Genomic DNA, 57,069 nt, shown 5'->3' on the forward strand with positions numbered 1-57,069 from the left:
TTGCAGCGCGGTGAACGAAATCGGACAGGGCAGAGTGCATGATCGTGCTCCTTCGATGGTTGGACGGGACAGCTCAACTGCCTGAGCTGGCGTTCTCCAATCTATGCGGCAGGGGTGGGGCGGACAAGGTGGTTACGGACGAGTTCGTTGTGTTAGCTCTACAGTTCCGCATAAAGTTGATGCATTCGAGAATTTGTTTGCGTTTGAGCACAACAATAGGAAATTCATTCGCCGGCCAACAACAAACGGCACCGCTGCCGCTGACGTACAATTGTTGTTTTCTTAAGGGGGACTCAAGCATGCGCGCGATCGAAATCACCCAGCCGGGCAAACCCGAGGTCTTGCAGATGTGCGAGCGGCCCATGCCCGAACTGAAAGCGGGCGAAGTACTGATCAAGGTGCACGCGGCCGGCATCAACCGGCCCGACGTGTTTCAGCGCCAGGGAAATTATCCGGTGCCGCCGGGCGCGTCCGACTTGCCGGGGCTGGAAGTGGCGGGCGAGATCGTCGATGGCGATCTGGAAGGCAGCGGGTTCGTGAAAGGCGACATGGTCTGCGCTCTGGTGCAGGGCGGCGGCTATGCCGAGTACTGCGCGGCGCCCGTGGCGCAATGCCTGCCGGTGCCGAAGGGCTTCTCCATGGTGGAAGCCGCCTCGCTGCCGGAAACCTTTTATACGGTTTGGACCAATGTGTTCGACCGCGCGCGACTCTCCGAAGGCGAGACGCTGCTGGTGCAGGGCGGCACGTCCGGCATCGGCGTAACCGCGATCCAGCTGGCCACGGCCTTGGGGCACCGCGTGTTCGCCACCGCCGGCAGCGACGACAAATGCCGCGCCTGCGAGGAGCTCGGCGCCGAGCGGGGGATCAATTATCGGGACGAGGATTTTGTCGCGGTGGTGAAGGAGTTGACGAGCGGCCGTGGCGTCGATGTGGTCCTCGACATGGTGGCCGGCGATTATGTGGCGCGCGAGATCGATTGCCTGGCCGACGATGGGCGGATTGCCCTGATTGCATTGCTGGGTGGGGCAAAAGCGAACGTGGACCTGGGGCAGGTGCTGCGCAGGCGCTTGAGCATCAGCGGCTCGACCTTGCGGCCACGGCCGGTGGCGTTCAAGGGGGCGATTGCGCGCAACTTGCGCGAGCGCGTGTGGCCCTTGCTGGAGGCGGGGAAGGTCAAGCCTGTGATTTACAAGGTGTTTCCGCTGGAAGAAGCGGCTGCGGCGCATACGCTCATGGAGAGTAGTACGCATGTGGGGAAGATTGTGTTGCAGGTGGTTTGAGCGGATCCGCCACCAACGATCCTGTGCAATTCCATTGACGTCTTTCTAACACGCCCGCTCAGCCATTGTTTGACCGTCCCCTGAACGGCAGCTAGAATAGCGGGTTATTTGACTGTGGGGTAATATGCGTCCCAAACTCGTTGTAGGTAACTGGAAGATGAATGGCAGCCGCGCGAATAACGCGACGCTGCTCGCCGGCATTGTCGAAGGTCTCGGCAATGGCAAGGCGAACGCCGCCGTTTGCGTGCCGGCGCCCTACCTGCAGCAATGCGCCGATGTGCTGGCTGGCACGACGCTGGCCTGGGGCGCGCAGGATGTCTCACTCCACGCGAGCGGTGCCTACACCGGGGACGTCGCAGCCTCGATGCTGGTCGATTTTGCTTGCCGTTATGTGATCGTCGGCCACTCGGAACGTCGCGCCTACCACGGCGAGACGGATCACATGGTGGCGCAGAAGGCGCTGGCGGCACTCGATGCCGGCCTGACCCCGATCGTCTGCGTGGGCGAAACGCTGGCGGAGCGCGAAGCGGAACAAACAAATGTTGTGGTCGGCAAACAATTGTCTGCCGTGCTGGAACTGCTTGACGGCGATGCGGTGGAGCGTATCGTAGTCGCCTACGAACCAGTCTGGGCGATCGGTACCGGCAAGACGGCAACGCCGGCGATGGCGCAGGAAGTGCATGCGCAATTGCGCAGCCGGCTGCGCGAGCGCAGTGGGCTTGCTGCCGAGAAGGTCGCGATCCTGTACGGCGGCAGCATGAAGCCGGACAATGCGGTCGAGCTGATGCAGCAGGCCGACATCGACGGTGGCCTGATCGGCGGCGCGGCGCTCAAGGCGGCGGACTTCCTGGCGATCATCAACGCCGCGTAATCCACGCCAGGCTTCAGAATTCAGAATTTGCAACGTAGTTAAACTTGGAATGGAATTGGTATGAGCATGATGTTCAATCTGGTCGTTGTCGTGCAGGTCATCTCTGCACTGGCAATCATTGCCCTGGTGCTGCTGCAGCACGGTAAGGGTGCCGACATGGGCGCCGCCTTCGGCTCCGGCGCCTCGGGCAGCCTGTTCGGCGCCAGCGGTTCGTCGAACTTCCTGTCGAAGTCGACCGCGGTGGCCGCCGCCATCTTTTTCGCTTCGACCCTGTCGCTGGCGTACATGAGCAGCAACCGTACGCCTGGCACCGCGCCGAGCGGCGGTGTGATGGAGCGCATGGCGGCTCCGGCAAATGGCGTGCCGGCGAATGCCGGTACGAACGTTCCGGCAACCACCACCCCGGCTGACGCAGTTGCGCCGACCGCGGGCGTGCCAACCGCGCCAGGCACCGATGTGCCGGCCGGTCCTGCGGAAACCGTCCCTGCGACGGTCTCGCCGGCGCCGCCGGCATTGCCGGCTCAGGGCCCGGCGAAGTAATTGTCGTAGCGATTCGACGTGCTAGCGGGCGTTGAAGGCCTGGGCCTGGGCGGCCCCGCGGTTGGCCGCCCACCCTACGGTCCAGCAGTAAGCGCTCGCAAGAGCGCAGCAAGAACCTTGTAGTACCCCGGCAGTGCTCCATCAGAGCGCGTGTCCGGGTCTCAGGCCTCTTTCGCCATGTTTTCACAGGCGCAACGAAGGAAAGTTTGAGAAAAACCCTGTTTTTTCTTGCGATGCATCAATTTGAGCATTGAAAAAAGGTGCTAAAGCAGGGTAGAATACTGGTCTCCAGCCGACGTGGTGAAATTGGTAGACACGCTATCTTGAGGGGGTAGTGGCGCAAGCTGTGCGAGTTCGAGTCTCGCCGTCGGCACCAAGATATAGAAAAAGCCAGCAAGGGCAAACGAGCGATTGCTCTCATGCCCGAGCTGGCTTTTTTACGAGGATCATTCGTACGGTCCTGGTGGCAGGCACGAGGCCAGGATTGCGCGATGCGGCGCTGCAGGCATGCAGTGGATTCATTAACCGATCGTTCAAATAGGCTCCATCGTGAACCTCGAAAATTATTTCCCCGTTCTTCTCTTCATCCTGATTGGCGTCGGTGTCGGCGTCGCACCCCAGGTGCTCGGGTATCTGCTCGGACCGCAACGTCCTGATGCAGCAAAACTCTCCCCTTACGAGTGCGGCTTCGAAGCCTTCGAAGACGCGCGCATGAAATTCGACGTCCGGTACTATCTGGTCGCGATTCTGTTTATTTTGTTTGATCTGGAAACGGCATTCTTCTTCCCATGGGGCGTCTCCATGCGCGAGCTGGGCTGGACCGGCTTCGTTACGATGATGGTGTTTATCGCCGAGTTCGTCGTTGGGTTCTGGTACATCTGGAAGAAGGGTGCCCTTGATTGGGAATGAGCCATGGCTATTCATGAAGGCGTCTTAAACGAAGGTTTCATTACCACCACTGCCGATAAGCTGATCAACTGGGCACGCACCGGGTCGATGTTCCCGATGACGTTCGGCCTGGCCTGTTGCGCGGTCGAGATGATGCATGTGGGCGCAGCCCGCTATGACCTCGACCGCTTCGGCATTGTGTTCCGTCCATCGCCGCGCCAGTCCGACGTGATGATCGTCGCCGGCACGCTGTGCAACAAGATGGCGCCGGCGCTGCGCAAGGTCTACGACCAGATGGCAGAGCCGCGCTGGGTCATCTCGATGGGCTCCTGCGCCAACGGCGGCGGCTATTACCACTATTCGTACTCGGTGGTGCGTGGCTGCGACCGTATCGTTCCGGTAGACGTGTATGTCCCGGGCTGCCCGCCGACGGCGGAAGCTCTGCTGTACGGCATCATGCAGCTGCAGAACAAGATCAAGCGCACCAACACCATCGCGCGTTAACACTGCCGGATTCACCCCATGACGACAAAACTCGAAGTCCTCCAACTCGCCCTGGAAAAAGCCCTGGGCGAGGGCGCCGCCATGACGGCCGCGCTCGGCGAAGTCACCGTGGTGGTCAAGGCCGCCGACTACCTGGCCGCGATGCAGACCCTGCGCGACGATCCGACGCTTCGCTTCGAAGAAATGATCGACCTGTGCGGCGTCGATTACTCGCAGTATGGCGAAGGCACCTGGGACGGCGCGCGCTACGCGGTGGTCGTGCACCTGCTGTCGCTCGAACATAACTGGCGCGTCCGTGTGCGCACCTTCGCCACTGACGACGAGATGCCGATCGTGCAGTCGATCACGCCGATCTGGCGCGCCGCCAACTGGTACGAGCGCGAAGCCTTCGACCTGTACGGCATCCTGTTCGACGGTCACGGCGACCTGCGCCGCATCCTGACCGACTACGGCTTCATCGGCCATCCGTTCCGCAAGGACTTCCCGATTTCGGGCTATGTCGAAATGCGCTACGACCCCGAGCAGAAGCGCGTGATCTACCAACCCGTGACGATCGAGCCGCGTGAAAACATTCCGCGCGTGATCCGCGAAGAAACCTACGGGATGAAATAATGGCTGAGCTTAAGAATTACACCCTGAACTTTGGTCCGCAGCACCCGGCAGCGCACGGCGTGCTGCGTCTCGTGCTCGAACTCGACGGCGAAGTGATCCAGCGCGCCGACCCGCACATTGGCCTCTTGCACCGTGGCACAGAGAAGCTGTGCGAAACGCGCACCTATCTGCAGTCGGTGCCGTACATGGACCGCCTCGACTACGTGTCGATGATGTGCAACGAGCACGGTTACGTGCTGGCCGTGGAAAAGCTGCTAGGGGTCGAAGCGCCGATTCGCGCCCAGTACATCCGCGTCATGTTCGACGAGATCACGCGCCTGCTGAACCACCTGATGTGGCTGGGCGCGCACGCGCTCGACATCGGTGCGATGGGCCCCTTCCTGTACGCCTTCCGCGACCGCGAAGACCTGTTCGACGTGTACGAAGCCGTATCCGGCGCGCGCATGCACGCGGCCTACTACCGCCCGGGCGGCGTGTACCGCGACCTGCCGGACTTTATGCCGCGTCATAAAGAGTCGATCATCCGCAGCAAGAAGGCGATCGATAAACTGAACGAAGACCGCCAGGGTTCGGTGCTCGATTTTATCGAAGCATTCACCAAGCGCTTCGACGGCTATGTCGACGAATACGAAACGCTGCTGACCGATAACCGTATCTGGAAGCAGCGTACGGTCGGCATCGGCGTGGTCTCGCCGGAAGACGCGAAGGCGATGGGCTTTACCGGCGCCATGCTGCGCGGTTCGGGCGTGGCCTGGGACCTGCGCAAGACGCAGCCCTACGCCGTGTACGACCAGCTCGACTTCGATATTCCAGTCGGCACCAACGGCGACTCCTACGACCGCTACCTGGTGCGCATGGAAGAGATGCGCCAGTCGAACCGGATCATCAAGCAGTGCATTCCCTGGCTGCGCGCGAACCAGGGTCCGGTGATGATCGACAACCACAAGATCGTCCCGCCTGCGCGCGAAGAGATGAAGTCGAACATGGAGTCCTTGATTCACCACTTCAAGCTGTTCACCGAAGGCTTCCACGTCCCACCGGGCGAGGCGTATGCCGCGGTCGAGCACCCAAAGGGCGAGTTCGGCATCTATATCGTCTCCGACGGTGCCAACAAGCCATACCGCCTGAAAATCCGCACGCCCGACTATGCACACCTGCAGAGCCTGGACGAGATGTCACGCGGACACATGATCGCCGACGCCGTCACGATCATCGGTACCCAGGACATCGTTTTCGGCAGTATTGACAGGTGACGCTCACGTCCGATAAGTTCAAAGGCAGAAAGATTATGTTGTTATCCGAGCAGTGCTATAAAAAAATCGATCGCGAGTTGGCCAAGTACCCGGCCGACCAGCGCCAGAGCGCCGTCATGGCCGCGCTGGCCCACGCCCAGGTCGAACTGGGTTGGCTGTCGCCCGACACCATGCAGGAAGTCGCCGACTACATCGGCATGCCGGCCATCGCCGTGCAGGAAGTGGCGACCTTCTACAACATGTACAACATCCGCCCGGTCGGCAAGCACAAGATCACCGTGTGCACCAACCTGCCGTGCGCGCTGTCGGGTGGCGAACGCGCCGCCCAACACTTGAAGCAAAAACTCGGCGTCGAGTTCCGCGGCACCACCGAAGACGGCCAGTTCACCGTGCTCGAGGGCGAGTGCATGGGCGCCTGCGGCGACGCGCCGGTCATGCTGGTGAATAACCACCGCATGTGCTCGTTCATGAGCAACGAGAAAATCGACGCCCTGGTAGAGGAACTGAAATGACCAGCCTGCACGACCGTCACATCAATCCGCTGATCCTGAAGGATCTGAACGGCGAAAACTGGCACCTCGACGACTACGTCAAGCGCGGCGGCTATGCGGCCCTGCGGCGTATCCTCGAAGGCGGCATTACCCAGGAACAGGTCATTGCCGACCTGAAGGCCTCGGGCCTGCGCGGCCGCGGCGGCGCCGGTTTCCCGACCGGCCTGAAGTGGAGCTTCATGCCGCGCCAGTTCCCGGGCCAGAAATACCTCGTCTGCAATACAGACGAAGGCGAGCCGGGTACCTTCAAGGACCGCGACATCATTCGTTACAACCCGCATGCGCTGATCGAAGGCATGGCCATCGGTGCTTTCGCGATGGGCATCACCGTGGGCTACAACTACATCCACGGCGAGATCTTCCAGGAATACCTGCGTTTCGAAGAAGCGCTGGAAGAGGCGCGTGCTGCCGGTTTCCTCGGGGACAACATCATGGGCTCGACGTTCAGCTTCCAGCTGCACGCCGCCCACGGTTACGGCGCCTATATCTGCGGCGAAGAAACCGCATTGCTCGAGTCGCTCGAAGGTAAAAAGGGACAGCCGCGCTTCAAGCCGCCGTTCCCGGCCTCGTTCGGCCTGTACGGCAAGCCGACCACGATCAACAACACCGAGACCTTCGCTGCTGTCCCGTTCCTGCTGAACATCGGCCCTGAGAATTACATGGCGCTGGGCAAGCCGAACAACGGCGGCACCAAGATCTTCTCGATCTCGGGCGACGTCGAACGTCCGGGCAACTACGAGATTCCGCTGGGCACGCCATTCGCCAAGCTCCTCGAGCTGGCTGGCGGCATGCGCGGCGGCAAGAAGATCAAGGCCGTGATTCCTGGCGGCTCCTCCGCACCGGTGATCCGCGGTGAAGTCATGATGGAAACCGACATGGACTACGACTCGATCGCGAAAGCCGGTTCGATGTTGGGTTCGGGCGCGGTGATCGTCATGGACGAAACGCGCTGCATGGTCAAGTCGCTGCTGCGCCTGTCGTACTTCTATTACGAAGAATCCTGCGGCCAGTGCACGCCATGCCGTGAAGGCACCGGCTGGCTGTACCGCATGGTGCACCGCATCGAAAACGGCCAGGGCCGTCCGGAAGACATCGAGCTGCTGAACAACGTTGCGTTCAACATCAAGGGCCGTACCATCTGTGCGCTCGGCGAAGCTGCCGCGATGCCGGTGGAAGCCATGATCAAGCACTTCCGCGATGAATTCATTCATCACATCGAGCACAAGCAATGCCTTGTGCCCGCATACCTTTAAGCCAGGTCAGGTAACGATCAAATGGTTGAAATTGAATTAGACGGCAAAAAAGTCGAAGTCGCACCAGGTTCCATGGTGATGGACGCCGCAAACAAACTCGGGACCTATATCCCGCACTTCTGCTATCACAAGAAATTGTCGATCGCCGCGAACTGCCGCATGTGCCTGGTCGAAGTGGAGAAGGCGCCGAAGCCGATGCCTGCCTGCGCCACGCCAGTGTCGCCGGGCATGATCGTGCGCACCCACAGCGACAAGGCTGTGCAGGCGCAGAAGTCGGTGATGGAATTCCTCTTGATTAACCACCCGCTGGATTGCCCGATCTGCGACCAGGGCGGCGAATGCCAGTTGCAGGATCTGGCCGTCGGCTACGGTAAGAGCAATTCGCGCTACAACGAAGAAAAGCGCGTGGTCGCGCCGAAAGAAGCCGGCCCGCTGATCTCGATGGAAGAGATGGCGCGCTGCATCCAGTGCACCCGTTGCGTGCGTTTCGGCCAGGAAGTGGCCGGCGTCATGGAATTCGGCATGCTGGGCCGCGGCGAGCACTCGGAAATCACGACCTTCGTCGGCAAGACCGTCGACTCTGAAGTGTCGGGCAACATGATCGACCTGTGCCCGGTGGGCGCGTTGACCAGTAAGCCTTTCCGCTACACGGCGCGTCCGTGGGAACTGTCGCGCCGCAAATCGATCTCGCCGCACGATTCGCTCGGCACCAACCTGATCGTCCAGGTCAAGGGCGGCAAAGTGATGCGCGTGCTGCCGCTGGAAAACGAGAACATCAACGAATGCTGGCTCTCGGACAAGGACCGCTTCTCGTACGAAGCGCTGGACAATGCCGATCGCCTGATCAACCCGATGATCAAGCAGGGCGGACAGTGGCAGGAAACCGATTGGCAGACGGCGCTGGAATACGTCGCCCACGGCCTGCGCAACATCCGTCACGAGCACGGCGCCGACAGCATTGCTGCGGTGGCGACTGCCCACTCGACGGTGGAAGAGCTGCACCTGCTGAACAAGGCGATGCGTGGTTTTGGCGTGAACAACGTCGACTTCCGCCTGCGCCAGAGCGATTTCGCGCTCGATGGCAGTGTCACGCCATGGCTGGGAATGCCGATTGCCGAACTGTCGAACCTGAAGCGCGCGTTTGTCATCGGCTCCTTCCTGCGCAAGGATCACCCGCTGGTCGCGACCCGTCTTCGCACTGCTGTGAAGGGCGGCGCCAAGCTGTCGATCCTGCACGGTTCGGACGACGAGAACCTGATTCCCACAAGCAATAAAATGATCGCCGCGCCGACCGACTGGCTCGCCGCCTTGTCGGAAATCGTGTCGGCCGTTGCCGGCGCCAAGAACGTGGCTGCGCCAGGCGGTTTCGAGAACGTGCAGGCCGGCGACGTCGCCAAGGGCATCGCTGCTTCGCTGATCGCCATCGACGCCGACCTGCCGGGCGCTGTGCTGCTGGGTAACTCGGTTGCCCACCATCCTCAAGCCTCGCAGATTCACGCGGCCGCGCAGTGGATTGCGGACGCAACCGGCGCCAAATTCGGTTACTTCGTCGAAGCGGCGAATAGCGTCGGCGGCCACATTGTCGGCGCGACCACGAACACTGATTTGTTCAGCGTACCGAAGAAAGCTTATGTATTGCTTAACGCGGAACCGGAACTCGATGCCGCCAACCCGCAGCAGGCCATGGCCGCGCTGCAGGGCGCGGAAATGGTCGTCGCCATGTCGCCGTTCAAGCATGGCTTCGAGTATGCCGACGTGCTGCTGCCGATCGCGCCGTTCACCGAGACCGCCGGTACCTTCGTGAACTGCGAAGGCCGTGCACAGAGTTTCAATGGCACCGTCAAACCGCTGGGCGAGACCCGTCCGGCCTGGAAAGTGCTGCGCGTGCTGGGCAACCTGCTCGGCTTGACCGGGTTCGACTTCGACACCGCCGAATCGATCCGCGACGAAGCGCTGGGCAAGGGCGTGACCGATCTGTCGGACAAGCTGAACAACGTGGCGAAAATCGCCCCGTCGGCAGCCAACCGTTCGGAAGAGTCGGGTTCCTTGCAGCGTATCGCCGACGTGCCGATCTATTTCGCCGACGCGATTGCGCGCCGTTCGGAACCACTGCTGCGTACGGCCGACGGCCAGCAGCCGCTGGCACGCTTGCCGAAGGCGCTGGCTGACAAGCTGGGCATCAAGGCAGGCGACGTGGTGAAAGTCACGCAAGGCACCGGCAGCGCGCTGCTGGTCGCCGACATCGACGCCCGCCTGCCGGCGAACGTCGTGCGTGTGGCATGCGCCCATCCGGCAACCGCAACCTTGGGCGCCATGTTCGGCACCATCACCGTAGAACGAGCAGGGGAGGGCAAGTAATGGCAACGCCCGGTTATATCGATAGTTTTTACGAGTTCGGCGCTGCCAGCCCGATCGCTCCGGTCTGGCCCCTGGTCTGGACCGTGATCAAGATCCTGTGCGTGCTGCTGCCGCTGATGGGCCTGGTCGCCTACGCCACCCTGTGGGAACGCAAACTGATCGGCTGGATCCAGATCCGCGTCGGTCCGAACCGTGTCGGTCCGATGGGCCTGCTGCAGCCGATCGCCGATGCCTTGAAGCTGCTGCTCAAGGAAATCGTGATCCCGGCGAAAGCCACCACCAAGCTCTTCGTGCTGGGCCCGATCATGACGATCATGCCGGCACTGGCTGCCTGGTCGGTCGTGCCTTTCGGTCCCGGCGCCGCATTGGCCAACGTGAACGCCGGTTTGCTGCTGCTGCTGGCGATCACCTCGATCGAAGTCTACGGCATCATCATCGCCGGCTGGTCCTCGAACTCGAAGTACTCGTTCATGGGCGCGATGCGCGCGTCGGCCCAGATGATTTCCTACGAAATCCCGATGGGCTTCGTGATGGTCGTGGTGCTGATGGTCTCGGGCAGCCTGAACTTCTCGGACATTGTCGCCGGCCAGAACATCGGCATGGCAGCCTCGAATGGCCTGAACTTCCTGTCGTGGAACTGGCTGCCGCTGCTGCCGCTGTTCGTCATCTACTTCGTGTCGGGCCTGGCCGAATGTAACCGCCACCCGTTCGACGTGGTGGAAGGCGAGTCGGAGATCGTCGCCGGCCACATGGTCGAGTACTCGGGCATGTCGTACGCGATGTTCATGCTGGCCGAGTACGCCAACATGATCCTGATCGCCACGCTGGCCGCGATCATGTTCCTCGGTGGCTGGCACGCACCATTCTCGTTCCTCGAATTCGGCGGCGCATTCGGCGGCTTCTTCTGGCTGTTCGCGAAGATGTTCCTGCTGGTCTCGCTGATGATCTGGGTCCGCGGCACCTTCCCGCGTTACCGCTATGACCAGATCATGCGTCTGGGCTGGAAAGTGTTCATTCCGATCACGCTGGTGTGGCTGGTGCTGGTCGCCGCCGTCATGCAGACGTCCTGGAATATCTGGAAGTAAGGAAGCGCATTCAAATGAACCGAATTAAAGAAATCCTCGGCAGCCTGATGCTGACCGAACTGTTCAAGGGTCTGGCCCTGACGGGCCGCTACGCCTTGTCGCGCAAGATCACCGTGCAGTATCCGGAAGAAAAGACGCCGATGTCGAACCGCTTCCGCGGCCTGCACGCGCTGCGCCGCTACCCGAACGGGGAAGAGCGCTGCATCGCCTGCAAGCTGTGCGAAGCGGTGTGCCCGGCGATGGCCATCACGATCGAGTCGGCGCAGCGCGAGGACGGCACCCGCCGCACCACGCGCTACGACATCGACCTGACCAAGTGCATCTTCTGCGGCTTCTGCGAAGAGTCCTGCCCGGTCGACTCGATCGTCGAGACCCACGTGCTGGAATACCACGGCGAAAAGCGCGGCGATCTCTATTACACCAAAGAGATGCTGCTGGCCGTGGGCGACCGCTACGAAGCCGACATCGCTGCCGCACGCGCGGCTGACGCCAAGTATCGTTAAAAGAAAAGGTCCCGTCAGTCATGCAATTCACAACTGGTTTGTTCTACGTCTTCGCGGCCGTCATGGTGCTGTCCGCGCTGCGCGTCATCACTGCGAAGAACCCGGTGCACGCCGCGCTGTTCCTCGTGCTCGCTTTCTTCAACGCCGCCGGTATCTGGCTGCTGCTCAAGGCCGAGTTCCTCGCCATCGTGCTGGTGCTCGTGTATGTCGGCGCCGTCATGGTGCTGTTCCTGTTCGTCGTGATGATGCTCGACATTAACGTCGACCGCATGCGCGAAGGCTTCTGGGGTTACCTGCCGATGGCCTCGATCATCGGCGCGGTGATCGTCATCGAGATGGCGCTGGTGCTGTGGAATGGCTACAGCGGCTTCACCCAGACGCCGGAGGCGGCGCTGCTCAACATCGGCGGCACCAAGGAACTGGGCCTCCTGATCTACACCAAGTACATCTACGGCTTCGAAATCGCCGCCGTGATCCTGCTGGTGGCGATCATCGCCGCCGTGGCGCTGACCCTGCGCAAGCGCAAGGACAGCAAGGCCATCGACCCGGGCGCCGCCGTGCGCGTCCAGCGTAACGACCGCCTGCGCATCGTCAAGATGGCATCGGTGAACCAAGGTGCCATCGACGAAGCGTCGGTGGCCGCTGCGGCCGCCGCGGCAGCGCAGAACAAGGAGCAGAACTCGTGACTTTATCGCTCGCACACTACCTGGTCCTGGGCGCGATCCTGTTCGCGATCTCGATCGTCGGTATTTTCCTGAACCGGAAGAACATCATCATCCTGCTGATGGCCATCGAACTGATGCTGTTGGCAGTGAACCTGAACTTCATCGCCTTCTCGCATTACATGGGCGATGCGGCAGGGCAGATCTTCGTGTTCTTCATCCTGACCGTCGCGGCCGCCGAATCGGCGATCGGCCTGGCGATCCTGGTGGTCCTGTTCCGCAACCTGGACACGATCAATGTGGAAGACCTCGACAGCCTCAAGGGCTGACCGGTCTCGGTTGATTAACAATAACGATTAAGGTTCAACATGGCGGAGCAGCTTTCTTCCTCACTCCTACTCGCGGTGCCCCTGGCGCCGCTGGCGGGTTCGGCAATCGCCGGCCTGCTCGGTACCAAATTTCTTGGTAACGTGGTCGGCCGCAAGGTTTCTCATACGGCGACCATCCTCGGTGTCCTGATCGCCCTGATCATCTCGGTGCAGACCCTGATGGCGGTACTCGACGGCGCGTATTTCAACCAGGATCTGTACACCTGGATGCAGGTCGGCACCGTGAAACTGGCGGTCGGCTTCCAGATCGACACGCTTTCCGCAATGATGATGTGCGTCGTCACCTCGGTGTCGCTGATGGTCCACATCTACACGATCGGCTACATGGCCGAGGACGAAGGCTACAACCGCTTCTTCTCGTACATCTCGCTGTTCACGTTCGCGATGCTGATGCTGGTCATGTCGAACAACTTCCTGCAGCTGTTCTTCGGCTGGGAAGCGGTGGGCCTGGTGTCGTATCTCCTGATCGGCTTCTGGTACACCCGTCCGACCGCGATCTTCGCCAACATGAAGGCCTTCCTGGTCAACCGCGTCGGCGACTTCGGCTTCATCCTCGGTATCGGCCTGCTGCTGGCCGCCTCGGGCACGATGCACTACGGCGAAACCTTCCTGAAGGCCAACGAGCTGGCCGGCATGACCGTGCCTGGCATCGGCTGGCCGCTGCTCACTGCCGCCTGCATCTGCCTGTTCATCGGCGCGATGGGTAAATCGGCGCAGTTCCCGCTGCACGTCTGGCTGCCGGACTCGATGGAAGGCCCGACCCCGATCTCGGCACTGATCCACGCCGCGACGATGGTTACCGCCGGTATCTTCATGGTGGCGCGCATGTCGCCGCTGTTCGAGCTGTCGGACGGCGCGCTGTCCTTCGTCATCGTCATCGGTTCGATCACCGCGCTGTTCATGGGCTTCCTGGGCATCATCCAGAACGACATCAAGCGCGTCGTCGCTTACTCGACGCTGTCGCAGCTGGGCTACATGACCGTCGCGCTGGGCGCCTCGGCATACTCCGTGGCCGTGTTCCACCTGATGACCCACGCATTCTTCAAAGCGCTGCTGTTCCTTGGCGCCGGTTCGGTCATCATCGGCATGCACCACGACCAGGACATGCGCAACATGGGCGGCCTGCGCAAGTACATGCCGATCACCTGGATCACCTCGCTGCTCGGTTCGCTGGCCCTGATCGGTACCCCGTTCTTTTCGGGCTTCTACTCGAAGGACTCGATTATCGAAGCGGTGCACGCCTCGAACATCCCGGGCGCCGGCTTCGCGAACTTCGCGGTGCTGGCAGGCGTGTTCGTCACCGCCTTCTACTCGTTCCGCATGTACTTCATGGTGTTCCATGGCGAATCGCGCTGGAATCACCCGGTCAAGCACAGCGAAGGGCATGATTCGGATGCGCACCATGAGGAAGACGAGCATGGCCACGACGATCACCACCACCACGGCCTGCAGCCTGGCGACAAGCCGCACGAGTCGCCTTGGGTCGTGACCCTGCCGCTGGTCCTGCTGGCGATCCCGTCGGTCATCATCGGTTACCTGGCAATCGGTCCAATGCTGCACGGCGACTTCTTCAAGGACGTGATCTTCGTCGGTGAGAACCACACCGCGATGCGTACCCTGAGCGAAGAGTTCCATGGCGCCGCCGCGATGGCGATCCACGGCTTGCAGACCGCACCGTTCTGGCTGGCCCTGGCTGGTGTGGCCCTGGCCTACTACTGCTACATGGTCAACCCGCGCGTCCCGGCCTGGTTCTATGCCAAGTTCACATTCCTGCACACGCTGCTGGACAACAAGTACTACATGGACAAGTTCAACCAGGCAGTGTTCGCCGGCGGCGCACGCGGTCTCGGTAACGGCCTGTGGAAGGGCGGCGACCGCATGCTCATCGATGGCCTGATGGTCAACGGCAGCGCCAAGATGATCGGCTGGTTCTCGACCGTCACCCGTACCTTCCAGACCGGTTACATCTATCACTACGCGTTCGTGATGATCGTGGGCGTCATGGCGACCCTGCTGTACTTCTTCCCGTTCTGGCGCTAATCACAGGCAAAGAAAAAGACAAATGATGCAGTCTACGATCTCTACATTTCCTCCTTACCTGAGCCTGGCAATCTGGCTCCCGATCCTGTTCGGCCTGCTCGTGCTGGCCGTGGGACGCGACAAGAATCCGGGTGTCAGCCGCTGGCTGTCGCTCGCCGGCGCAGTCGTCAGCTTCCTCGTGACGATTCCGCTGATCACGAACTTCGACAACGCCGCCCACGGCATGCAGTTCTATGAAGTCACGCCATGGATCGGCGCCTTCAACATCTTCTACCGTCTCGGTGTCGATGGCCTGTCGCTGTGGTTCATTCCACTGACCGCCTTCATCAACATCATCGTGATCGTGGCGGCATGGGAAGTCATCGAGGAACGCGTTTCCCAGTACATGGGTTCCTTCCTGATGCTGTCGGGCCTGATGATCGGCGTGTTCGCGTCGCTCGACGGCTTGCTGTTCTACTTCTTCTTTGAAGCCACCCTGATCCCGATGTTCATCATCATCGGCGTCTTCGGCGGCCCGAACCGCGTGTACGCGGCATTCAAGTTCTTCCTGTACACGTTCTTCGGCTCGCTGCTGACCCTGGTCGCGATCATCTACCTGTACAACGTCTCGGGCACCTTCGACATCCAGAAGTGGCACATGCAGCCGCTCGACATGAAGGAACAGATCCTGATCTTCATCGCCTTCTTCATGGCCTTTGCCGTGAAGGTGCCGATGTGGCCGGTGCACACCTGGCTGCCGGACGCCCACGTCGAAGCGCCAACCGGCGGCTCGGTCGTGCTGGCCGCGATCATGCTCAAACTCGGCGCATATGGTTTTCTCCGCTTTTCGCTGCCGATCACGCCGGACGCCTCGCACTACCTGGCCCCGGTCGTCATCGTGCTGTCCTTGGTCGCCGTGATCTACATCGGCCTCGTTGCCCTGGTCCAGAAAGACATGAAGAAACTGGTCGCCTACTCGTCGATCGCCCACATGGGTTTCGTCACCCTCGGCTTCTTCATCTTCAACGACATGGGCGTGCAGGGCGGCATCATGCAATCGATCTCGCACGGTTTCGTCTCGGGCGCGATGTTCCTGTGTATCGGCGTGCTGTACGACCGCATGCACTCGCGTGAAATCGCCGACTACGGCGGCGTCGTCAACACGATGCCGAAGTTCGCCGCCTTTGCCGTGCTGTTCTCGATGGCCAATGCCGGCCTGCCGGCGACCTCGGGCTTCATCGGCGAATTCATGGTCATCCTGGGCGCCGTGCAGTTCAACTTCTGGACCGGCATGCTCGCTGCAACCGCGCTGATCCTGGGGGCCGCCTACTCGCTGTGGATGGTCAAGCGTGTGGTGTTCGGCCCGATCGGCAACAAGCATGTCGCCGAGCTGGTGGATCTGAACAAACGCGAATTCGCGATCCTGGCCGTGCTGGCAATCGCCACGCTGTACATGGGCCTGTATCCAGCACCGATCGCCGAGACGCTGCAAACCTCGGTGGCCGACCTGCTGCAACATGTTTCGGTCAGCAAGCTGCCGCAGCTGCCTCAATAAATCGACATCAACGCCATGAACAACACTTTGCTTGCGACAGTCGACACCAACCTGGTGCCGGTCTACGCCGAAATCTTCCTGCTGATCGCGGCCTCCGCGATCCTGCTGATCGACATGTACCTGAAGGGGTCGCGTCGGGATATCACCTACTACCTGTCGCTGCTGACGATCGTCGGCTGCGCGGTCTTCAGCTGGGCCGACTTCAACGCCGGCACGACGGTCTACACGTTCAACGGCATGTACGTGTCGGACCCGATGGCGAACCTGCTGAAACTGTTCACCTACCTCGCGGTCGGCCTGACGCTCGTGTACTCGCGCCAGTACGCCTCGGAACGGGGAATGCTGTCGGGTAACCTGGGCGGCGAGTTCTACGTGCTGGCGCTGTTCACGATGCTGGGCCAGATGATCATGATCTCGGGCAACAGCATGCTGTCGATCTACCTGGGCCTGGAACTGATGTCGCTCGCGCTGTATGCGCTCGTCGCCTTGCGTCGCGACCATGCGACCTCGACCGAAGCGTCGATGAAATACTTCATCCTCGGTTCGCTGGCCTCCGGCTTCATGCTCTACGGTATCTCGATGATCTACGGCGCCACCGGTTCGCTGAACCTGCCGGACATCGCTGCCAGCGCCGCAGGCGGCGCAAACCGGACGATGCTGGTCTTCGGCCTGGTGTTCCTGGTTGCAGGCATGGCCTTCAAGCTGGGCGCGGTGCCATTCCACATGTGGGTGCCGGACGTCTACCAGGGTTCGCCAACGGCAGTGACCTTGCTGCTGGGCGCGGCGCCAAAGCTGGCCTCGTTCGCGATGGTGCTGCGTATCCTGGTCGAAGGCCTGGGTGAGCTGGCCTATGACTGGCAGCAGATGCTGCTGGTGCTGGCCGTGCTGTCGCTGGCCATCGGCAACCTGACCGCCATTGCGCAGACCAACATCAAGCGCATGCTGGCCTATTCGACCATCGCGCAAATGGGCTTCGTGCTGCTGGGCATGTTGTCCGGTGTGGTTGGCGACGACAGCAGCAACATGGCGGCCGCCTACAGCGCCGCGATGTATTACTCGATCACCTATGTGCTGACGACCCTGGGCAGTTTTGGTTTGATCATGATGCTGGCGCGTTCGGGCTTCGAAGCCGAGCAGATCGCCGACTTCAAGGGCCTGGGCCGCCGCAGCCCGTGGTTCGCGGTCGTCATGACGATCCTGATGTTCTCGCTGGCCGGCGTGCCGCCGATGATGGGCTTCATGGCCAAGTGGGCAGTGCTGCAAGCCGTCGCCAACACCGGCGCCGTCTGGCTGGCAGTGATCGCGGTGATGTTCTCGCTGATCGGCGCCTTCTACTACCTGCGCATCGTCAAGACGATCTGGTTCGACGAAGCCGCCGATACCAGCCCGATCGTCACGCCAACCGACATGCGGGTTGCATTGTCGCTCAACGGTGTGATGGTGGTGGTGCTGGGCCTGGTCCCGGGCGCGCTGCTGAGCGTGTGCCTGCAGGCCATGCAGTTGACCCTCAAGTCGTAATCTCTTGGACATCTCGTTCGCCACCTGGATCGTTGTCGCCGCCGCCCTGGTGGCGGCCAACCTTCCGTTTGCGAACGAGCGCGTGTTCGGTTTCATTTCGCTGAAACCCGCGCCATCCGGCCAGGCGCGCACCAAGCCTTTTGTGGCGCGCCTGCTCGAGCTCCTTGTTCTATACTTCCTCATCGGCGCAGTCGCATATCTGCTGGAATCGCGCATCGGCAACGTGTTTGCCCAGGGCTGGGAATTCTATGCGGTGACCGGCTGCCTGTTCCTCGTGCTGGCGTTCCCAGGGTTTGTATTCCGTTACCTGAAACGCCGCTGATTGTTCCAATCAAGGCTTCACAGGAGTTACATGGATTCGCATCTGAAGGAAATCCGCCTCGATGGCGAGGTGGCCTATGACGGCAAGTTCCTCAAAGTTTCGCGCGACCGTATCCAGCTGCCGGACGGCAGCATCTCGCAGCGCGAATACATCCGCCATCCCGGCGCCGTCGTGATCCTGCCGCTGTTCGACGATGGTCGCGTGCTGCTCGAGCGCCAGTTCCGCTACCCGAACGATCGCGTGTTCGTCGAATTCCCGGCCGGTAAAATCGATCCCGGCGAGGAACACCTGGCCTGCGCGAAGCGCGAGCTGGAAGAAGAAACCGGCTACACCGCCACCGACTGGCGCCATGTCTGCACCATCCACAATGCGATCGCCTATTCGGACGAGCACCTGGAACTGTTCCTGGCCCGCGGCTTGACCGCAGGTGAGGCAAAGCTCGACGACGGCGAGTTCCTCGAGGTCTTCACCACGACCGTTCCCGAATTGCTCGACATGGTGAAGGCAGGGCAGGTGACCGACGTGAAGACCATCATTGGCGCCTTCTGGCTGGAAAAGATCGTGGGCGGAACCTGGTCGCCCGCATAAGTCATGAAACTGCCGTTTGCGTTGCTGCTCCTCTGCGTTCTTGCACCGGCGAGCGCGCGCACCGCCTTCCAGGTGCGCTGCGAAGACACGATCGGACAAAGCGTCTCGGTTCTGACCTCGCAGCAGAACGGCTACCGGGTCGACAACACGTACTCCTTTCATGGCTTGTCCAGCATGAAGGGCGACCGTACCCCGGGCAGCTATGTGCTGGGGCTGACGCGCACCGAGTCGCGCGTGGCGGTCGGCATCGAAGGGCGCATGCTGAGCGACCCGGCAACCGGTTACGAATGCGTGGCGCCGCGCCTCGAGGTCAGGTTGACCTACCTGCCGATCGTGGTCTACGTCGGCCGCGAATTTGCTCCGGGCACCTGCGCCTACCGCGAAATCCTGGCGCACGAACTGCGCCATCGCGATATCTACCTCGGCTTCCTGCCGCGCGCCGAGAAGGTCGTCAGGGAGGCACTTGCGCGCCGCTTCCAGGGCAAGCCGTTGTATGCGCCTGCAGGCCAGGTTCGCAATTTGCTGCAGCGCGAGATCAATGGCGCCTGGCTGCCGTTCATCAAGAACGAGATGGTCAAAGTCGAGCGCCTGCAAGCTGCAATCGACACGCCGCAAGAGTACGCACGTCTCGGCAAAGTTTGTGCAGGTGAGGTACAGTCGCTTATCAGACCGGCAAAAAGACAACAAACAACATGAATTCCCAGGCACCACGCTACTTCGCCTTGATCCCCGCCGCCGGTGTCGGGGCGCGCATGGCCGCGAGCGGACCGAAGCAATACCTGAAAATCGGCGGCAAACCGATGCTGCGCCACGCCATCGACGCCTTCCTGTTCAGCGAACTGATCGCGCACACCTACGTCGTGGTCAGCGCGGACGATCCGGTCATCGACAGCATCGTGCCGAGCCACGGCGTGACCGTGCTGCGCTGCGGCGGCGACACCCGCATGGAGTCGGTGCGCAACGGCCTGGCGGCGCTTGGCGCCACGCTGCGCGAAAACGACTGGGTGCTGGTGCACGACGCCGCCCGTCCCGGCCTCGATGACGCCCTCATCGAAAAGCTGATCACGACGACCGGTGAACATCCGGTCGGGGGCCTCCTGGCCTTGCCGGTGGTCGACACCGTCAAGCGCAGCATCGCCGGCGAACTCGGGACTGTCGCGCGAGAAGGCCTGTGGCTGGCGCAGACGCCGCAGATGTTTCGCTATAAACTGCTGCGCGAGGCGCTCGCGTTTGCCAGTGACCCGGTGCGCGGACCGGCCCAGTTTACCGACGACGCCTCGGCCGTGGAAGCGCTCGGGCTGTCGCCGAAACTGGTCGTTGGCCACCCACGCAACATGAAAGTCACGCTGCCGTCGGACGTGCGCATCGCCGAGATGTACCTGGCCACGGCCCAACCCGAATTACTATAAGAACACCATGGCACTCGCATCCTACAACCCGACCCCGCCATTTCGCATCGGCACCGGCTATGACTGTCACCGCCTGGTCGAGGGGCGCAAACTGATCGTCGGCGGCGTGACCATCCCGCACCGGCTGGGCCTGTTCGGCCACTCGGACGCCGACGTGCTGCTGCACGCGATCATCGACGCGCTGCTGGGGGCAGCCGCCCTGGGCGACATCGGCAAGCATTTTCCCGACACCGACCCGATGTTCGCGGGCGCCGATTCGCGCACGCTGCTGCGTGAAGCGGCCACCCGCGTGGTCGCGACCGGCTACACCATCGGCAACATCGACGCCACGATCATCGCCCAGCAGCCAAAGATGGCGCCGCACATCCCGCACATGGTCTCGCGCATCGCCGAGGACCTGGGCGTGTCGCCGCAGCAAGTGAACATTAAGGCCAAGACCAACGAAAAACTCGGCTACCTGGGCCGGGAAGAGGGCATGGCAGCGGAAGCAGTCGCCATGCTGATCCGCGCGAGCACTTGACGCTCTAATGTAAGCAATCGGGAGGACGACCTCCCCCCATCGTGGAAAGCACTCCCGGGACGGCCCGGCTCTTTCAAGGAGCTGAAATGGCCTGGACCATGCTGGTTGTCGCAGGAATACTCGAAGTCGTGTGGGCGTACGCCATGAAGCAGTCGGATGGCTTCACGCGCCTCCTGCCCTCGCTCGTCACGCTGGTCGTGATGGTGGCGAGTTTCGCCTTGCTGTCGGTCTCGATGCGGACCATTCCCCTTGGTACGGCCTACACGGTATGGACCGGCATCGGCGCGGTGGGTGCGTTTATCGTCGGCATCACCGTGCTGGGCGAACAAGTCAATGCCACGCGCATCCTGGCCGCCGTGCTGATCGTCTGCGGCCTGGTGTTGATGAAGCTGTCGGCGGAGTAATCCGTGGCCCCGCCAGCAAGACCCGCGCTTCGTTGTTAAACTCTCATTCCAATTCCGCCTGCATGCGCACGCGGCAATAATAACGGGATGATGATGAGCACCCACACCGACATGTCGCCGCGCGCCGCCTGGCTCCTGATCCTTGCCGCCAGCGCGATCCTGATGATCACGATGGGCGCGCGCCTGACGACCGGCCTGTTCCTCTCGCCCCTGAATACCGCAACCGGCCTGGGCGTGGCGACAATCAGCTTCGCGCTGGCCGTGGGCCAGTTCATGTGGGGCGCCTCGCAACCGGTGTTTGGCGCCATTGCCGACAAGTACGGACCGGCGCGGGTGATCGTGATCGGCGCGCTGCTGCTGGCGGGCGGGCTGGCGGCCACGCCTTTCGTGAGTTCGGAATGGGGCCTGCTGCTGACCATGGGGGTGCTCTCCGCGGCGGGCGCCGGTGCCGGCAGCTTTTCGATCCTGATCGGCGCTACCGCCCAGCGCCTGCCGCCCGCACGCCGCCCCTTCGCCTCGGGTTTCATCAATGCCGGCGGCTCCTTCGGCCAGTTCGTCTTCTCGCCGCTGATGCAATTCCTGATTGCCGGACCCGGCTGGATCATCGCCATGTTCACGATGGCGGCCACGACCTTGCTGACCATTCCGCTGGCCTGGCTGATGCGTGGACGCAAACCGGCGCAGCCGACCGTCGCGGCGGCCGGTGCTGCACCCATCGTCGGCATCGGCCTGACCCAGCAGCTGAGGGAAGCGCTGCGCGACCGCAGCTACCTGTGCCTGCATGCGGGCTTTTTCACCTGCGGCTTTCATATCGCCTTTCTCGTGACCCACTTGCCGGGGGAGGTCGCGCTGTGCGGCCTGCCGGTCGGCGTGGCCGGCACCGCGCTCGGATTGATCGGCCTGTTCAATATCGCAGGCAGCCTCACCGCCGGCGCGTTGTCGACACGCTATCGCATGAAAAACCTGCTGGCGCTGATGTACTTCAGCCGTGCCGTGATCATCGCCCTGTACCTGCTGGCGCCGAAGACGGCGTTCACCTTTTATGTGTTCGCCGGCGCGCTCGGCTTCACCTGGCTGGCCACAGTGCCGCCCACCGCCGGCCTGGTCGGTAAACTGTTCGGCACGCGCTACCTGGCCACGCTGTTTGGCCTGACGCTGCTGTCGCACCAGATCGGCGGCTTCTTCGGCGCCTGGCTCGGCGGCCTGTCGTTTGTCCGCTTCGGCGACTACAGCTGGATGTGGTACGCCGACATCGCGCTGGCACTGGCGGCGGCCCTGGTCAACCTGCCGATCCGCGAAGCGCCGGTGGTACGCCCCGGCGTGCCGCTGGCGAAGGCTTGACGCATGGCGCGCGACAGCTGGGCCTACCGCGAGGTGGCCGTGCACTCGGTGCCTGACCCGCGCAGCGGCCGCTTGCGCATCCGCCCGATGCCGGGCCAGGCCTTTGCGCCCTCGATGCGGGTCCAGTGCGCGCGCGCGTTGAGCGACCCGGCACGGTACCCGGCCGGCACCCGTTTCCTCCTCAACGCCAAGCTCAGCGACCGGCTCGGCGGCGAGCCTTTCCTGTTCGCCTGGCATGGCGACAAGGTAGAGGTGCTCAGTGCGGCGCAGGCGCGCACGTTTCTCGCGGCATTCCGGCGCGGCCGTATTTGAATGGCGGTTACCATCGACATTTTGACAACACAGAAAGAGGATCGCATGACATCGAAAAAAATCGCAATCATCGTGGGCAGCCTGCGCAAGGACTCGTACAGCGGCAAGCTGGCGAAGGTCATGACTGAGCTCGCCGAAGGCAAGCTGGACATGGAAATCGTCGAGATCCGTGACCTGCCGATGTATGACCAGGACATCGACACCGCGACCCCACCGCCGGCCTTCACCGCCTTTCGCGAGCGGATTCGCGCCGCCGACGGCATCCTCTTCATCACGCCGGAATACAACCGCTCGGTGCCGGGCGCGCTGAAGAACGCGATCGACGTCGGCTCGCGCCCCTACGGCAAGGCTGCCTGGACCGGCAAGCCCTGCGCCATCGTCAGCCAGTCGCCGGGCGCGCTCGGCGGCTTCGGCGCCAACCACCACCTGCGCCAGATGCTGCCTTTCCTGGCCATGCCGGCCATGCCTTCACCGGAAGCCTATCTGGGCGGCATCGCCGACAAGTTCGACGGCGACACCCTGACCGACGCGTCGCTACGTGCATTTTTGCAAACTTTCGTCGACGCGTTTGCGGGTTGGGTGGAACGTCAGGCCGGCTGATTTCTCCAGGGAACTGGTTCCATGCACAGTGCTTATCTTCTTGTTATTGACTGCGCACGTTTGATCTAGCGCAAACAGTCGACCTCGTGCTGCCCTAGCCTTGATGCTTCGTTCAAAGGCGCCCGTCCTTCCCGGACATGGCGCCTCCGGACGAAACTCCGGCGCGGGCCTCTGGGCCATGCGCCGGACTACTCAAATAACCACTACCCATGAAGAGGCCACGCATGTATCCATTTTCACAATCGATCACCCCTGCAGTGCGTACCCATCTGGACGCCCAAACCGCGTTCATGAACGACATGTCGAAGTCGCTGTTCCAATCCTTCCAGCAGATGTGCAACCTGAACATCCAGCTGGTGCAGACCATGCTCGAGGAAACGGCGCTGGCAAGCCAGCAGATCCTGACGGCCGATCGCCAGAGCGAAGTTTTGAGCGCCGCCGCCTCGCGCGCCCAGCCCGCCACTGAAAAGCTGCGTGCTTACCAGCAGCACATCTCGCGCGTTGCAGCCGACGCCCAGGTCGAACTGGCACGCGTGACTGAACAGCACGTGCAGAAAACGACCCAGACCGCGCGCCAGCTGGCCGACGAGGTGTCGCGCAATGCGACCGAAGAAACCCAGCGCGGCCTGCGCCAGGGTCAGGACACGCTGCAGCGCTTCGTCGATCCGTTCAAGACCGGCAACGGCCATGACCGTGCCCAATCGGGTGCCCCAGCCGGCGCGAGCATGCAAAGCGGCGGCGCCGGATCGAGCCAGGGCAGCACTTCCGCGAAGCCGGAAGGCACCCCAAGCGGTTCCCAGACCGGGAAGGGCGCGCAGCACAACACGTAAGCCCTACTCGCCGCTACCGGCGCCGCCTCCGTCCTGCCGTTCGCGGTCGAGCTTTACTTTCATGGCCGCGACGTCCGCCAGGAAATCGTCCACGCTGTCGTCCGGCGTGGCGCGCATCTCCGGCGGCAGCAGCACAGACATATAGAGTTCGTCGGCCAGGCGGCCGTTGCGCTGGTCGTTGCTGATCAGGACCAGGCCCGAACCGAGTACCGCCAGCGCCGCGCAGATGACCGCGTAGCGCTTGCGCGGTTCGGGCTTGACCGTCGCCAGGTGAAAGTACACCATGCCCGCCACCAGCAGGATCGCCACGTGCGAGCCATAGCGGGTAAAGACTTCAATCGACCACGCGTAGCCGACGGCGGAGGATGCCAGCCGGAACAGCATCAGCGCCGCGATGCCGCACCCAAAAACGAACAAGTGACGGCCGAGCCGGGCGTGGCGTCCGAACAGGCGGTTACCGAACGCCCACAGGCCACTCCACACCAGGCCGGCACCAAGGCCGTAGGCCAGCGCCAGCAGGTAGCGAAATGGCCGGAACGGCTGGGTGTCGGCAAGCCACATCGTGAACAATGCGACGATCGACACCAGCAGGGCGCCGGCCAGCCCCGGCAGCGCGCCTTCCCAGCCGTGCATGGTACGGTCGACCAGTTCCGGCGGCACCGGAAAGTCCGCCGCCCGGATGCGCAGCGTGGTGTGGCCGAGCCGTACGACCGTATTGCCCGCCAGCGCCAGGCGGGAGCCGCGTTTTCCCGCGTGATTGATGCCATTTTTGGTGCCGAGATCCGTCAGCACCAGGGTGCCGTGCGCGTCCACGTCGACCAGCGCATGGCACGGGGCCGCGTAGGCGTCATCGAGGATGTAATCGTTGTCGTAGCCGCGACCGATGCGGATCGGCAAGGTCTCAACCCGGTGCCGGTGCAGCACGTCGCCGCTCCGCGCGAGGGTTTCGATGAACCACGGGCCCGTCATAATTTTCCGCTGCGCCCGAGCGCGTTCAGAAAGGCGCGCGCCACACGCATGCCGTTTTCATACGAGACGCCGGAGACGTCGAGCCGGCTTTGCAGGCTGGCCTGCGGATTGTCGGTGCTGGCGGTGAGCAGGGTGAAGTTGTACAGGCCCGGGAACTTGCGGTAGGCGCGCACGCAGGTCACGGCGCGCAGCGGCAGCGTGTTCGAATGCACGAAGCGCTCGCTGCACAGCGGCCCGGTCAAGCGCGCGTCGCGCGTCTTGCCGAGCCGGTCGACGCCGAACTGGCTGCTGGCCAGGGCCGCGAAGCGCAGCGGATGCAGGGTCGCCGAGCGCAGGTACTGGTGGGTCATCGACACCTGGCCGGTCTGCTGGGTGTCCGAGACATAGATGGCGGACTCCATTGCGCAGCTGAGCGTATCGGCGCTGTAGGTCGCTTCCATCATCACGTTCGAGCGGCCCCAGCAGCGTACCTGGCCGGATTCGCGCACCGGCACCAGGTAAGGGCCCATGTTCTTGATCGAGAGCGGGGTGTCGAGCAGCCGTGCGACCATTGCACGCTGGTGCGCCAGCAATTGCTCGGCAATCAGGGGATTGAAGTCCTTCGGCCTTGCACGCTGGCCCGCGACCCGGCGCAGCAACTCCTGGGCATATTTCACCGGCACCAGGAAGCTGACCGCTTCGCCGTCGCGCCGCTTCGATACGTTGATCCCGGCGACGGTGCCGCCAGAGGTGACGCTGGGGCCGCCGCTCATGCCGGAATTGATCGGGCCGCTGAAGATCAGCTGATCGTAAAAGCTGCGGCTGACCACGCCGTTGTAGGCTCCTTCGGAAATCGCGAAGCCCAGGTCGAGCGGATTGCCCAGCGAGTACAGGTCCTGGCCTTGCCTCAGTTTCACGGGTTGCTCGGGCACGATGAAAAAACCGGTGCCGTTGCGGTTCACGCGCAGCACCGCCAGGTCGTGCAGCACATCGACCGCCAGCAGTTCGACTGGCCCGCGCTTGCCGTCGGTGTCGACGAATTCGCCGGCATACACCTCGGGATCGAGCGCCATCTGCGAGACCACATGGTAATTCGTGAGTACCAGGTTGCTCGTTCCTACCAGGAAGCCCGAGCCGACCGTGGACTGGGTGCGCCCGTTTTTCAGCAGCATGCGGATCTGCAACAGGTCGGCCTGGGCCGACGAGTACAGCTGCTGGGCGGCGGAAGAGGGCGGGGGCAGGGCAGTCGTGGTGTCGAGTTCGCCGGGGCCGGGTGCGGGCGGCGTGGTGCCGGGTGGCGTTGCCGGCGGGATCGCGAGCGGCGGCGCCGTCCCTTCCCTGGCAGCGGGCAACGGCGCTGCCGGCTGCGCGCGCACAGCCGGCGGGACTCCCGCGGGGACCGCAAGGGCGCTGCCCAGAGAGCAGGACAGGAACAGGCTCGTGGCGAATTTCATGGCGGTGGCGAAGGCGGGCGGCGCCGCCCGGGGCCAGCCAGCACGATCAGCAGTCAGTGACTCCTAGTTTGCCACCCTATGTGTTTGTCTGCAGAACGTTACAGTTCGCCATCTTCAGGAACCAGCGCAGCCTGCGGACTCATCATGTGGCCGAGCTTGGCCTGTTTGGTGTCGAGGTAGCTGTTGTTGAAGGCATTCCGGTTCACCAAGAGCGGCACCCGTTCGGTCACCTCGATGCCCAGGCGCGTCAGGGCGTCGATCTTGCGCGGGTTGTTGGTCATCAGCTTGACTTGCCTGATGCCGAACTGTTCCAGCATCGGCAGGCACAGCTCGTAGTTGCGGGCGTCGGCATGAAAGCCCAGCTGCAGGTTCGCTTCCACCGTGTCGGCGCCGGCTTCCTGCAGGCGGTAGGCGCGGATTTTATTCACCAGGCCGATGCCGCGGCCTTCCTGGCGCAGGTAGAGCAGGGCGCCGCGGCCCTCGGCGGCGATGCGTTTCAGCGCGCCTTCGAGCTGGGCGCCGCAGTCGCAGCGCTGCGAGAACAGCACGTCGCCGGTCAGGCATTCCGAGTGCACCCGCGCCAGCACCGGCTCGCCATTGCCGATGTCGCCCAGCGCCATCACCAGGTGCTCTTTACCGGTCGAGTGTTCGACGAAGGCGTGCAGCGTGAACTGGGCCCAGGGCGTGGGCAGCGCGCAGGACGTGACGTAGTCGAGCAGGGAAGCGGCGGGCGTTGCGTTGTTGGACATGCTGTGCTTTGGTGCGGATGGATGTAACCGGTAAGTATAAGAGAAATCGGCCACGGCCGTGCGCCTGAGGCCTCGCCAGCCCCTTGGAACCTGGCCTTGGAGCCTATCCCGGCAGCGACTCCAGGCTACTGGGATAGGCTCTTAGCGTCTGCCCCGCAGCGGATCGAGCAGGCCGCGCAAGTCGTTGTGGTCGAGTTCGTACATCAGGGCCAGCAGTTCGCCAAGTTCGCCGCGCGGAAAGCCTTCGCGCGCGAACCAACCGAGATAGTGGCCGGGCAGGTCGGCGATTTTTCGGCCTTCGTACTTCCCAAAAGGCATCTCGCGTGTCAGCAGCAGGAGCAGGTGTTCAGGTTTCATCGTGACGCTACTTTAGCAAAAACCGCAAACGGGTTAGCATGAACGCTCTTGGGAGACCGCCATGGACATTGAATTCGACCTCGACCGCTTCGTCAGCGCCCAGGATCCGGTGTATTCAGATGTCCTGGCCGAACTGCGCACGGGCAGGAAGCGCAGCCACTGGATGTGGTTCGTGTTTCCGCAAATGGCCGGGCTGGGCCAGAGCGAGATCGCACGCCGCTACGCCATCGGTTCGAGCGACGAGGCCGCGGCCTACCTCGCCCATCCGGTGCTGGGCCCGCGCCTGCGCGAATGCGCGCGCCTGGTCGCCCTGCACCCCGACATGGACATCGGCGCCATCTTCGATAGTCCCGACGACCGCAAATTCCATTCGTCGATGACGCTGTTTAACGACATCGCCCCCGACGAAGCGGTGTTCCAGACCTGCCTGGACCAGTTCTTCGACGGCCGCCCTGACCCGGCGACGATGGCACTGCTGTAAGCGTTACGTCCCGAAATCGATCGTCACGGGCAGGTTCGGCGCCTGCCAGCGGTAGCGGCGGTCGAGCACATCCCGGTGCGCTTGCGCGCCGCGCCATTCGATGCCGAGCAGGTGCGCCAGGCTGAATCCGAACCAGTCGCCGCGTACCGGCATCCCCACAGCCTGGCTTGGCGCCGGGGCGCCGAAGGAACTCCACAGCATCAGCGGAATGCGGTAGCCGTCGGGCGTGGTCGCGCTGTGGCCGGCGCGGTCACGCGTGTGGCCGACCTCCTGCCCGTGGTCGGACAGGAACACCCAGGTCTGCCTGCCCGCCGCCGCGCGTGCGAGGTCGAGCGTGGCTGCGACCGTGCTGTCGTGATAGCGCACGGCCGAATCGTAGTCATTGCGCAGTTCACGCAGCCAGGCGGGACGCCCTTCGCTGCGCATGCGCGCGTCGACACGGTCGGCGGCATGCGCGAACGGGTCCAATCCGTCCGGGTGGCGCATCCGGTAGTGCGGGTGCAGGCCGAGCATGTGCAGGACGATGAGTTTGCGCGGGGCCGGATCGGCGAGTGCCGCGCGCGTGGCCGGCAGCAGTTGTTCGTCGAGCGCGCGCGAGGCCCGGCCCGGGGTGTTGTTCAGGAGGTGCACCTCGTCGGCCAGGCGCGCGTGCTCCTGTTCGATCGCCAGGTCGTTGTGGTTGCTGATCCAGAAGGTGCGGTAGCCGGCGGCCCGCGCCAGCGCCAGCAGGTGGGTGCGCTCCTTCGCTTCGGGGCTGCCGAAATAGAACAGGTTGCGCAGCGCCGGCACGGTCGAGGCGTTCACCGACCAGGCATGGCGAAACACTTGCAGCTGCCCGCCCAGGGTGCGCTCGCGCTCGAGCAGCTGCGGCGAGGTCTGGCGCGCATAGCCGTAGTTACTCAGGTTACTGCGGTTCATGCTCTCGCTGATGACCAGCACCAGGGTGTCCGGTGAGGCGCCCGACAGGGTCGGCCCAATGGCGGCGGCGGAGCTGAGCAGTTGCGCGCGCTGGCGATCGAAATCGGCCCATTGCTGGCGCAGGTCGCGCACGTCCTGCACCCAATGCGGCCAGAAGGCAAACGGGTGATGGCGCCGCCACGGGTTGCTCACGAAAGCGCTCAGCACCAGTATTGCGATCAGCAGTGCGACGGCAATGGCCGGGCCGCGCAGCCGCGGCGCTGCCGGCGGCGAACGCCACCAGGCGAAGAGGCCCGCCCCCAGCACGGCCACGCACAGCAGGGCGAACCCGGCCCAGGCCAGCAGGTCGCGCCAGCACATGTTTACGAATTCCATCGACTCGCCGCCGGTCGTATTCGCCACCGCGCTCAAGACCATGGCGCTGTTGGGCAGCGTATCGTAGGCCGACATCAGGAACCCGCGCAGCGCGCCATCGAGCACGAAGCCCAGGCAGAGGCCGAAGCACAGCAGGCCCTGGGCCAGGCGCCGCGCGCGGGTACGCATCGGCCACCATAGCCAGGCCCAGGCCGGCACTGCCAGCACCAGCACCTGCCACCTGCGCGTGCCCTCGTGGCCCGCAAGGATCGCGCCGAGCAGGGCGGCGCAGATCAGCAGCAGCGGCAACGCGCGGCGCAGGGCGAGCGCCGGATGCGCCACCAGGGCAGCCTGCGCGAGGCGCGCGCGCTCATAAACGCTGGAATGCATGGCGCAGTCTCGTTCAAAGGTTGCAATACAGGAAGAAACATTCTTTCCGGAAGCGAGTGTAATACCGTTGGCGCCGCGTATGCACATCGCGTGAGAAAAAACTTTTTCGCGTGGCAATGATGACATCGCAACGCAACAGCATGGACTGAACTTGCGCGAGGAGAAATTGAGGTTGTGCGTATAATCTGCGGCGTAACTGTCTTCTCTTATCAGAAAATAAAAAACTTATGGCTTCATCATCCGATAACATCAGCATGGCCGTCTTCTGCGACTTCGAGAATGTCGCACTGGGCGTACGCGACGCGAATTACGAGAAATTCGACATCAAGCCGGTCCTCGAGCGCCTCCTGCTCAAGGGCAGCATCGTCGTCAAGAAGGCGTATTGTGACTGGGACCGCTACAAGGGCTTCAAGTCGACGATGCACGAAGCGAACTTCGAACTGATCGAAATTCCGCACGTGCGCCAGTCGGGCAAGAATTCGGCCGACATCCGCCTCGTCGTCGACGCCCTCGACCTGTGCTACACCAAGTCGCACGTCAACACCTTCGTCATCATCAGCGGCGACTCCGACTTTTCGCCGCTGGTGTCGAAACTGCGCGAGAACAACAAGCAGGTGATCGGCGTGGGCGTGAAGCAGTCGACCTCCGACCTGCTGGTCGCCAACTGCGACGAATTCATCTTTTACGACGACCTGGTGCGCGAAGTTAGCCGCGCCGCCGCCAAACGCAAGGAAGTACAAGAAGCACGCAAAGCCGCCCCGCAGAACAACAAGCGCCCAAGCGACGACCGCCGCAAGGAAGAACTCGAAGCGCGCAAGACCCAGGCACTGGAAATGGTCGCCGAGACCTTCGATGCGCTCGTCTCCGAGCGCGGCGATACCGGCAAGATCTGGGCTTCGCTGCTGAAGGACACCCTGAAGCGCCGCCGTCCGGAATTCTCCGAGGTGTATTACGGCTTCCGCACCTTCGGCAACCTGCTCGAAGAAGCGCAAGTGCGCGGCCTGTTCGAATTCGGACGCGACGAAAAATCGGGCACCTTCGTCTATCGCAGCAGCGGCACGATCGCCGCGCTGCCGTCCGAGGGGCCATTGTCGCCCGAGACCATCCTCGCCGGTAGCGACCTCATTGCCGAGGGCGACGACGCACCCGCGGCGGTCGAGGCAAAGGAAGAGGGCAAGGGGAAGGGCCGCACCCGCGGTGGACGTGGCCGCAAGAATACCCGCGGCGACACGCCGTTCGTGGCCGTGACGCCGGACGAGGTGGCGGAGGCGGAACCGGTGGTGGAGAAAGAGGCCGACGCCGGATCCGAGGCCTGGCCTGCGCCGCCCGCCCTCGAAGAAGTGATCGCCGTCGTCGAACCGGCAGTGCTGGAGGAAGAGGCGCCGGCGAAAAAGGAAGGCCGCCGCGCGACCCGCAAACCGGCTGCCAAGAAGGCTGCTGCCATGCCTGTCGAGGCCGCAGCCGAGACCCTGGCGGCCGACGCAACGCCGGCCCCGGTGCCGGTCGCCGAGGTCGCAATACCGGTGGCGGCGCTTGCCCGCGATGACGAGGATGACGACGTGTTGCCTGGCGATGTAGACGGGAACGTCGCATCGAACGACAACACTGCCACGCGCACCTCATCCGGTCGTGGCGCAGCGAACCGCCCGGCACGTAAATCCGCGGAACGCAAACCGGCGGAACGCACGCCGGCGGCGCGCACACCGGCGGCCCGCAGCCGCCGTCCGGCCAAGCCGAAGGGCACGCCGGACAATTCGTAAGCAAGCTCGCACGAAGCCGGCCGCCAGGGCCGGCGCAGGTGGCAGCATACCGGCCCCTGGCGGCCCGGAGATCCGTGCGGGCAAGCAGGGTGCAGGGCGCGCGGTCGGAGCGATTGACCATTCACCGTGGTAAAGGAGATGTCATGCGTGCGCTTGCCGGAATGCTGCTGTCCTTCGTCGCCCTCCTGCCTTTGGTGCAGGCCGCCCCGCCTGCGCCAAAAGCGAGCCATCCCATCCTCGGCATCTGGCGCCTGGCGCTGCCTGAACTGCGCTGCGTCGAAACCTACCGCTTCCGCGGCGACGGCACCACCCTGGTGACGAGCAAGGAAGAAATTTCCGAAAGCGAATACCGCATCCCCGACGCGCCCAGCGCAAAAGGCTTCTACAAGCTGGAAGACCGCATCGTGAAGGACAACGGCAAGAAGGATTGCTCGGGCGAGATCATCAAGGTCGGCACCCAGGCCACCAATTTCCTGCGCTTCCACCCGTCGGGGGCGCTGTTCCTGATGTGCAGCGACGAGACGATGGAGGCCTGCATCGGGCCGTTCGAGCGGGTGGAGGGAGAGGAGGCGTAGCGATGCCGGTGGCTGACGGTCACTTCTGGGTGTATATTGCTGGGCGAAACGTCAACGCCCACGGAAACACATGTCCCCGGTTCTTCTCTTCTGCATTCTCATCGGCTATTTCGCGCTCCTGCTCGGCGTGGCCTGGGCCACCTCCCGCAACGCCGACAACGACAGCTTCTTCATCGGTAACAAGAGCAGCAACTGGATGCTGGTCGCCTTCGGCATGGTCGGCACGACGCTCTCGGGCGCTACGTTTATCAGCGTACCGGGCGCCGTCGGCAAGGATGCCTTCGGCTACGGCCAGATTTTAATCGGCTATGTCTTCGGCTACATCGCGGTGGCCTACATCCTGCTGCCCCTGTATTACCGCCTGAAACTCACTTCGATTTACCATTATCTGAACGTGCGCCTCGGCCGCCGCGCCTACCAGAGCGGGGCGGGCTTCTTCATCATATCGCGCCTGCTCGGCTCGACCGCGCGCTTGTATCTGGTGGTGAACATTTTGCAGGCCATCATTCTGGATAGCCTCGGCATCCCGTTCTGGGCCACGACGCTCGTGATCCTGGCGATGATCCTGATGTACACCTACCAGGGCGGCGTGAAGACCATCGTCTGGACCGATACGCTGCAGACCACCTGCATGCTGTTTGGCCTGTTTGCCTGCGTCTGGTTCCTGCTGGGCGAACTCGACCTGTCCGTGCTCGAGAGCCTGAACCGGATGCAGTCGCAAGGCCTGGCACGCATTTTCACCTGGGACTTCGACAGCCCGAATTTCTTCTGGAAGCAGTTCGTCGCCGGCATCTTCATCGTGCTGACGATGACGGGCATGGACCAGGAGATGATGCAAAAGACGATCTCCGTAAAGACCCTGGCCGATTCGCAAAAGAATTTGCTCAGCCTCACCGCCGTGCTGGTGGTCGTGCTCTCCTCTTTTTTGTTCCTGGGCGGCTTGCTCTACCTGTACGCGGGACTGGCAGGCGTCGCGGAAACCGGCGACAAGATCTTCCCCGCCGTAGTGATGGGCCACCTGCCGGCAGCCGTGCAGATCATCTTCCTGATCGCGCTTGTGTCGGCGCTGTTCCCGAGTGCCGACGGCGCGATCACGGCGCTCACGTCCACCTTCTGCATCGACATCCTCGGCATCAAGCGCCGCCCCGACCTCGATGTTGCAGCCCAGGAGCGCCTGCGTCGCCATGTCCACCTGGGCTTCGCGCTGCTGTTCCTGGTGCTGGTGATGGGCTTCAAGTGGGTCGACGAACCGAGCATGATCGTCGTGATCCTGAAGCTGGCCGCCTACACCTATGGTCCGCTGCTGGGCCTGTTTGCCTTCGGCATGCTGACGCGGCGCACGCTCACCGATCGTCTGGTGCCCTTCGTGACGATCGGCGCGCCGATTCTTTGCGCGATCCTTGAGTTCAATCAGCAATATTTGCTCGGCAGCTATCGGTTGGGCCTTGAACTGCTGATGGTCAATGGCATACTCGTATTCGCCGGCCTGTTTGCGATTTCGCACAAAGAGACAGCAAACAAACTCGCCTTGTCTGACCTTCCTGCCTGACGTTCCCTTTTTCGTGGAGTTTCGATGTCCTTCAAGCCCTTGACTTCCCTGCGCCGCGGTTTCGGCATGTTCTGGCGCGGGTTAGACGCCACCCGCCGCTTTTTGCTCAATATCCTGTTCCTGATCATCGTGATCGCCTTGCTGGTGGCGTTCTTCGGCGGCGGCGCCAAGCCGCTCGGTAACAAGACCGCGCTGGTGCTGGAATTGCGCGGCGACCTGGTCGAAGAGCATACGGGCGGCCTGCGCGATACCTTGCTGTCGAATGTCGGCGGCGAGAGCCGCCGCATGATCGAGCTGCGCGACCTGCTGGTCGTGCTCGATGCCGCCGCCAAGGACAAGAACATCGGCAGCGTGTATTTGCTACTCGACGAACTCGATGGCGGTGGACTGGCCATGCTGCACGAGGTCGGCGCGGCGATCGACCGCGTCAAGGCGGCCGGCAAGCCGGTGATTGCCTGGGGCGGCAACTTCGACCAGAAGCGCTACCTGCTCGCCTCGCACGCCAGCGAAGTGTATGTGCATCCGATGGGCATGGTGCTGATCGAAGGCTTTGGCCGGCACCGTAACTATTACCGCGACGCACTCGACAAGCTGGGCGTGACGGTCAACCTGATGAAGGTCGGCACCTATAAAAGCGCTGCCGAGCCCTACATCAGCAACGGCCCGTCGCAGGCATCGCTTGAAGCCGATACCTACCTGTACGGCGCGCTGTGGCAGGGCTACACGGCCACCGTCGAGAAGAACCGCAAGCTGGCGGCAGGCGCCGTGGCGCGCGGCGTCGACCAGCTGCCGCAACTGCTGGAAGCGGCCGGCGGCAACGCGGCGCAGGTGGCGCTGCGCGAAAAGCTGGTCGACGGCATCAAGACCCGCGACGAAGTGCGCGCAATGATGATCAAGCGCGGCGAGTATGAAAAGTCGAGCAAGACCTTCCGCCAGGTGTCCTTCGGCGACTACCTCGCGCGCAATCCGCAAAAGGCGTTCGGCGACTCGGTCGGCGTGATCGTCGCCGCCGGCGAGATCACCGATGGCCAGGGCGGTCCGGGCGTGGTCGGTGGCCTTTCCACCGCCAACATGATCCGCCGCGCACGCGAAGACGACTCGGTCAAGGCGCTGGTGCTGCGCGTCGATTCGCCCGGCGGCAGCGCCTACGGGTCGGAACTGATCCGGCGCGAACTGGAACTGACGCGCGCGGCCGGCAAGCCGGTCGTGGTCTCGATGGGCAGCGTGGCCGCGTCCGGCGGCTACTGGATCTCGATGGCGGCCGACGAAGTCATCGCCGACCCTTCTACCATTACCGGGTCCATCGGCGTGTTCGCGATCCTGCCGACGGCCGACCGCGTGGCCGATAAACTCGGCGTGCGCACGGCCGGCGTCACCACCACCTGGCTGGCCGATGCCTACAATCCGCTGCGTCCGCTCGATCCGCGCTTCGGCAAGCTGGTCCAGGCCAGCATCGACAACGTCTACCGCGAGTTCACCACCAAGGCGGCCGCGGCGCGCAAGACCACCCCGGCGAAGATCGACGAAGTCGGGCAGGGCCGGGTCTGGACCGGCGCGCAAGCGAAGGAACGCGGCCTGGTCGACCGTCTCGGCAGCTATGGCGACGCGCTGCGCTCGGCGGCCAGGCGCGCGAAAATGGGGGACGACTTCCGCGTCGCTTACGTCGAGCGTCCGGGGTCGAGCTTCGAGCGCTTGCTGTCGATGCTCGGTGTCTCGGCCAGCCAGGCCGTCAACATCCAGGTGAATCTCGGCGTGTTGCCGGACGCCTTGCCGGCCGGCGCCGTCGCCGGCGTGGCGAAAGACCTGGGCTGGCTGGCGGAGCTGGCCGATGGCAAGAAGCCGTTCGCGGCCGTGACCCACTGCCTGTGCGAGTTGCCATAAGGTTCAGGCGTTAAGCCATGTAGCGGATTTGTATCCGCTGTTACAAATCGAGCAGGCCCGAGGACGGGCGCCGGATCATCCGGCGCCCGTTTTTTCGTCCAATTGCGTGCTACTGCGCTCTATGGTGTAAAGCGGCGTAAAGATGGGCGCCGGCCTGCTGGATTGGCGCCGGGTTGGCATCCGTGCTATGTACGTTACGAAACATATTCAGGGTGCCCGGCGTGCTACATTCCGAGCTGTTTACTTATGGGTTTGCCAGCAAGCCCAACATCAAGGATGAGCATGGATTCCACCGTTTCCCCGAACAAGACCCAGAATACCGACACTCGCCGCAAGAAGCGCAGCAAGCTGATCGGCAGCGTCATCGCCGTGCTGGCCATGATTGCGCTGGCAGCGCTGGCCTGGCACCTGACGCACCGCACGCCGCAAGGCGCCGGCGCGGCCGGTCCCGGCGCCGCGGGAGCGGGGGCGCGCGGTGGAGCGGGCGGCGGCGGACCCGGCGGGGGCGGGGGTGGCGGACGGCGCGGCGCACCGGCCACCACGGTCGGGGTCGCGACGGCCGGGCAGGTCGACATCCCGGTCACGCTCGAAGCCCTGGGCACCGTCACGCCGGCGGCGATTGCCACGGTGCGCCCGCAAGTCTCCGGTGTCTTGCAAAAGATCAACTTCACGGAAGGGCAGCTGGTCCGCGCCGGCCAGGTGCTGGCGACGATCGATCCGCGCTCGTCCGACATCGCCCTGCTGCAGGCGACCGGCCAGCGCCAGCGCGACGAAGCCCAGCTGGAAAGCGCGCGCCTGACCCTGTCGCGCTACCGCACGCTGCTCGAGCAGGACTCGATCGCGCGCCAGGAAGTCGATACCCAGGCCGCCCTGGTCAAGCAACTCGAAGCGACCGTCAAGACCGACACCGCGGCGGAAAACCTGGCGCGCCTGAACCTGAGCTATACGCAGGTGAAAGCGCCGATCGCGGGCCGGGTCGGCCTGCGCACCGTCGATATCGGCAACCTGGTCGGCAGCAATGATGCCGCCGGCATTGCCGTGATCACCCAGTTCTCGCCGATCGACGTCGAATTCGCGGTGCCGCAGGACCAGGTGCCGGAACTGCAGGGCCGCATTTCGGAAAATGCCACGCTGCCCGCCACAGCGCTCGACCGCACGCGCAGCACGACGCTCGCCACCGGCCGCTTCAAGGCGCTCGACAACCAGGTCGACGTCCAGACCGGCACGGTGCGCGCCAAGGCCCGTTTTGAAAACACCGACAACAAGCTGTTCCCGAGCCAGTTCGTCAACCTGCGCCTGCAGGTGCGCACGATCGAGGATGCCGTCGTGGTGCCGGTCAACGCGCTGCGCCATGGTGCGAACGGCGATTTTGTGTATGTCCTCAACCCCGAAGCGCGCACGGTCGCGCTGCGCACGGTGACGCGCGGGCAGGCCACCGGCGACAAGGTGCAGGTCGTCACTGGCCTGAAGGCCGGCGAGCAGGTGATTACCGAGGGTGCCGATCGTCTCAAGGATGGCGCGAAGGTGACGCTGCCGGGGGACCGCCCGGCGGCGGGTGGCGCAGGTGGACGCCAGGGTGGCCGCGGTGAACGTGCCGCGCAGGGCGCCGCGGCAGAGGGTGCCCAGAGCGCAGCAGGCGCCCAGGGTGAACGTCCGCGCCGCCAGCAACGCGAGGGAGCGGCGCAATGATCGGCATCGCAGCGTATGAGGTGCTGTCATGAGCCCCTCCGGCCCCTTCATCCGCCGCCCGGTCGCCACTGCCCTCCTGATGCTGGCCATCGTGCTGGCCGGCATGGTCGGCTACAAATTCCTGCCGCTCTCGGCGTTGCCCCAGGTCGACTTCCCGACCATCCAGGTGCAGACCCTGTACCCCGGCGCGAGTCCCGAAGTCATGGCGCGTACGGTGACGGCGCCGCTTGAGCGTCAGTTCGGCCAGATGTCGGGCCTGGCGCGCATGAGTTCGACCAGCGCCGCCGGCGTCTCGGTCGTCACCCTGCAGTTCGGGTTGGGCCAGACCCTGGATGTGGCCGAACAGGAAGTGCAGGCCGCGATCAATGCGGGCGGCTCGCTGCTGCCGGCCGACCTGCCGGCGCCGCCCGTCTACGCCAAGGTCAATCCGGCCGACGCGCCGGTGCTGACGCTGGCCATTACCTCCGACACGGTGCCGCTGACCGAAGTCCAGAACCTGGTCAACACGCGCCTGGCGCTGAAAATCAGCCAGGTCTCCGGCGTGGGCCTGGTCTCGCTCTCAGGGGGGCAGCGCCCCGCGGTGCGGATCCAGGCCGATACCGAGGCCCTGGCTTCGTATGGCCTGGGCCTGGACTCGCTGCGCACCGCGATCACGGCGGCCAACGCCAACAGCGCCAAGGGCAGCTTCGACGGTCCGACCCGCGCGTATGCGATCAACGCCAACGACCAGCTGGTGACGGTCGAGGACTACAAGGGACTGATCGTCGCCTGGCGCAACGGCGCGCCGGTGCGCCTCGAGAACGTGGCGCAGGTAGTCAACAGCGCCGAGAACGTGCGCCTGGGCGCCTGGGCCAACTTGAAACCGGCGATCATCCTGAACGTGCAGCGCCAGCCGGGCGCGAACGTGATCGCTACCGTGGATGCGATCAAGGAACGCCTGCCGGAACTGCAGGCCAGCCTGCCGGGGTCCTTGCGGCTTGACGTCCTCTCCGATCGCACCACCGGCATCCGCGCTTCGGTGCACCACGTGCAGATCGAGCTGCTGCTGGCCGTGGTGCTGGTGGTGCTGGTCATCTTCGCCTTCCTGCACAGCATCCGCGCCACCGTGATTGCCAGCCTCGCCGTGCCGATCTCGCTGATCGGCAGCTTCGGGGTCATGTATTTGCTCGGCTACAGCCTGAACAACCTGTCGCTGATGGCCCTCACGATTGCCACCGGCTTCGTGGTCGACGATGCGATCGTCATGATCGAGAACATCGCGCGCTATATCGAGGAGGGCGAAAAGCCGATGGCGGCCGCCATCAAGGGCGCCGCGCAGATCGGCTTTACGATTATTTCGCTGACCGTGTCGCTGATCGCCGTCCTGATCCCGCTGCTGTTCATGGGCGACGTGGTCGGGCGCCTGTTCCGCGAATTCGCGGTGACGCTCGCCATCACGATCCTGATTTCCGGCCTCGTCTCGCTGACCCTGGTGCCGATGATGGCGGCGCGCTGGCTGCGCAGCCATGAAGAGGAAAAACCGGGCAAGTGGGCCCTCAAGACCCAGGCCTTTTTTGATCGCGTGGTCCACCAATACGACCGTGGCCTGGGCTGGGTGCTGGTACGGCAGGGCTTGACCTTGATTGTCGCCCTTGCCACGCTGGTCCTGACGGCGCTGCTCTGGATGATGATCCCGAAAGGCCTGTTCCCGACCCAGGACACGGGCCAGCTGCAGGCGCGCGTCGAAGCGCGCCAGGCGATCTCGTACGACCGCATGGCCGAGATGCAGCAGGCTGCGGCCAAGGCGATCCTGGAAGATCCGGCAGTCGAGTCGCTGGCCTCGAACGTCGGTGTCGATGCCGCCAACAACACCATGCTCCACACCGGCACCATGCTGATCAACCTGAAGGGCGACCGCGCCGGCGATCCGGACGAGATCATGATGCGCCTGAAGCGCCGCGTCGCCAGCGTGGCCGGGCTGACGCTGTATCTGCAACCGACCCAGGACCTGACCATCGACGCCGAAAGCGGCCCGACCCAGTACCGCGTCTCGCTGGAAGGCGCCGACAACGCTACCGTCGTCGAGTGGGCACGCAAACTCGTTGCACGCATGGCGCAGCAAAAGCAGCTGCGCAACGTGACGACCGACGCCGGCGCCATGGGAACCGCGGCCGTCGTGCACATCGACCGCGACACCGCATCGCGCCTGGGGATCACGGCGGCGAACATCGACGACGCGCTCTACAGCGCGTTCGGCCAGCGCATCGTCTCGACCATCTTCACCGAAACCAACCAGTACCGCGTGATCCTGGAAGCCCAGCAGGACAAGGCGATGTCCCTGGAAAGCCTCGGCCGCCTGCAGCTGCGCACCAGTTCGGGCGAGCCGACGCCATTGTCGGCAGTGGCGACGATTCGCGAAGAGCAAGCGCCGCTGCAAGTGACCCACGTGGCGCAATATCCGGCCACGACGATCGGCTTCGACACCGCGTCAGGCACCTCGCTCGGCCAGGCGGTCGATTCGATCCGGGCGGCGGCCGTCGACATCAAGCTGCCGGCCTCCGTCACCTTGAGCTTCCTCGGCGCCTCCGGCGCGTATGAAAACTCGCTGTCGAATCAGCTGTGGCTGATCCTGGCCGCCGTGGTCTGCGTCTACATCGTGCTGGGCGTGCTCTACGAGAGCTATATCCACCCGCTGACCATCCTTTCGACGCTGCCCTCGGCGGGCGTGGGCGCGCTGCTGGCGCTCTGGATCACGGGGCAGGGCCTGGGCGTGATCGGCATCATCGGTATCATCCTCCTGATCGGCATCGTCAAAAAGAACGCGATCATGATGATCGACTTCGCGATCGAGGCCGAGCGCGATCAGGGCAAGACGCCGCTGGACGCCATCCGCCAGGCGGCGCTGCTGCGTTTCCGCCCGATCCTGATGACGACGCTCGCGGCCCTGTTCGCGGCGGTTCCCCTGATGCTCGGTTGGGGCGAGGGCGCCGAATTGCGGCGTCCATTAGGCCTGGCCATCTTCGGCGGCCTGATCGTCAGCCAGCTGTTGACGCTGTTCACCACGCCCGTGATCTACCTGGCGTTTGACCGCGTGTCGCGCCGCTGGAGCTGCAAGGCCCCGGCCCAGCCAACCGGTAAGCGCGAGGTTGGTGCATGAACCTGTCGAAACCCTTCGTCCAGCGCCCGATCGCGACCGTCCTGCTGACGCTCGGACTGGCGCTGGCCGGCATCGGCGCCTTCTTCGTGCTGCCGGTCTCGCCGCTGCCGCAAGTCGACTTCCCGACGATTTCGGTGTCGGCCTCCTTGCCGGGCGCAAGTCCCGAGACCATGGCCAGCAGCGTCGCGACACCGCTCGAGCGGCGTCTGGGCGTGATCGCGGGCGTCAACGAGATGACCTCGAACTCCGGCAACGGCTCGACCCGCGTCAGCCTGCAGTTCGATTTGAACCGCAAGATCGATTCGGCCGCGCGCGAAGTGCAGGCCGCGATCAATGCCGCCAGGGCCGACCTGCCGTCGACCCTGCGCAGCAACCCGACCTACCGCAAGGCCAACCCGTCGGATGCGCCGGTGATCATCCTGGCGCTGACCTCAAAAAGCCGGACGCCCGGGCAGATCTACGACGCGGTCTCGAACATCGTCCAGCAGCGCCTGGCCCAGGTGCCGGGCGTGGGCGAAGTCGAGATCGGCGGCGGCTCGCTGCCGGCCGTGCGCGTGGAGTTGCTGCCGTATGCGCTGAACCACCATGGTGTCTCGGCCGAGGATGTGCGTGCCGCCATCCAGTCGAGCAACCCGAACCGCCCGAAGGGTGCGATCGAGGGCAACGGCAACCGCCTGCAGATCTATTCGCAAACCGATACGGCAACCGGTGGGCGCAGCGCCGCCGACTACCGCGACCTCATCGTCGCCTGGCGCGGCGGCGCCGCGATCCGCCTGCAGGACGTGGCGCAAGTCATCGACGGCCCGGAAAACATCAATACGCTGGGCCTGTTCAACGGCGAGCCGGCGGTGATCGTGCTGATCACGCGCCAGCCGGCGGCCAACGTGATCGAGACGGTCGACGGCGTGCGCGCGCTGCTGCCGTCCCTGCAGGCGCAACTGCCAGGCGACGTGACGCTCCAGGTGGCCTCGGACCGCACCAGCTCGATCCGCTCTTCGCTGCACGAAGTCGAATTCACGCTGCTGCTCTCGATCCTGTTGGTAGTGCTGGTGGTGAGCGTGTTCCTGCGCAGCGTGCGCGCGACCGTCATCCCGGCAGTGGCCACCGTTGTCTCGCTGCTCGGCACCTTCTGCGTCATGTACTTGCTGGGCTTTAGCCTGAACAACCTGTCGCTGATGGCGCTCACGGTGGCCACCGGTTTCGTGGTCGACGACGCCATCGTGGTGCTGGAAAATACCGCGCGTCATATCGAGGCGGGCATGGACCGCATGCAGGCCGCGCTGGTCGGCGCGCGCGAAGTGGGCTTTACGGTGCTCTCGATCAGCCTGTCGCTGGTGGCCGTGTTCATTCCGCTGCTGTTCATGGGCGGGCAGGTCGGGCGCCTGTTCCGCGAGTTCGCGGTGACCTTGTCGGCTGCCGTCATGATTTCGCTCGTCATTTCGCTGACCACCACGCCGATGATGTGCGCCTGGCTGCTGAAAAAGGGCCACACGATCGAGCGTCCGCCGGGACGCGTGGCGCGCTGGCTCGAGGGCGGCTTCAACTGGCTGCTGCGTGTGTATGAACGCGCGCTCGACTGGGCCTTGGGCAGCATGGCGCTGGTGATGGTCATCCTGGTGTTCGTGATCGGCCTGAACGTCTACCTGTTCACGCTGGTGCCGAAGGGCTTCTTCCCGCAGCAGGACACCGGCCAGATCAGCGGCGGCATCCGCGCCGACCAGAGCATCTCGTTCCAGGCGATGCAGGGCAAGATGACCCAGCTGGTCAACATCATCAAGCGCGATCCGGCAGTCGACACCGTGGTCGGCTTCACCGGCGGCGGCCGTGCCGGCGGCGGCTTCATGTTCATCAACCTGAAACCGGCCTCCGAGCGCGTCGATAAAGGCCAGGCCGTGATCGCGCGCCTGCGGCCCAAGCTCGCGCGCGTCACCGGCGTTTCGCTGTTCCTGAATCCCGTGCAGGACTTGCGCATGGGCGGTCGCTCCAGCAATTCGACTTACCAGTACACCCTGAAAAGCGATAACGCGCAGGACCTGAAGGAATGGGCGGCGAAGCTGGCCGAGGCCATGAAGAGGCAAGGCACGCTGGTCGACGTCGACACCGACCTGGCCGAGAACGGCGTCGAGATGTTCGTCACCATCGACAAGGACAGCGCCGCGCGCCTCGGCATCAACACGCGCGACGTCGACAACGCGCTGTACAACAACTTCGGCCAGCGCCAGGTGTCGAAGATCTACGATGAGCGCAACCAGTACAGCGTGATCATGGGCGTGGCTCAGAAGTATGCGCAGTCGCCCGAAGCGCTGAAGGATGTGTATGTGCCGGCGCGCCCGACGGGCGGCAACACGGCCGCGAACGCGGGCGGCAGCACCCCGGCGCCGGCCTCGAACCTGACGGCCACGCGCGACGCGTCGACTGGTTCGGCCCTCTCCAGCAGCGTTACCACGATGGTGCCGCTTTCGGCGATTGCCAGCTTCGCCGAAAGCGCGACGCCGACCTCGGTGAATCACCAGGATGGCAAACTGGCGACCACGGTCTCGTTCAACCTGGCCGAAGGCGCCAACCTGGACGACGGCAAGGCGGCAGTGAAGCAGGCCGAAGCCGACATCGCCATGCCGTCGAACGTGCGCGGCAGCTTCGAAGGCACGGCGCGCGCGGCCGAGGAGTCGAGCCAGGAGCAGCCCTTGCTGATCCTGGCGGCGATCGTCGTCATCTACATCGTGCTCGGCATCCTGTACGAAAGCCTGATCCATCCGATCACGGTACTGTCCACCTTGCCGTCGGCGGGTGTCGGCGCGGTGCTTGCGCTCATGATGTTCAACATGGAGTTCTCGATCATCGCCCTGATCGGGGTGTTCCTCCTGATCGGCATCGTCAAGAAGAATGCGATCCTGATCATCGACTTCGCGCTCGACCTGGAACGCGCGAAAGGCGTCTCGGCGCTGGACGCCGTGCGCGAAGCCTGCCTGCTGCGCTTCCGGCCGATCCTGATGACGACGCTCGCCGCCGCACTCGGTGCGCTGCCGCTGGCGATCGGCTTCGGCGAAGGCTCGGAATTGCGCCAGCCGCTGGGCATCGCCATTATCGGCGGCCTGATCGCGAGCCAGTTACTGACTTTGCTGACCACGCCGGTCGTCTACGTCCTGCTCGACAAGCTGCGCAACCGCAAGCCGGACGAGCACGAACTGGCGCGCCACCCGCTCGAGGACGAGGCCGTACCCTCCATTTCAAGATGAGATTGTTTATGCAGAAATCCAAGACGTTCCGACTGACCCTGCTGGCCCTGGCGCTCAGCCTTGCCGGATGCGCAGTCGGTCCCGCCTACCAGCGTCCGAGCGCGCCGGAATCGATCGCCTTCAAGGAGCTCGAGGGCTGGGTGCCGGCGGCACCCGCCGACGCCCTCGAACGCGGGCCGTGGTGGCAGCTGTTCGCGGATCCGGTGCTCGATCGACTCGTGGCCGGCGTCGAGGTCTCGAACCAGAACGTGGCGCTCGCCGCCGCCAACTATGCGGGGGCACGCGCGGCTGTCGCCCAGCAGCGCGCCTCGCTGTTCCCGAACGTGTCGCTCGGCCTGTCGGGCGACCGGTCCGGCGTGCGCTCGCAAGGTGCCGAGAGCAGCTATCGCCTGAACCTGGGCGGCAGCTGGGAGCCGGATGTGTGGGGCCGCCTGCGCGCCGGCGTCACCAGCGCCCAGGCCGGTGCCGAGGCCAGTGCCGCCGACCTCGCGAGCGCACGCCTGTCAAGCCAGGGCGAACTGGCATCGAACTATTTCACGCTGCGTGCGCTCGACGCCCAAAGCGCGCTGTTGACCCGCACGATCACGGGCTATGAGCGCGAGCTGCAGATCACGCAGAACCGTTTCAACGTCGGCATCGCCGCCCGCACCGACGTGCTGCAGGCCCAGACCCAGCTCGCCAATGCGCGCAGCGAAGCTTTGTCGTTGACGCGCCAGCGCGCCCAGTTCGAGCATGCGATCGCGATCCTGGTCGGCAAGGCGCCGAGCCAGTTCGCGCTGGCGCCAAGCGCGGACTGGAAGGTTGCCGTGCCCGACGTGCCGGTCGGCGTGCCGGCGACGCAGCTCCAGCGCCGCCCGGACATCGCCGCCGCCGAACGCGACGTTGCTGCTGCGAACGCCGAGATTGGCATCGCGCGCGCGGCCTATTTCCCGAACATCGGTCTCTCCGGTTCGCTCGGCAGCGGCGGCAGCCGCGTCGGCGACCTGTTCTCGGTCTCGAACGCGGCCTGGTCCTTCGGCCTGTCGGCGGCGCAGTCGATCTTCAACGCCGGCGCCACGCGCGCCAGCGTTGCGGGCGCCGAGGCGCGCCACCAGGCGGCGGTCGCGCGCTACCGCCAGACGGTGTTGAATGCCTTCGCCGATGTCGAGGACCAGCTCACGGCGACCCGCGTGCTGGTCCAGCAGCAGGCGCTGCGGCGCCAGGCATCGGAAGCGGCCGACCTGGTCGAGCAGCAGATCATGAACCGTTACCGGGCAGGGCAGGTGGGATATACGGAAGTGGTGCAGGCCCAGTTCACGGCGCTCAACGCGCGCCGCTCGCTGGTCCAGGTACAGGCCGATCGCCAGACGGTGGCGGTGGCGCTGATCCAGTCGCTCGGGGGCGGCTGGCAGGCGGGCGCCACGCCTTGAACCGGAAAACCCCTGACCGGCTAACCGGGCAGCCTCGCTGGCGTCTCCGCAGTTTCCTGTAATGCAGCTGGACGCCGCGCCCAGCGCTGCGCCAGCACCGCGCACACCATCAACTGAATCTGGTGAAATACCATCAGCGGCAGGAGGATCATCCCCAGCGACGACGGCGCAAACAAGACCTTGGCCATCGGCACGCCGCTGGCCAGGCTCTTTTTCGAACCGCAGAACACGATCGTGATCTCGTCTTCTTTCGAGAAGCCGAGGCGGCGGCTGGTCCAGGCGGCGAAACCCAGGGCGATTGCCAGCATCAGGCAAGATAAGGCGGTCAGCGCGAGCAGCGTCATGCCCGAGATATGCTGCCAGAGTCCCTCGGCCACCGATTCGCTGAACGCCCCGTAGACCACCAGCAAAATCGAACCCTGGTCGACATAGCGCAGCATCGGCTTGTGGCGGTCGATGAGGGCGCCGATCCAGGGACGCAGCAACTGGCCGGCGAGGAAGGGCAGCAGCAGCTGTTCGACGATCTTCCATACCTGGGCCAGGCCCGAGCCCCCGGCCGCCTGTGCCCCCTGCAGCACCATGGCCCCGACCAGCACGGGCGTCAGGAAAATGCCAAGAAAATTCGAGGCCGTCGCGCTGCAGACGGCCGCGGGGACGTTCCCGCGCGCCAGCGCCGTGAAGGCGATCGATGACTGCACGGTGGAGGGCAGCACGCACAGGAACAGGATGCCCATCGTCAGTTCGGGCGTGAGCAGCATGAGCGCCAGCGGTTCGATCACCAGGCCCAGCAGCGGGAACATGGCGAAGGTGCCGGCCAGTACCAGCAGGTGCAGGCGCCAGTGCGTCAGGCCCGCGACCAGCGCTTCGCGCGAGAGCTTGGCGCCGTGCAGGAAGAACAACAGGCCGATGGCGATTGTGGTGATATGGCCCAGCACGATGGCGCCCTGGCCCCTGGCCGGCAGCAGGGTGGCGAGCAGCACCATGACCATCAGGCCGATGGTAAAGGCGTCGAGCGCGAGGCGGCTCGGGAGCGTGGCGAAGGAAGAGGTGATGCGTCCCATGGGGTCTTTAGAGCAGCGATAAGACAGCCATTCTATCTGCAGGAAGTGGAATGTGTTGCCGGCAATAGACATTGCCGAATAAATTTACATATATGCAACTTATAATGATAATATGAAACAATATTTTCAACAGGGACCTGACCATGACTAAGCTGCTTCGCGCCATCCTGATTGCCGCCGCTGCCACAAGCGGCGCTTCTGCGCACGCCTCAACCATCACCGTGACACCGGAGGACATGGCCGTTGCACCAAACCACTGGTTCCTGAACAACGTCCGCGAAAACAGCACCGCGGCGATCACCAACACCAAGGCCCGCAATGGCAATGGTTCGGTCGAGATGTCGATGCCGAACGGCAGCGGCAAGGCCGACTACGTCTACAGCTGGGGCTTTTCGTCAGGCCGCACGCTGGGCAAGCTCGATGCGCTGAGCTATGACTGGTTCCGCAGCGCCGGCGGCAGCGCCAGCGCGCACCTGCAGCCGGCACTGCGCCTGAACTACGATGCCGACGGCAATGTCGCCACCACCGACGACCGCGGCTACCTGGTATGGGAACAGATCTACAATGGCGGCGGCATGATCGAGAACCAGTGGACAACGAGCGACATCCTCGCCGGGAACTTCTGGATGCGCCAGTTCACGCCGGGCAATACGGTCGAACAGTATGGCGTCTCGCTGAACGAGTGGATGAACGGTCCACGTCCGGGTACACCGGCCGACGTGCTGAGCGCGAACACTGCCCTCCTGGGTATCGAGTTCGGCATTGGCTCGGGCTGGAGCGGCAGCTTCACCGGCTATGTCGACAATGTGACCGTTGGCTTCAAGGGGCAGGACGTGACCGCCTTCAACTTCGAGACGCAGTCGAGCGACGTGCCGGAGCCGGGCAGCATCGCGCTGCTGGGCCTGGGCATCGTTGCCGTCGTCGCGGCACGCAAGCGCAAGCGCGCCTGAGCCGAAAGCAGTCGTTGAGCGCAGCTAATGACGGTAAAAATCGTTTTCCCGTCATTGGCAACCGGGCTATACTCCCCGCTTGAATTTTCTCATCCGGGGTCTACCTTGTTCAAATCGATCGTTCTTCCCGTCGCCATCCTCGGCATTGCGGCCAATGCCGTGGCCGACGAAGGCCAGTGGCAACCGCACCAGCTGCCGCAGCTCAAAGCCGAACTGAAACGCATCGGCATCACGATGCCGACCGCGAAGTTGGCCGACCTGTCGAAGCATCCGATGAGCGCGATCGTCTCGCTGGGCGGCTGCTCCGCGTCCTTCGTCTCGCCCGCTGGCCTGGTGGTTACCAATCACCACTGCGCCTATGGCGCGATCCAGCGCAACGCGACCCCGGAAAAGAACTACATCGTCGACGGCTTCCTGGCCAAGACCCGTGCGGAAGAACTGCCGGGCGGCCCGAATACGCTCGTGTATGTGACCGAGAAGGTCGAGAACGTGACCGAGCGCGTGTTGAAAGATTTGGGCGGGGCGCTGACCGGCCGCCAGCGCAACGAGGCGATCTCCGCGCGCGTCAAGGCATTGATCGCCGAGTGCGAGAGCGACAAGGCGTACCGCTGCTCGGTGCCGGCCTTCCACCGCGGCCTCGAGTACTACCGCGTCAGGCAGCTGATGATCCGCGATGTGCGCCTGGTGTACGCGCCGTCGGACAAGATCGGCAATTTCGGCGGCGACATCGACAACTACGAGTGGCCGCGCCAGACCGGCGACTACAGTTTTCTGCGCGCCTATGTCGGCCCGGACGGCCGCCCGGCCGACCCGTCGCCGAACAACGTGCCGTATAAATCGAAGGACTTCCTGGTCCTCTCGGCCGAAGGCCTGAAGAACGGCGACCCGATCCTGCTGGCCGGCTACCCGGGCCGCACCAGCCGCTACAAGCTGCCGTCGGAGATCCGCTTCGCGCGCGACACCGACTTCCCGGCCAAGGTGTCGACCATCACCGCCGACCTGGCCGTGATCGCGGAAGCGACAAAGGGTAACCCCGCCTGGGACGTGCGCTACGCCAGCGTCGCGAAGGGCCTGAACAACGTGCTGAAAAAGACGCAGGGGCTGCTCGACGGCTTCGCGCGCAAGGACGTCGCGGCGATCAAGGATGTGCAGGATGCCGAATTTCGCACCTGGTACGCGCGCAGTGGCAACGGTATCGGCAGCGGTCCCAAGCTGCTGGCCGACCTGGACGCCGTGATCGCCGCCGACATGGCGCTCTCGCGCGAAGAGGGCGCGTATGCCGAAGCGTCGCATAGCGATCTGTTGAAAAGCGCGCGCACCCTGTACCGCCTGGCGCAGGAACGCCAGAAGCCGGACGCCCAGCGCGATGCGGGCTACCAGGAACGCGACCTCTCGTTCATCAAGGCGCGCCTGACGCGTCTCGAGCAGTCGTTTGTCCCTGGCGTCGACCAGGCACGCTACGCCGCGGCCCTGAACCGCTATGCGAAAATCGAATCGAAGCTGCGCCCGCAAGGCCTGGACGCGCTGGTGCCCACAACGATCGCCCTCGATGCGATCTACAAGTCGACCGAACTGGCCGATACCGCCAAACGCCTCGCCTGGATGGGCAAGGATGTCGACGCGTTCCGTACTTCGACCGATCCCTTCATCGTGCTGGCGGTGCGCCTGAACGATGTGGCCAAGGGCCTGGAAGAACGCCGCAAGGAAGTCGATGGCAACCTCGACCGCACCATCCCGCAGTACATGACCGCGGTCATCGCGTACAAGAAATCGCAGGGCAAACCGGTCTACCCGGACGCCAACTCGACGCTGCGCGTGACCTACGGCACCGTCTCGCCGTACGCGCCGCGCGACGGCCTGGTCAAGGGTCCGTTCACGACAGTTGAGGGCATCGTCGAGAAAGCCACCGACAAGGATCCGTTCCTGGTGCCGGCGGCCTTGACCGAAGCGGTGAAGGCCAAGCGTTATGGCGTGTTCAAGGACCCGGTGCTGAACACGGTGCCGGTGAACTTCCTGTCGAGCGCGGACACGACCGGCGGCAATTCCGGTTCGGCCGTGATGAACAAGCGCGGCGAACTGGTGGGCCTGAACTTCGATTCGACCTACGAGTCGATCACCAAGGACTGGTACTTCGACACGGCGATCACGCGCGCGATCCACGTCGACATCCGCTACATGCTGTGGGTGATGAAGGAAGTCGACGGGGCGGATAATCTGCTGAAGGAAATGACGATCAAGTATCCGAAGAAGTAAGCGGACAGCCTGTATCGGAAAACCGCGGCCGGAGCGATCCGGGCCGCGGTTTCTTGTGGTGATGGGCCACCCTGCGCTGGTAAGGCTGCCGCGCCTCTTCGCGTGCGTTGCATATTCCCCGCACAGCGTGCATACTCGCCAGCGCCGATGCGCTGCACCTTTTCCCTTACTTATCCAGCCCCGACGTGCGCTCGCGCGTCAACGCTCTCCCGCTGCCGCGAATGAACGAATCACTTGCCGTCCTCGGCTTTTCCACCACCCCCCTCGAACTGATCTCGTTTGTCCTGGCGGCGACCACGGTGCTGCTCAACATCCGCCAGAACCACTGGGCCTGGCTGTTTTCGATCGCCTCGTCGAGCACCTATGCGGTCGTCTTTTTCGATGCGCGTCTGTACGGCGACAGCGGCTTGCAACTGGTCTTCATCGCGGCCTCGGTCTGGGGCTGGTGGCAGTGGCTGCGCGGGACGCAAGAGACGAAGCTGGTCGTCACGCGTCTCTGCCGCGTCGGCTGGGCCTGGGTCCTGGCCGGCTGGGGCGCGGCCTTCCTGGTGCTGTCCTGGTTCCTGCGCACCTATACGAACACCGATGTTCCGCACATCGACGGCTTCCTCACCGCCGGCAGCCTGGCCGGCCAGCTGCTGCTGGCGCGTAAAAAGGTCGAGAACTGGCATGTCTGGCTGGTGGTCGACGTGCTGTATGTGGGCCTCTACATCTTCAAGGACCTGCATGTGACGGCGCTGCTGTACGCGGTGTTCGTGGTGCTCGCCTGGCGCGGCCTGCGGACCTGGAGCAAGCTGGCGCGGGTGGCGCCATGACTGTGCGCCGCATTGCCGTGCTAGGCGCCGAATCGTCCGGCAAATCGACTTTGTGCGGCGCGCTGGCGCGGCGCTACAGTACGGTATGGGTGCCCGAATACCTGCGCGAATTCGTCGACACGCACGGCCGCGTGCCCTTCGAGTCCGACCAGTTCGGGATTGCGCGCACCCAGCGTGCGCGCGAGAACGCCGCCGTTGATGGCGCGAACGAGTTCCTGTTCTGCGATACGACGCCGCTGATGACGGCGCTTTACAGCCAGGTGTACTGGGGCAGGGTCGACGCGCAGCTGGCGGCGCTGGCGGCGACCCACGACTATGCGTTGACCCTGGTGACGGCGCCCGACACGCCCTGGGTGGCGGACGGCCTGATGCGCGAATCGGAAGAAGTGCGCCAGCGCGTATTTTCGATGCTGGTGCAGGAACTGGACGCGCGGGGATTGCGCTTCGTGCTGCTGGAAGGGGACCTGCCGCACAGGCTGCGGCAGGTGGAAGCGGCCTTGAAAGTGCTGAAGCCTCTTTAAAAGTCGAACTGCGCCGACACGCGCAGCGTGCGCGGCGCGCCCGGCAGCAGGTAGCCGCCCAGGTCCTGGGTGACGTCGCGCCAGTAGAACTTGTCGAACAGGTTGTCGACGCGCGCGCGCAGCGTGACAGCCGTCGCACCCATCTTCATGCCGTAGGCCGCGCCGATACCGGCCACGTGGTAGCCCGGCACCTCCACCGTGTTCTCGGGGTCGAATGCCTTGGTCCCTGCGTACTGCCACTGGCCGTTGAGCTTCAGGCCCGGCACGCTTGCCGGCGCATATTCGGCCCAGACGGTGCTTTTGAACTCCGGCACGTTGGTCGTGCGCTTGCCTTCGAGCGCCGGCTCGCCCGTGCCTTCCTGCCGTGCGCGCAGCGCCAGCAGCGAGGCGCCATAGGCCAGGCTGCCCGCATTGCGCTGCGCCGTCAGTTCCAGTCCGCGGTGATTCTGCTCGCCGTTGCGGACGAATACGTTGTCCGCATTCGTGTATTCGAGGCCGCGGCTGATCTGGAACAGCGCCGCGCTGACCGACACGCCACTACCCAGCATGCCCTTCGTGCCGAGTTCGACCTGCTTCGAGCGGCTCGCGGCGAGCACGGTGTTGGCGTTATCGGTTTCGATCGGCGCGACTTCGCCCGGTTCCATGCCGTGCGCGACAGTGCCGTAGACATTCCACAGCGGCGAGACGCGGACGACCAGCGAGGCGTTCGGCAGCGCATACGAGCTGCGGCTGGCGGTCGGTCCGAGTGCGGTTTCCGGCGTCTGCACGCTGTTCGACTTCACGTATCGCAGGCCGGCGTGCAGGGTCAGCGCGGGCGTCAGATTGATTACGTCCTGCACGAAGAGCGCGCGTTCACGGTCGCTGTAGCGCTCCGAGACCGGGCCGGTGCGCGGGTTGCCGGGCGCCGGATCGGTGACGCGACTGGCGTAGATGTTGCTGTAGCCGGCGTAGTCGTAGACATAGTCGCCGTAGCTGTTATTGCGCTCGGCGTGGCTCGCGCCGATCGTGAGCGCGTGGCGCAGGGCGCCGGTGGCGAAGCGGCCGTGCACCAGGGCCTGGATCCCGAACGGCGTCTTGCGCTCGCCCGTGCTCTGGTAATCGTAGACGTCGAAGTCGCCGTTGGAACAGTAGCCCGGGTAGTAGCCCTCGCCCTCGTTGCTGCAGCCGTAGGGGAAGGCGGTGTAGTCGTCGCGCTTGAACCAGTGCTTGTTGGCCGTGACCGAGGCGCGCCAATCGGGGTTGATCCGGTAATCGAAGCGCAGGCCGAGGTTGGCGCTGTCGGTGTCGACCGGTTTGGTCCAGGGCTGGGCGTTGAGCAGGGTCTTGGGTGACACGCCGCGCGGCAGGTCGACCCCGCGAATGAGCTGGTAGCCCGGCGCCGTGATTTGCTCCTTGTGCTGGAAGTCCATGTCGAGCTGCAGCAGCGCGTCGGGCGTCACCTGCCAGTCGAAAGCGCCTGATGCGAACTGACGCTTGCCGTCGGCGCCGTCGATGTAGGAGCGCAAGCGTTCGGCGGCCGCATTGATGCGGTAGCCGAAGCGGCGGTCTTCGAAGCGCCCGCCGATATCGAACTCGCCGAACAGCGTACCGCGCTCGCGCGCCTCGATCGTCACCGAGCGCAGCGGCTTGTCGGTCGGACGTTTCGTGACGAAGTTGACCAGGCCGCCGGGTGCGGCGATGCCGGCCTGCAGGCTGGCGACGCCCTTGAGCAGCTCGATGCGTTCCTTGTTTTCGAGCGGGACCTGGGCGTCGCCCGGGATCACGATGCCGTCCTTGCGGTAGCCCGAATTGTTGTTCAACTTGAAGCCGCGCACCGAGAACTGCTCGGCATAGCCGACCGCGTTGTAGGCGTCGCCGACCGAGGCGTCGTACTGCAGCGCTTCGCTGCTCGAGCGGATCGACAGGTCCTGCATCTGGCTGCGGCCGATCGCTACCACCGAGGCGGGAATGTCGATCAGCGGCAGGTCGGCAAAGCTGCCGATGCTGACGCGGTCGGTCGCGGCCCACTTGCTGCCGGTGACCACGACCGAGGCCATTGGCTCGGCGGACTGGGCGTTGGCGGTGTAGGCCTGTGCGAGCGCACAGGCGAGGATGGAACAGGTGAAAATGGGTTTCATTGTTTGCTCACGGATCGAGCGACGCGGGGACGCGGCGCTTTTTTAGTAAAAGCCGGAGCCAACGTGCGGGAAGGGCAAACAAGGTGTGAACTGCTTGGCGCGCTTTCCTTCGCTGGCATTATCCAGATCAGGTACGAAGGGTATATCTCACCCGGAAACATGTTCCAGGACCCCTAGCGAGCCGCGAGTGTACCACGGGTTTTTCAACCCGTGGTGGTTCTGCCAATAATGATCAAACAGATGCGCACCGCCGGGTGGGCCGGGCCGGTGCGTGCGCTCACACCTCCGCCGTTTCCCGAAACGGCGCGGCATGCGCGTGGTGCGAGCGCGCGTGCAGCAGGTGGCGCTGCAGCGTCGAGCGCGTGCTGGTCTCGATCGCACGCCAGTTGTCGCGGCGCAGCGCGGCGCGCTTGCGGTGCTTCGAGGGCATGTCGGCCAGCGGCTTCAGGTAGAAGGGCAGCGCCACCAGCCAGGTATCGCCGGGCAGCTCGACGCCACCGAGGATCTTCCAGAAGCCGTCGTATGCATTCGCGAAATGCTTGATCTCATCCGGGTCATAGGCGATGTGCGCGGTGCACTTCACGGCCACCACCTGATCCATGCCGACCGCCTGCGCCAGGCCCTGCATCGCCGCGAAGCAGAAGAAGCTCGGCGAATTGTTCGGGAAGCACTTCTCGAAGGCGTCGAAAGCCTCGCCCGACTCGGTCCAGCGGCCCTGGTTGCGGGCGACGAAGGGCACCAGCGGCGTCGGCACGCCGACGATCCTGCCCTCGACCCAGGAGAACGACAGGCGGTGCAGCACTTTGTCGTCGGCCACCAGCGCAATCGTCAGGTCGCCTTCCGCATTCATGCGCGAGGCTATCTCGAGCCGGATCAGGAAATCGTGATCGCCGACCGCCTGCTGCCACAGCGTCAGGCCGCCGGCCGCATACACGGCCGCCTTGTAGGCCGCGTCGAACGTGGTCTCTTCGAAGCGGTAGTGCGACAGCACGCATTGTACGCGCTGGCGGCTGCTCAAGCCCTGCAGCAGATAGGCGCTGTGGCTGAGGTGGTGGAAAGGGTCGTCGTTGGGCTGCGTCATCACGTGGTTGCGGTAGACGTCGAGCTGGCACAATGCGGCATGGTCGCGGTAATACCGCAGCACGCGCGCGCTGCGCAGCACCGACAGCAGCCAGGACGAAAAGCGCAGCTTGCTGCGGCGGGCGAGCCAGTAGCGGGTCAGGTGAGCCAGGATCATGGGGCGCTCCGTGGAAGACGGCGGGTTGCGGACAAGCTCATGGTGTCCCACACGGGCGTTCCCGGAGGTGCGTTTACTCAAGGGGAATAGATTCTCTGGGGCAATATTTTTGGCGGACTCATCCCCGCCCTGCGTGTGCATCGAACGCATCTTGGTTTTCTTTCAGGATTCTTTATTTTGGGAAAGCATTCTTTATTGCAAGATTAACACGATCTGCGCGCGGCCTTGCAAAATTCTGTTTCATACTCGCGGTGACACGGCTGCGGAGGCGACGTATGGCATGTGAACTGTTTTATTGGCCAGGCATCCAGGGCCGCGGCGAATTTGTCCGGCTGGCACTCGAGGAGGCGGGGGAGGAGTATGCCGACGTGGCCCGGGGGGCGGGCGGCGTCGACGCGCTGATGGCGGTGCTGAAGGAAGGGCCCACGCCGAGTTTTGCGCCGCCTTTCCTGCGCACCGACGGCATGACGATCGGCCAGACTGCGGCGATCTTGATGTTCCTGGGCGAACGCCACGGCCTCGCGCCCCAGGATTCGGCCGGGCGCCTCTGGACGCACCAGTTGCAGCTGACGATTGCCGACCTGGTGAACGAGGCGCATGACACCCATCACCCGGTCGGCAACAGCTTGTATTATGAGGACCAGCAGGAGGAAGCGCGCCGCCGGGCAAGCGAGTTCACGTCGGCGCGCATCCCGAAATTCTTCCATTATTTCAGCCACGTGCTGGGCGAGAAGGACTACCTGCTCGGGCTCCAGATCACCTACGCCGACCTCTCGCTGTTCCAGACCCTCGAGGGGCTGGACTATGCCTTCCCGAAGGCCACGGCCCGCGCACTGGCGCGGCACCCGAACCTGGCGGCGCTGCGCAGGCGCGTGGCCGAACGTCCGCGCATCGCCGCTTATTTGCGTTCGCCGCGCCGGATTCCCTTCAACGAAGAAGGTATTTTCAGGCGCTATCCGGAACTCGACTGTTAAACCTCCGTCCCGATCCAGCCCGAGATCCTTTTGCTTGATTAAACGAGTTCTGCTTCTTTGATAATGGCCGGCTTCATTGCGGCCTCGCGTTTGTCCAGCCGGCCGGCCAGTGTGGTCAGTGCCAGCGCGCCGAGCACGATCAGGGCGCCGATCGGCGGCGTGGCCATCAGGCCGAGGTGCTCCAGGATCAGGCCGCCGCCCCAGGCGCCCAGTGCAATGCCGAGGTTGAAAGCGGCGATGTTCAGGCCGGATGCCATGTCGACCGCCTGCGGGACATCGCGTTCGGCACGCTGCACGACATATAGTTGCAGGGCCGGCACATTGCCGAAGGCGACCGCGCCCCAGGCCAGCACGGTGGCGACGACCAGCACCGGATGCGGCGCGGTGAAGCTGAGCACGGCGAGGACGCTTGCCAACAAGGCGAACACGATCTGCAGCGCGCGGATCGGTCCCTTCTTGTCGGCCAGGCGGCCGCCCCAGATATTCCCGGCCGCGACCGAGACGCCATACACCAGCATCACCAGGCTGACACTGCTCGGGGCGAAGCCGGCCACGTCCTGCAGGATCGGCGCCAGGTAGGTGAAGGCGATGAACGAGCCGCCATAGCCGAGCGTGGTGATCGCATACACCAGCAGCAGGCGCGGCTGCCTGAGGACGGCGAACTGCTTTGCCAGGCTGGCCGGCTTGGCACCGCCGATGGTCGGCGGCACCAGGATCGCGCTGCCGATCATGGCGACGATGCCGAGCGCGGCGACCGCAAGAAAGGTCGACTGCCAGCCGAACTGCTGGCCGATCCAGGTGCCGAGCGGGACGCCCGTGACGAGCGCCACGGTCAGGCCGGTGAACATCAGGGCAATCGCGCTGGCTGCCTTTTCCTTCGGCACCAGGCTGGTGGCAATCGTCGAGCCGATCGAGAAGAACACGCCGTGGGCGAGGCCGGTCAACACGCGTGCGGCCATCAGGGCGGCGTAGCCGGGTGCGATCGAGGCAACCAGGTTGCCGGCCGTGAACAACAGCATCAGAGCGATCAGCAATTTCTTGCGCGGGATGCGGGCGGTGAGGGCAGTGAGCAAAGGCGCGCCGATGGCAACGCCAAGCGCATACACGCTGACCAGCAAGCCGGCGGATGGGACGGACACCCCCAAACTGGCGGCAACGTCGGGAATCAAGCCGACGATGACGAATTCGGTGGTGCCGATGGCAAAGGCGCTCAAGGTGAGCGCCCAGAGGGCAAGGGGCATGGTGACTCCTGGGGCAAGGGATGAAGAGGCATGCAGTTTGCACGTGGCGAACAAGAAGAAAAATCCCTTGCCGTACAATAGACTTTTGACTGGGAGTCACGAATGATCGATGTAGATTCATTGATTGCATTCTCCGCCGTCATGGATGCAGGTTCCTTTTCCGGCGCCGCCGCGCGCCTCGGACAGACTCCCTCGGGTGTGTCGCGCACCATCGCGCGCCTGGAAAAGCACCTCGGCATGACGCTCCTGCACCGGACCACGCGGCGCCTGCAACTCACCGACGAGGGCGCATGGCTGCTCGAGCGCGCCCGCACGCTGCTGGCGGACCTGGCCAATACCGAAGCCGAGGCGGCCGCGCGCCGCTCCCAGCCCGCGGGCCTGGTGCGCGTGAATGCCGCCACGCCGGCGCTCGGCCATCTGCTCGCGCCCCTGGTGCCGGCTTTCCTGGATGCCTATCCGCTGGTGCAGCTGGAACTGACGAGCGGCGAGACGGTCGTCGACCTGATCGAGGAGCGGGCGGATCTCGCCATTCGGATCGGCAGCCTGCCTGACTCGACACTCAATGCACGCAGGCTGGGCGCGAGCCGGCTCCGGGTGCTGGCGGCGCCAGGCTACCTGGCACGCCACGGCACGCCAGGCGATGTGCTTGAGCTGGCGCAGCACCGCCTGCTGGGCTTTTCGGCGCCGGCCTCGCTCAACACCTGGCCCCTCCGCCATGGCGGGGCCGACGGCTACACGATCGACCCGGGCGTCAGGGCATCGAGCGGCGAAACGGTGCGCCACCTGGCGCTCGCCGGCGCCGGCATCGCCTCGCTGTCGGATTTCCTGACGCGCGACGACCTGGCCA

The 57,069-nt window shown here is 64.2% G+C and carries 52 protein-coding genes, 1 tRNA gene and 1 riboswitch (2 of these 54 cut by a window edge); of the genes, 43 read left to right on the forward strand and 10 right to left on the reverse strand.

The features are described from left to right. On the reverse strand, positions 1–40 hold the 5' portion of the coding sequence (locus tag ACHAC9_RS06460; RefSeq protein ID WP_435758315.1) for an SGNH/GDSL hydrolase family protein. Its footprint begins 1,322 nt before the window's first position; 40 of the gene's 1,362 nt are visible here — the first part of the coding sequence; its start codon is at positions 38–40; the stop codon falls past the left edge of the window. Between the two features lie 259 nt (positions 41–299). Here ACHAC9_RS06460 and ACHAC9_RS06465 point away from each other — a divergent pair, with 259 nt between their 5' ends. From ACHAC9_RS06465 to ACHAC9_RS06600, 28 genes are all read left to right on the forward strand, one after another. Beyond that, the gene (locus ACHAC9_RS06465; protein ID WP_435758317.1) at positions 300–1,280 is read left to right on the forward strand and encodes an NAD(P)H-quinone oxidoreductase; all 981 of its coding nucleotides are present in this window, start codon (positions 300–302) and stop codon (positions 1,278–1,280) included. Positions 1,281–1,404: 124 nt separating this feature from the next. Then, positions 1,405–2,151, forward strand: a complete 747-nt coding sequence (gene tpiA / locus ACHAC9_RS06470) for a triose-phosphate isomerase (protein WP_435758319.1) — start codon at positions 1,405–1,407, stop codon at positions 2,149–2,151. A 60-nt stretch (positions 2,152–2,211) separates the two neighbouring features. Next, a complete protein-coding gene (gene secG / locus ACHAC9_RS06475) occupies positions 2,212–2,691 on the forward strand; it encodes a preprotein translocase subunit SecG (RefSeq protein ID WP_435758321.1) in 480 nt (159 codons plus the stop codon). A 291-nt stretch (positions 2,692–2,982) separates the two neighbouring features. After that, a tRNA-Leu gene (locus ACHAC9_RS06480) sits at positions 2,983–3,067 on the forward strand. Between the two features lie 173 nt (positions 3,068–3,240). Beyond that, the gene (locus ACHAC9_RS06485; protein ID WP_136218549.1) at positions 3,241–3,600 is read left to right on the forward strand and encodes an NADH-quinone oxidoreductase subunit A; all 360 of its coding nucleotides are present in this window, start codon (positions 3,241–3,243) and stop codon (positions 3,598–3,600) included. A gap of 3 nt (positions 3,601–3,603) precedes the next feature. Continuing rightward, positions 3,604–4,083: a NuoB/complex I 20 kDa subunit family protein gene (locus tag ACHAC9_RS06490; protein ID WP_056333529.1), complete on the forward strand. Its 480-nt coding sequence runs from the start codon at positions 3,604–3,606 to the stop codon at positions 4,081–4,083. Between the two features lie 18 nt (positions 4,084–4,101). Next, the gene (locus ACHAC9_RS06495) at positions 4,102–4,695 is read left to right on the forward strand and encodes an NADH-quinone oxidoreductase subunit C (protein ID WP_435758324.1); all 594 of its coding nucleotides are present in this window, start codon (positions 4,102–4,104) and stop codon (positions 4,693–4,695) included. Then, positions 4,695–5,948 (forward strand): NADH-quinone oxidoreductase subunit D, encoded by a 1,254-nt coding sequence (locus ACHAC9_RS06500; protein ID WP_435758326.1) that lies wholly within the window; start codon positions 4,695–4,697, stop codon positions 5,946–5,948. The genes ACHAC9_RS06495 and ACHAC9_RS06500 overlap by 1 nt, the downstream gene beginning before the upstream one ends. 35 nt (positions 5,949–5,983) lie before the next feature. After that, on the forward strand, positions 5,984–6,460 hold the full coding sequence (gene nuoE, locus ACHAC9_RS06505; RefSeq protein ID WP_435758328.1) for an NADH-quinone oxidoreductase subunit NuoE: 477 nt from the start codon (positions 5,984–5,986) through the stop codon (positions 6,458–6,460). After that, on the forward strand, positions 6,457–7,752 hold the full coding sequence (gene nuoF / locus ACHAC9_RS06510; RefSeq protein WP_435758330.1) for an NADH-quinone oxidoreductase subunit NuoF: 1,296 nt from the start codon (positions 6,457–6,459) through the stop codon (positions 7,750–7,752). Before nuoE ends, nuoF begins: the two co-directional genes overlap by 4 nt. 21 nt (positions 7,753–7,773) lie before the next feature. Next, positions 7,774–10,110, forward strand: coding sequence for an NADH-quinone oxidoreductase subunit NuoG (gene nuoG / locus ACHAC9_RS06515; RefSeq protein ID WP_435758332.1), 2,337 nt, complete (start codon positions 7,774–7,776; stop codon positions 10,108–10,110). Then, positions 10,110–11,195 carry an NADH-quinone oxidoreductase subunit NuoH gene (nuoH, locus tag ACHAC9_RS06520; RefSeq protein ID WP_435758334.1) on the forward strand — a complete coding sequence of 362 codons (1,086 nt, stop codon included), beginning with the start codon at positions 10,110–10,112 and terminating at the stop codon, positions 11,193–11,195. The genes nuoG and nuoH overlap by 1 nt, the downstream gene beginning before the upstream one ends. A 14-nt stretch (positions 11,196–11,209) precedes the next feature. Continuing rightward, the gene (gene nuoI / locus ACHAC9_RS06525) at positions 11,210–11,698 is read left to right on the forward strand and encodes an NADH-quinone oxidoreductase subunit NuoI (RefSeq protein ID WP_290423001.1); all 489 of its coding nucleotides are present in this window, start codon (positions 11,210–11,212) and stop codon (positions 11,696–11,698) included. Positions 11,699–11,718: 20 nt separating this feature from the next. After that, complete coding sequence (locus tag ACHAC9_RS06530) at positions 11,719–12,384, forward strand: NADH-quinone oxidoreductase subunit J (protein WP_435758336.1); 666 nt, start codon at positions 11,719–11,721, stop codon at positions 12,382–12,384. Beyond that, positions 12,381–12,689, forward strand: a complete 309-nt coding sequence (nuoK, locus tag ACHAC9_RS06535; RefSeq protein WP_435758338.1) for an NADH-quinone oxidoreductase subunit NuoK — start codon at positions 12,381–12,383, stop codon at positions 12,687–12,689. The genes ACHAC9_RS06530 and nuoK overlap by 4 nt, the downstream gene beginning before the upstream one ends. A 39-nt stretch (positions 12,690–12,728) precedes the next feature. Then, positions 12,729–14,789 carry an NADH-quinone oxidoreductase subunit L gene (nuoL, locus tag ACHAC9_RS06540; protein WP_435758340.1) on the forward strand — a complete coding sequence of 687 codons (2,061 nt, stop codon included), beginning with the start codon at positions 12,729–12,731 and terminating at the stop codon, positions 14,787–14,789. 22 nt (positions 14,790–14,811) lie between these two features. Further along, positions 14,812–16,323 (forward strand): NADH-quinone oxidoreductase subunit M, encoded by a 1,512-nt coding sequence (locus ACHAC9_RS06545; RefSeq protein WP_435758342.1) that lies wholly within the window; start codon positions 14,812–14,814, stop codon positions 16,321–16,323. A gap of 15 nt (positions 16,324–16,338) precedes the next feature. Next, positions 16,339–17,841, forward strand: coding sequence for an NADH-quinone oxidoreductase subunit NuoN (nuoN, locus tag ACHAC9_RS06550; protein WP_435758344.1), 1,503 nt, complete (start codon positions 16,339–16,341; stop codon positions 17,839–17,841). A 4-nt stretch (positions 17,842–17,845) separates the two neighbouring features. Then, a complete protein-coding gene (locus tag ACHAC9_RS06555; RefSeq protein WP_435758346.1) occupies positions 17,846–18,163 on the forward strand; it encodes a DUF2818 family protein in 318 nt (105 codons plus the stop codon). A 30-nt stretch (positions 18,164–18,193) separates the two neighbouring features. Further along, positions 18,194–18,751, forward strand: coding sequence for an NUDIX domain-containing protein (locus tag ACHAC9_RS06560; RefSeq protein ID WP_435758348.1), 558 nt, complete (start codon positions 18,194–18,196; stop codon positions 18,749–18,751). Between the two features lie 3 nt (positions 18,752–18,754). Further along, a complete protein-coding gene (locus ACHAC9_RS06565) occupies positions 18,755–19,447 on the forward strand; it encodes a hypothetical protein (protein WP_435758350.1) in 693 nt (230 codons plus the stop codon). Continuing rightward, on the forward strand, positions 19,444–20,160 hold the full coding sequence (gene ispD / locus ACHAC9_RS06570; RefSeq protein WP_435758352.1) for a 2-C-methyl-D-erythritol 4-phosphate cytidylyltransferase: 717 nt from the start codon (positions 19,444–19,446) through the stop codon (positions 20,158–20,160). The genes ACHAC9_RS06565 and ispD overlap by 4 nt, the downstream gene beginning before the upstream one ends. 7 nt (positions 20,161–20,167) lie before the next feature. Further along, on the forward strand, positions 20,168–20,680 hold the full coding sequence (ispF, locus tag ACHAC9_RS06575) for a 2-C-methyl-D-erythritol 2,4-cyclodiphosphate synthase (protein WP_435758354.1): 513 nt from the start codon (positions 20,168–20,170) through the stop codon (positions 20,678–20,680). An 86-nt stretch (positions 20,681–20,766) separates the two neighbouring features. Beyond that, on the forward strand, positions 20,767–21,084 hold the full coding sequence (locus ACHAC9_RS06580; protein WP_435758356.1) for a DMT family transporter: 318 nt from the start codon (positions 20,767–20,769) through the stop codon (positions 21,082–21,084). 93 nt (positions 21,085–21,177) lie between these two features. Beyond that, positions 21,178–22,425 (forward strand): MFS transporter, encoded by a 1,248-nt coding sequence (locus tag ACHAC9_RS06585; RefSeq protein WP_435758358.1) that lies wholly within the window; start codon positions 21,178–21,180, stop codon positions 22,423–22,425. Positions 22,426–22,464: 39 nt separating this feature from the next. Further along, positions 22,465–22,737: a hypothetical protein gene (locus ACHAC9_RS06590; RefSeq protein WP_435758360.1), complete on the forward strand. Its 273-nt coding sequence runs from the start codon at positions 22,465–22,467 to the stop codon at positions 22,735–22,737. 45 nt (positions 22,738–22,782) lie between these two features. After that, positions 22,783–23,337, forward strand: a complete 555-nt coding sequence (locus tag ACHAC9_RS06595; RefSeq protein ID WP_435758362.1) for an NADPH-dependent FMN reductase — start codon at positions 22,783–22,785, stop codon at positions 23,335–23,337. Between the two features lie 224 nt (positions 23,338–23,561). Continuing rightward, on the forward strand, positions 23,562–24,167 hold the full coding sequence (locus ACHAC9_RS06600; protein WP_435758364.1) for a phasin family protein: 606 nt from the start codon (positions 23,562–23,564) through the stop codon (positions 24,165–24,167). Positions 24,168–24,170: 3 nt separating this feature from the next. Here the strand turns inward: ACHAC9_RS06600 and ACHAC9_RS06605 are convergent, their stop codons facing one another. From ACHAC9_RS06605 to ACHAC9_RS06620, 4 genes are all read right to left on the reverse strand, one after another. Next, positions 24,171–25,136, reverse strand: a complete 966-nt coding sequence (locus ACHAC9_RS06605; RefSeq protein ID WP_435758365.1) for an FHA domain-containing protein — start codon at positions 25,134–25,136, stop codon at positions 24,171–24,173. After that, complete coding sequence (locus ACHAC9_RS06610; RefSeq protein WP_435758367.1) at positions 25,133–26,569, reverse strand: S1 family peptidase; 1,437 nt, start codon at positions 26,567–26,569, stop codon at positions 25,133–25,135. Before ACHAC9_RS06610 ends, ACHAC9_RS06605 begins: the two co-directional genes overlap by 4 nt. A 98-nt stretch (positions 26,570–26,667) precedes the next feature. Further along, positions 26,668–27,318 (reverse strand): GTP cyclohydrolase II, encoded by a 651-nt coding sequence (gene ribA, locus ACHAC9_RS06615; RefSeq protein WP_435758369.1) that lies wholly within the window; start codon positions 27,316–27,318, stop codon positions 26,668–26,670. 141 nt (positions 27,319–27,459) lie between these two features. Continuing rightward, complete coding sequence (locus tag ACHAC9_RS06620; protein WP_435758371.1) at positions 27,460–27,675, reverse strand: DUF3820 family protein; 216 nt, start codon at positions 27,673–27,675, stop codon at positions 27,460–27,462. A 61-nt stretch (positions 27,676–27,736) separates the two neighbouring features. Here ACHAC9_RS06620 and ACHAC9_RS06625 point away from each other — a divergent pair, with 61 nt between their 5' ends. Further along, positions 27,737–28,156, forward strand: coding sequence for a DUF1810 domain-containing protein (locus ACHAC9_RS06625; protein WP_435758373.1), 420 nt, complete (start codon positions 27,737–27,739; stop codon positions 28,154–28,156). 3 nt (positions 28,157–28,159) lie between these two features. On the opposite strand, the gene ACHAC9_RS06630 is transcribed toward ACHAC9_RS06625, so the two are convergent. Next, positions 28,160–29,818, reverse strand: a complete 1,659-nt coding sequence (locus ACHAC9_RS06630) for a sulfatase-like hydrolase/transferase (protein WP_435758375.1) — start codon at positions 29,816–29,818, stop codon at positions 28,160–28,162. A gap of 227 nt (positions 29,819–30,045) precedes the next feature. Between ACHAC9_RS06630 and ACHAC9_RS06635 the strand changes: the two genes are divergently transcribed. The 8 genes from ACHAC9_RS06635 to ACHAC9_RS06670 all read left to right on the forward strand — a co-directional run bounded on the left by ACHAC9_RS06635 (position 30,046) and on the right by ACHAC9_RS06670 (position 45,053). Further along, complete coding sequence (locus tag ACHAC9_RS06635; RefSeq protein WP_435758377.1) at positions 30,046–31,578, forward strand: NYN domain-containing protein; 1,533 nt, start codon at positions 30,046–30,048, stop codon at positions 31,576–31,578. Positions 31,579–31,721: 143 nt separating this feature from the next. Then, positions 31,722–32,153 carry a hypothetical protein gene (locus ACHAC9_RS06640; RefSeq protein ID WP_435758379.1) on the forward strand — a complete coding sequence of 144 codons (432 nt, stop codon included), beginning with the start codon at positions 31,722–31,724 and terminating at the stop codon, positions 32,151–32,153. 70 nt (positions 32,154–32,223) lie between these two features. Then, the gene (locus ACHAC9_RS06645; RefSeq protein WP_435758381.1) at positions 32,224–33,702 is read left to right on the forward strand and encodes a sodium:solute symporter; all 1,479 of its coding nucleotides are present in this window, start codon (positions 32,224–32,226) and stop codon (positions 33,700–33,702) included. 24 nt (positions 33,703–33,726) lie between these two features. Continuing rightward, entirely contained in the window at positions 33,727–35,583 is a 1,857-nt protein-coding gene (gene sppA, locus ACHAC9_RS06650) for a signal peptide peptidase SppA (protein WP_435758383.1), read from the forward strand. A gap of 282 nt (positions 35,584–35,865) precedes the next feature. Next, on the forward strand, positions 35,866–37,272 hold the full coding sequence (locus ACHAC9_RS06655; RefSeq protein WP_435758385.1) for an efflux RND transporter periplasmic adaptor subunit: 1,407 nt from the start codon (positions 35,866–35,868) through the stop codon (positions 37,270–37,272). A gap of 28 nt (positions 37,273–37,300) precedes the next feature. After that, a complete protein-coding gene (locus tag ACHAC9_RS06660) occupies positions 37,301–40,408 on the forward strand; it encodes an efflux RND transporter permease subunit (protein ID WP_435758387.1) in 3,108 nt (1,035 codons plus the stop codon). Next, entirely contained in the window at positions 40,405–43,644 is a 3,240-nt protein-coding gene (locus ACHAC9_RS06665) for an efflux RND transporter permease subunit (RefSeq protein ID WP_435758389.1), read from the forward strand. Before ACHAC9_RS06660 ends, ACHAC9_RS06665 begins: the two co-directional genes overlap by 4 nt. Before the next feature lie 8 nt (positions 43,645–43,652). Beyond that, positions 43,653–45,053 carry an efflux transporter outer membrane subunit gene (locus tag ACHAC9_RS06670; RefSeq protein ID WP_435758391.1) on the forward strand — a complete coding sequence of 467 codons (1,401 nt, stop codon included), beginning with the start codon at positions 43,653–43,655 and terminating at the stop codon, positions 45,051–45,053. A gap of 20 nt (positions 45,054–45,073) precedes the next feature. On the opposite strand, the gene ACHAC9_RS06675 is transcribed toward ACHAC9_RS06670, so the two are convergent. Beyond that, on the reverse strand, positions 45,074–46,114 hold the full coding sequence (locus tag ACHAC9_RS06675) for a bile acid:sodium symporter family protein (protein WP_435758393.1): 1,041 nt from the start codon (positions 46,112–46,114) through the stop codon (positions 45,074–45,076). 143 nt (positions 46,115–46,257) lie between these two features. On the opposite strand from ACHAC9_RS06675, the gene ACHAC9_RS06680 reads away from it, so the two are divergent. From ACHAC9_RS06680 to ACHAC9_RS06695, 4 genes are all read left to right on the forward strand, one after another. Next, a complete protein-coding gene (locus ACHAC9_RS06680) occupies positions 46,258–47,064 on the forward strand; it encodes a PEP-CTERM sorting domain-containing protein (RefSeq protein ID WP_435758395.1) in 807 nt (268 codons plus the stop codon). A gap of 105 nt (positions 47,065–47,169) precedes the next feature. Next, positions 47,170–49,317, forward strand: a complete 2,148-nt coding sequence (locus ACHAC9_RS06685) for a S46 family peptidase (RefSeq protein WP_435758397.1) — start codon at positions 47,170–47,172, stop codon at positions 49,315–49,317. A 221-nt stretch (positions 49,318–49,538) separates the two neighbouring features. Beyond that, positions 49,539–50,132: a nicotinamide riboside transporter PnuC gene (pnuC, locus tag ACHAC9_RS06690; protein WP_435758399.1), complete on the forward strand. Its 594-nt coding sequence runs from the start codon at positions 49,539–49,541 to the stop codon at positions 50,130–50,132. After that, positions 50,129–50,653 carry an AAA family ATPase gene (locus tag ACHAC9_RS06695; RefSeq protein ID WP_435758401.1) on the forward strand — a complete coding sequence of 175 codons (525 nt, stop codon included), beginning with the start codon at positions 50,129–50,131 and terminating at the stop codon, positions 50,651–50,653. Before pnuC ends, ACHAC9_RS06695 begins: the two co-directional genes overlap by 4 nt. On the opposite strand, the gene ACHAC9_RS06700 is transcribed toward ACHAC9_RS06695, so the two are convergent. Both ACHAC9_RS06700 and ACHAC9_RS06705 read right to left on the reverse strand, forming a co-directional pair. Beyond that, positions 50,650–52,770, reverse strand: coding sequence for a TonB-dependent siderophore receptor (locus ACHAC9_RS06700; protein WP_435758403.1), 2,121 nt, complete (start codon positions 52,768–52,770; stop codon positions 50,650–50,652). The genes ACHAC9_RS06695 and ACHAC9_RS06700 overlap by 4 nt on opposite strands. Positions 52,771–52,857: 87 nt before the next feature. Further along, positions 52,858–52,955: riboswitch (TPP riboswitch) on the reverse strand. A gap of 92 nt (positions 52,956–53,047) precedes the next feature. Then, positions 53,048–54,007, reverse strand: coding sequence for a DUF535 family protein (locus tag ACHAC9_RS06705; protein WP_435758405.1), 960 nt, complete (start codon positions 54,005–54,007; stop codon positions 53,048–53,050). 275 nt (positions 54,008–54,282) lie between these two features. On the opposite strand from ACHAC9_RS06705, the gene ACHAC9_RS06710 reads away from it, so the two are divergent. Further along, complete coding sequence (locus ACHAC9_RS06710; protein ID WP_435758406.1) at positions 54,283–54,981, forward strand: glutathione S-transferase; 699 nt, start codon at positions 54,283–54,285, stop codon at positions 54,979–54,981. Positions 54,982–55,019: 38 nt separating this feature from the next. Here ACHAC9_RS06710 and ACHAC9_RS06715 read toward each other — a convergent pair whose 3' ends face one another. Further along, positions 55,020–56,222 (reverse strand): MFS transporter, encoded by a 1,203-nt coding sequence (locus ACHAC9_RS06715; protein WP_435758408.1) that lies wholly within the window; start codon positions 56,220–56,222, stop codon positions 55,020–55,022. Between the two features lie 102 nt (positions 56,223–56,324). Here ACHAC9_RS06715 and ACHAC9_RS06720 point away from each other — a divergent pair, with 102 nt between their 5' ends. Beyond that, on the forward strand, positions 56,325–57,069 hold the 5' portion of the coding sequence (locus ACHAC9_RS06720) for a LysR family transcriptional regulator (RefSeq protein ID WP_435758410.1). It continues 152 nt past the right edge of the window; the window shows 745 of its 897 coding nt (coding positions 1–745); the start codon lies at positions 56,325–56,327; its stop codon lies off the right edge, out of view.

The sequence above is a fragment of the Massilia sp. CMS3.1 genome, assembly GCF_051262535.1.
GTDB lineage: Bacteria > Pseudomonadota > Gammaproteobacteria > Burkholderiales > Burkholderiaceae_D > Telluria.

Bases quoted from the DNA above. Each gene is read 5' to 3' on its own strand.
- ACHAC9_RS06465 (WP_435758317.1), top strand. From the start codon at position 300: ATGCGCGCGATCGAAATCACCCAGCCGGGCAAACCCGAGGTCTTGCAG.
- tpiA (WP_435758319.1), top strand. From the start codon at position 1,405: ATGCGTCCCAAACTCGTTGTAGGTAACTGGAAGATGAATGGCAGCCGC.
- secG (WP_435758321.1), top strand. From the start codon at position 2,212: ATGAGCATGATGTTCAATCTGGTCGTTGTCGTGCAGGTCATCTCTGCA.
- ACHAC9_RS06490 (WP_056333529.1), top strand. From the start codon at position 3,604: ATGGCTATTCATGAAGGCGTCTTAAACGAAGGTTTCATTACCACCACT.
- ACHAC9_RS06495 (WP_435758324.1), top strand. From the start codon at position 4,102: ATGACGACAAAACTCGAAGTCCTCCAACTCGCCCTGGAAAAAGCCCTG.
- ACHAC9_RS06500 (WP_435758326.1), top strand. From the start codon at position 4,695: ATGGCTGAGCTTAAGAATTACACCCTGAACTTTGGTCCGCAGCACCCG.
- nuoE (WP_435758328.1), top strand. From the start codon at position 5,984: ATGTTGTTATCCGAGCAGTGCTATAAAAAAATCGATCGCGAGTTGGCC.
- nuoF (WP_435758330.1), top strand. From the start codon at position 6,457: ATGACCAGCCTGCACGACCGTCACATCAATCCGCTGATCCTGAAGGAT.
- nuoG (WP_435758332.1), top strand. From the start codon at position 7,774: ATGGTTGAAATTGAATTAGACGGCAAAAAAGTCGAAGTCGCACCAGGT.
- nuoH (WP_435758334.1), top strand. From the start codon at position 10,110: ATGGCAACGCCCGGTTATATCGATAGTTTTTACGAGTTCGGCGCTGCC.
- nuoI (WP_290423001.1), top strand. From the start codon at position 11,210: ATGAACCGAATTAAAGAAATCCTCGGCAGCCTGATGCTGACCGAACTG.
- ACHAC9_RS06530 (WP_435758336.1), top strand. From the start codon at position 11,719: ATGCAATTCACAACTGGTTTGTTCTACGTCTTCGCGGCCGTCATGGTG.
- nuoL (WP_435758340.1), top strand. From the start codon at position 12,729: ATGGCGGAGCAGCTTTCTTCCTCACTCCTACTCGCGGTGCCCCTGGCG.
- ACHAC9_RS06545 (WP_435758342.1), top strand. From the start codon at position 14,812: ATGATGCAGTCTACGATCTCTACATTTCCTCCTTACCTGAGCCTGGCA.
- nuoN (WP_435758344.1), top strand. From the start codon at position 16,339: ATGAACAACACTTTGCTTGCGACAGTCGACACCAACCTGGTGCCGGTC.
- ACHAC9_RS06560 (WP_435758348.1), top strand. From the start codon at position 18,194: ATGGATTCGCATCTGAAGGAAATCCGCCTCGATGGCGAGGTGGCCTAT.
- ACHAC9_RS06565 (WP_435758350.1), top strand. From the start codon at position 18,755: ATGAAACTGCCGTTTGCGTTGCTGCTCCTCTGCGTTCTTGCACCGGCG.
- ispD (WP_435758352.1), top strand. From the start codon at position 19,444: ATGAATTCCCAGGCACCACGCTACTTCGCCTTGATCCCCGCCGCCGGT.
- ispF (WP_435758354.1), top strand. From the start codon at position 20,168: ATGGCACTCGCATCCTACAACCCGACCCCGCCATTTCGCATCGGCACC.
- ACHAC9_RS06580 (WP_435758356.1), top strand. From the start codon at position 20,767: ATGGCCTGGACCATGCTGGTTGTCGCAGGAATACTCGAAGTCGTGTGG.
- ACHAC9_RS06585 (WP_435758358.1), top strand. From the start codon at position 21,178: ATGAGCACCCACACCGACATGTCGCCGCGCGCCGCCTGGCTCCTGATC.
- ACHAC9_RS06595 (WP_435758362.1), top strand. From the start codon at position 22,783: ATGACATCGAAAAAAATCGCAATCATCGTGGGCAGCCTGCGCAAGGAC.
- ACHAC9_RS06600 (WP_435758364.1), top strand. From the start codon at position 23,562: ATGTATCCATTTTCACAATCGATCACCCCTGCAGTGCGTACCCATCTG.
- ACHAC9_RS06605 (WP_435758365.1), bottom strand. From the start codon at position 25,136: ATGACGGGCCCGTGGTTCATCGAAACCCTCGCGCGGAGCGGCGACGTG.
- ACHAC9_RS06610 (WP_435758367.1), bottom strand. From the start codon at position 26,569: ATGAAATTCGCCACGAGCCTGTTCCTGTCCTGCTCTCTGGGCAGCGCC.
- ribA (WP_435758369.1), bottom strand. From the start codon at position 27,318: ATGTCCAACAACGCAACGCCCGCCGCTTCCCTGCTCGACTACGTCACG.
- ACHAC9_RS06620 (WP_435758371.1), bottom strand. From the start codon at position 27,675: ATGAAACCTGAACACCTGCTCCTGCTGCTGACACGCGAGATGCCTTTT.
- ACHAC9_RS06625 (WP_435758373.1), top strand. From the start codon at position 27,737: ATGGACATTGAATTCGACCTCGACCGCTTCGTCAGCGCCCAGGATCCG.
- ACHAC9_RS06630 (WP_435758375.1), bottom strand. From the start codon at position 29,818: ATGCATTCCAGCGTTTATGAGCGCGCGCGCCTCGCGCAGGCTGCCCTG.
- ACHAC9_RS06635 (WP_435758377.1), top strand. From the start codon at position 30,046: ATGGCTTCATCATCCGATAACATCAGCATGGCCGTCTTCTGCGACTTC.
- ACHAC9_RS06640 (WP_435758379.1), top strand. From the start codon at position 31,722: ATGCGTGCGCTTGCCGGAATGCTGCTGTCCTTCGTCGCCCTCCTGCCT.
- ACHAC9_RS06645 (WP_435758381.1), top strand. From the start codon at position 32,224: ATGTCCCCGGTTCTTCTCTTCTGCATTCTCATCGGCTATTTCGCGCTC.
- sppA (WP_435758383.1), top strand. From the start codon at position 33,727: ATGTCCTTCAAGCCCTTGACTTCCCTGCGCCGCGGTTTCGGCATGTTC.
- ACHAC9_RS06655 (WP_435758385.1), top strand. From the start codon at position 35,866: ATGGATTCCACCGTTTCCCCGAACAAGACCCAGAATACCGACACTCGC.
- ACHAC9_RS06660 (WP_435758387.1), top strand. From the start codon at position 37,301: ATGAGCCCCTCCGGCCCCTTCATCCGCCGCCCGGTCGCCACTGCCCTC.
- ACHAC9_RS06665 (WP_435758389.1), top strand. From the start codon at position 40,405: ATGAACCTGTCGAAACCCTTCGTCCAGCGCCCGATCGCGACCGTCCTG.
- ACHAC9_RS06670 (WP_435758391.1), top strand. From the start codon at position 43,653: ATGCAGAAATCCAAGACGTTCCGACTGACCCTGCTGGCCCTGGCGCTC.
- ACHAC9_RS06675 (WP_435758393.1), bottom strand. From the start codon at position 46,114: ATGGGACGCATCACCTCTTCCTTCGCCACGCTCCCGAGCCGCCTCGCG.
- ACHAC9_RS06680 (WP_435758395.1), top strand. From the start codon at position 46,258: ATGACTAAGCTGCTTCGCGCCATCCTGATTGCCGCCGCTGCCACAAGC.
- pnuC (WP_435758399.1), top strand. From the start codon at position 49,539: ATGAACGAATCACTTGCCGTCCTCGGCTTTTCCACCACCCCCCTCGAA.
- ACHAC9_RS06695 (WP_435758401.1), top strand. From the start codon at position 50,129: ATGACTGTGCGCCGCATTGCCGTGCTAGGCGCCGAATCGTCCGGCAAA.
- ACHAC9_RS06700 (WP_435758403.1), bottom strand. From the start codon at position 52,770: ATGAAACCCATTTTCACCTGTTCCATCCTCGCCTGTGCGCTCGCACAG.
- ACHAC9_RS06705 (WP_435758405.1), bottom strand. From the start codon at position 54,007: ATGATCCTGGCTCACCTGACCCGCTACTGGCTCGCCCGCCGCAGCAAG.
- ACHAC9_RS06710 (WP_435758406.1), top strand. From the start codon at position 54,283: ATGGCATGTGAACTGTTTTATTGGCCAGGCATCCAGGGCCGCGGCGAA.
- ACHAC9_RS06715 (WP_435758408.1), bottom strand. From the start codon at position 56,222: ATGCCCCTTGCCCTCTGGGCGCTCACCTTGAGCGCCTTTGCCATCGGC.